Annotated in this window: 40 protein-coding genes and 1 pseudogene; 22 read left to right on the top strand and 19 right to left on the bottom strand. The window is 68.8% G+C overall.

Going from position 1 to position 43,977, the window contains the following annotated elements; all coding sequences use genetic code 11:
• From IEW15_RS17890 to IEW15_RS17875, 4 genes are all read right to left on the bottom strand, one after another.
• Positions 1-293: calcium-binding protein (locus tag IEW15_RS17890; RefSeq protein ID WP_408999446.1), on the bottom strand; the 293-nt coding region annotated here is incomplete at its 3' end.
• 175 nt (positions 294-468) lie between these two features.
• Entirely contained in the window at positions 469-1,878 is a 1,410-nt protein-coding gene (locus IEW15_RS17885; RefSeq protein WP_229708240.1) for an efflux transporter outer membrane subunit, read from the bottom strand.
• 35 nt (positions 1,879-1,913) lie between these two features.
• Complete coding sequence (locus tag IEW15_RS17880; RefSeq protein ID WP_188580411.1) at positions 1,914-3,878, bottom strand: MacB family efflux pump subunit; 1,965 nt, start codon at positions 3,876-3,878, stop codon at positions 1,914-1,916.
• 16 nt (positions 3,879-3,894) lie between these two features.
• Positions 3,895-5,139 (bottom strand): efflux RND transporter periplasmic adaptor subunit, encoded by a 1,245-nt coding sequence (locus IEW15_RS17875; RefSeq protein ID WP_229708236.1) that lies wholly within the window; start codon positions 5,137-5,139, stop codon positions 3,895-3,897.
• A 174-nt stretch (positions 5,140-5,313) separates the two neighbouring features.
• Here IEW15_RS17875 and IEW15_RS17870 point away from each other — a divergent pair.
• Positions 5,314-6,002: pseudogene (locus IEW15_RS17870) on the top strand (response regulator transcription factor).
• A 5-nt stretch (positions 6,003-6,007) separates the two neighbouring features.
• A complete protein-coding gene (locus tag IEW15_RS17865; RefSeq protein WP_229708233.1) occupies positions 6,008-7,384 on the top strand; it encodes a HAMP domain-containing sensor histidine kinase in 1,377 nt (458 codons plus the stop codon).
• 26 nt (positions 7,385-7,410) lie between these two features.
• Here the strand turns inward: IEW15_RS17865 and hutG are convergent, their stop codons facing one another.
• The 3 genes from hutG to IEW15_RS17850 are packed head-to-tail and all read right to left on the bottom strand — an operon-like array spanning position 7,411 to position 11,175.
• Positions 7,411-8,244 carry an N-formylglutamate deformylase gene (gene hutG, locus IEW15_RS17860; protein WP_188580398.1) on the bottom strand — a complete coding sequence of 278 codons (834 nt, stop codon included), beginning with the start codon at positions 8,242-8,244 and terminating at the stop codon, positions 7,411-7,413.
• A 4-nt stretch (positions 8,245-8,248) separates the two neighbouring features.
• Entirely contained in the window at positions 8,249-9,805 is a 1,557-nt protein-coding gene (gene hutH, locus IEW15_RS17855) for a histidine ammonia-lyase (RefSeq protein WP_188580397.1), read from the bottom strand.
• Entirely contained in the window at positions 9,802-11,175 is a 1,374-nt protein-coding gene (locus IEW15_RS17850) for a formimidoylglutamate deiminase (RefSeq protein WP_188580395.1), read from the bottom strand. Before IEW15_RS17850 ends, hutH begins: the two co-directional genes overlap by 4 nt.
• Positions 11,176-11,287: 112 nt before the next feature.
• Here IEW15_RS17850 and hutI point away from each other — a divergent pair, with 112 nt between their 5' ends.
• Both hutI and hutC read left to right on the top strand, forming a co-directional pair.
• The gene (gene hutI / locus IEW15_RS17845) at positions 11,288-12,571 is read left to right on the top strand and encodes an imidazolonepropionase (protein WP_188580392.1); all 1,284 of its coding nucleotides are present in this window, start codon (positions 11,288-11,290) and stop codon (positions 12,569-12,571) included.
• Positions 12,568-13,302 carry a histidine utilization repressor gene (gene hutC / locus IEW15_RS17840; RefSeq protein ID WP_188580390.1) on the top strand — a complete coding sequence of 245 codons (735 nt, stop codon included), beginning with the start codon at positions 12,568-12,570 and terminating at the stop codon, positions 13,300-13,302. Before hutI ends, hutC begins: the two co-directional genes overlap by 4 nt.
• Before the next feature lie 6 nt (positions 13,303-13,308).
• Here hutC and IEW15_RS17835 read toward each other — a convergent pair whose 3' ends face one another.
• Positions 13,309-14,835 carry a GNAT family N-acetyltransferase gene (locus IEW15_RS17835; protein ID WP_188580389.1) on the bottom strand — a complete coding sequence of 509 codons (1,527 nt, stop codon included), beginning with the start codon at positions 14,833-14,835 and terminating at the stop codon, positions 13,309-13,311.
• Between the two features lie 154 nt (positions 14,836-14,989).
• Here IEW15_RS17835 and IEW15_RS17830 point away from each other — a divergent pair, with 154 nt between their 5' ends.
• Positions 14,990-15,880, top strand: coding sequence for a hypothetical protein (locus IEW15_RS17830; protein WP_188580387.1), 891 nt, complete (start codon positions 14,990-14,992; stop codon positions 15,878-15,880).
• A 52-nt stretch (positions 15,881-15,932) separates the two neighbouring features.
• On the opposite strand, the gene IEW15_RS17825 is transcribed toward IEW15_RS17830, so the two are convergent.
• Both IEW15_RS17825 and IEW15_RS17820 read right to left on the bottom strand, forming a co-directional pair.
• Complete coding sequence (locus tag IEW15_RS17825) at positions 15,933-18,245, bottom strand: methyl-accepting chemotaxis protein (protein ID WP_188580384.1); 2,313 nt, start codon at positions 18,243-18,245, stop codon at positions 15,933-15,935.
• Positions 18,246-18,409: 164 nt separating this feature from the next.
• Positions 18,410-19,864: an FAD-binding oxidoreductase gene (locus IEW15_RS17820; protein WP_188580383.1), complete on the bottom strand. Its 1,455-nt coding sequence runs from the start codon at positions 19,862-19,864 to the stop codon at positions 18,410-18,412.
• A gap of 88 nt (positions 19,865-19,952) precedes the next feature.
• Between IEW15_RS17820 and IEW15_RS17815 the strand changes: the two genes are divergently transcribed.
• Positions 19,953-20,384 (top strand): DUF1489 family protein, encoded by a 432-nt coding sequence (locus tag IEW15_RS17815; protein ID WP_188580381.1) that lies wholly within the window; start codon positions 19,953-19,955, stop codon positions 20,382-20,384.
• Here IEW15_RS17815 and IEW15_RS17810 read toward each other — a convergent pair.
• From IEW15_RS17810 to IEW15_RS17800, 3 genes are read right to left on the bottom strand one after another with little or no spacing between them, the layout of a single operon-like run.
• Positions 20,362-21,738, bottom strand: coding sequence for a sensor histidine kinase (locus IEW15_RS17810; protein ID WP_188580379.1), 1,377 nt, complete (start codon positions 21,736-21,738; stop codon positions 20,362-20,364). The two genes, IEW15_RS17815 and IEW15_RS17810, sit on opposite strands and share 23 nt — an antisense overlap.
• Before the next feature lie 37 nt (positions 21,739-21,775).
• Positions 21,776-23,011, bottom strand: a complete 1,236-nt coding sequence (locus tag IEW15_RS17805) for an L-threonylcarbamoyladenylate synthase (RefSeq protein WP_229708232.1) — start codon at positions 23,009-23,011, stop codon at positions 21,776-21,778.
• Between the two features lie 7 nt (positions 23,012-23,018).
• On the bottom strand, positions 23,019-23,279 hold the full coding sequence (locus IEW15_RS17800; RefSeq protein ID WP_188580378.1) for a hypothetical protein: 261 nt from the start codon (positions 23,277-23,279) through the stop codon (positions 23,019-23,021).
• A 244-nt stretch (positions 23,280-23,523) separates the two neighbouring features.
• On the opposite strand from IEW15_RS17800, the gene parA reads away from it, so the two are divergent.
• A complete protein-coding gene (gene parA, locus IEW15_RS17795) occupies positions 23,524-24,153 on the top strand; it encodes a ParA family partition ATPase (protein ID WP_188580376.1) in 630 nt (209 codons plus the stop codon).
• 88 nt (positions 24,154-24,241) lie between these two features.
• On the opposite strand, the gene IEW15_RS17790 is transcribed toward parA, so the two are convergent.
• From IEW15_RS17790 to IEW15_RS17775, 4 genes are all read right to left on the bottom strand, one after another.
• Entirely contained in the window at positions 24,242-24,889 is a 648-nt protein-coding gene (locus tag IEW15_RS17790) for a regulatory protein RecX (protein ID WP_188580374.1), read from the bottom strand.
• Positions 24,886-25,737 carry a 3'(2'),5'-bisphosphate nucleotidase CysQ gene (cysQ, locus tag IEW15_RS17785; RefSeq protein ID WP_188580372.1) on the bottom strand — a complete coding sequence of 284 codons (852 nt, stop codon included), beginning with the start codon at positions 25,735-25,737 and terminating at the stop codon, positions 24,886-24,888. The genes IEW15_RS17790 and cysQ overlap by 4 nt, the downstream gene beginning before the upstream one ends.
• Positions 25,738-25,840: 103 nt before the next feature.
• The gene (locus IEW15_RS17780; protein ID WP_188580370.1) at positions 25,841-26,590 is read right to left on the bottom strand and encodes a phosphoadenylyl-sulfate reductase; all 750 of its coding nucleotides are present in this window, start codon (positions 26,588-26,590) and stop codon (positions 25,841-25,843) included.
• Positions 26,591-26,706: 116 nt separating this feature from the next.
• A complete protein-coding gene (locus IEW15_RS17775) occupies positions 26,707-27,378 on the bottom strand; it encodes a precorrin-2 dehydrogenase/sirohydrochlorin ferrochelatase family protein (RefSeq protein WP_188580367.1) in 672 nt (223 codons plus the stop codon).
• A gap of 284 nt (positions 27,379-27,662) precedes the next feature.
• On the opposite strand from IEW15_RS17775, the gene IEW15_RS17770 reads away from it, so the two are divergent.
• A complete protein-coding gene (locus IEW15_RS17770; protein ID WP_188580365.1) occupies positions 27,663-28,655 on the top strand; it encodes a 2-hydroxyacid dehydrogenase in 993 nt (330 codons plus the stop codon).
• Between the two features lie 173 nt (positions 28,656-28,828).
• Positions 28,829-29,524: a fumarylacetoacetate hydrolase family protein gene (locus tag IEW15_RS17765; protein ID WP_188580363.1), complete on the top strand. Its 696-nt coding sequence runs from the start codon at positions 28,829-28,831 to the stop codon at positions 29,522-29,524.
• 63 nt (positions 29,525-29,587) lie between these two features.
• On the opposite strand, the gene IEW15_RS17760 is transcribed toward IEW15_RS17765, so the two are convergent.
• On the bottom strand, positions 29,588-31,438 hold the full coding sequence (locus IEW15_RS17760) for a potassium/proton antiporter (protein WP_188580361.1): 1,851 nt from the start codon (positions 31,436-31,438) through the stop codon (positions 29,588-29,590).
• Between the two features lie 245 nt (positions 31,439-31,683).
• Between IEW15_RS17760 and IEW15_RS17755 the strand changes: the two genes are divergently transcribed.
• Positions 31,684-32,940 carry a threonine ammonia-lyase gene (locus tag IEW15_RS17755; protein ID WP_229708231.1) on the top strand — a complete coding sequence of 419 codons (1,257 nt, stop codon included), beginning with the start codon at positions 31,684-31,686 and terminating at the stop codon, positions 32,938-32,940.
• 41 nt (positions 32,941-32,981) lie between these two features.
• On the opposite strand, the gene IEW15_RS17750 is transcribed toward IEW15_RS17755, so the two are convergent.
• The gene (locus tag IEW15_RS17750) at positions 32,982-33,956 is read right to left on the bottom strand and encodes a hypothetical protein (RefSeq protein WP_188580359.1); all 975 of its coding nucleotides are present in this window, start codon (positions 33,954-33,956) and stop codon (positions 32,982-32,984) included.
• 303 nt (positions 33,957-34,259) lie between these two features.
• Here IEW15_RS17750 and IEW15_RS17745 point away from each other — a divergent pair, with 303 nt between their 5' ends.
• The 12 genes from IEW15_RS17745 (at position 34,260) to IEW15_RS17690 (ending at position 43,875) form a co-directional block, all read left to right on the top strand.
• Positions 34,260-34,775, top strand: a complete 516-nt coding sequence (locus IEW15_RS17745; RefSeq protein ID WP_188580357.1) for a DinB family protein — start codon at positions 34,260-34,262, stop codon at positions 34,773-34,775.
• A gap of 187 nt (positions 34,776-34,962) precedes the next feature.
• Positions 34,963-36,384: a phage terminase large subunit gene (gene terL, locus IEW15_RS17740; protein WP_229708230.1), complete on the top strand. Its 1,422-nt coding sequence runs from the start codon at positions 34,963-34,965 to the stop codon at positions 36,382-36,384.
• A gap of 16 nt (positions 36,385-36,400) precedes the next feature.
• Complete coding sequence (locus tag IEW15_RS17735; protein WP_188580355.1) at positions 36,401-37,801, top strand: DUF4055 domain-containing protein; 1,401 nt, start codon at positions 36,401-36,403, stop codon at positions 37,799-37,801.
• Between the two features lie 22 nt (positions 37,802-37,823).
• On the top strand, positions 37,824-38,447 hold the full coding sequence (locus IEW15_RS17730) for a hypothetical protein (RefSeq protein WP_188580352.1): 624 nt from the start codon (positions 37,824-37,826) through the stop codon (positions 38,445-38,447).
• Positions 38,448-38,520: 73 nt separating this feature from the next.
• Positions 38,521-39,498: a major capsid protein gene (locus IEW15_RS17725; RefSeq protein WP_188580350.1), complete on the top strand. Its 978-nt coding sequence runs from the start codon at positions 38,521-38,523 to the stop codon at positions 39,496-39,498.
• Between the two features lie 31 nt (positions 39,499-39,529).
• The gene (locus tag IEW15_RS17720) at positions 39,530-40,009 is read left to right on the top strand and encodes a DnaT-like ssDNA-binding protein (protein WP_188580348.1); all 480 of its coding nucleotides are present in this window, start codon (positions 39,530-39,532) and stop codon (positions 40,007-40,009) included.
• A complete protein-coding gene (locus IEW15_RS17715; RefSeq protein WP_188580346.1) occupies positions 40,006-40,386 on the top strand; it encodes a hypothetical protein in 381 nt (126 codons plus the stop codon). The genes IEW15_RS17720 and IEW15_RS17715 overlap by 4 nt, the downstream gene beginning before the upstream one ends.
• A gap of 123 nt (positions 40,387-40,509) precedes the next feature.
• Positions 40,510-40,938 (top strand): phage tail terminator-like protein, encoded by a 429-nt coding sequence (locus tag IEW15_RS17710; protein ID WP_188580344.1) that lies wholly within the window; start codon positions 40,510-40,512, stop codon positions 40,936-40,938.
• Between the two features lie 47 nt (positions 40,939-40,985).
• Entirely contained in the window at positions 40,986-41,885 is a 900-nt protein-coding gene (locus tag IEW15_RS17705; protein WP_188580343.1) for a hypothetical protein, read from the top strand.
• A 41-nt stretch (positions 41,886-41,926) separates the two neighbouring features.
• Positions 41,927-42,157 (top strand): hypothetical protein, encoded by a 231-nt coding sequence (locus tag IEW15_RS17700; RefSeq protein WP_188580341.1) that lies wholly within the window; start codon positions 41,927-41,929, stop codon positions 42,155-42,157.
• Positions 42,158-42,173: 16 nt separating this feature from the next.
• Complete coding sequence (locus tag IEW15_RS17695; protein WP_188580339.1) at positions 42,174-42,809, top strand: DUF2460 domain-containing protein; 636 nt, start codon at positions 42,174-42,176, stop codon at positions 42,807-42,809.
• Between the two features lie 52 nt (positions 42,810-42,861).
• Positions 42,862-43,875: a DUF2163 domain-containing protein gene (locus IEW15_RS17690; protein ID WP_188580336.1), complete on the top strand. Its 1,014-nt coding sequence runs from the start codon at positions 42,862-42,864 to the stop codon at positions 43,873-43,875.
• The last annotated feature ends 102 nt before the right edge of the window (positions 43,876-43,977 follow it).

The following is a 43,977-nucleotide window of genomic DNA, read 5'->3' as shown; positions in this document are numbered from 1 at the left end:
TCGACGCTGTCGGCGGCCTTGATGGTCAGGCTGCGGGTCGAGGCATTGCCGGAGAGCCTGATCGTGTCGGTGCCGGCGCCGCCAATAAAGCGGTCGGCATCGAAGACGCCGACGACTTCAAAGATATCGTTGCCCAGGCCGCCATCCATGGTGTCGTTGCCTGTGCCGCCATGGAGAACGTCGTTGCCGGCGAGGCCGATCAGGATGTCGTCCCCGGCCCGACCCTGGAGCACGTCGTTTGCGGACGTGCCGATGATGCGGTCGGCGCCGGTGCCGCCCGTTATATTTGCCATGGAGATATGCCTCGACAGATGATGTTGCCATCAAGAAACGAGACGTGTTCGTCATGGCCCCGGGGTGCGGAAGAATTGCGGGCACAGAGCGATCTGACGCTCATCCGGCATGATGGTGGTGCCAGATAGCCATATGGTAACCTTGGTTTGTGTCCGTTTGAAGAACTATCTGAGGTTATGGTGCGACCGGTGCGGCCGACCCGCCCAGCGCCTGATAGAGCGTGATCATCGCACGCAGTTCCTCAAGCCGGTTCTCAAGCAGGTTGAGTTCGGCCGTGCGGCGGGTTTCCTGGGCATCCAGCCAGACTTGAAGCGTCACGGCACCGGTGCGATAGCGGGTTTCATAGATCGCTTCCGCCGCACGTGCGGCTTCGAGAGCCGCCTGCAGGCGGACGGCGCGCGCGGCACGCTGTTCGCGTGCCGAGAGTGCATTTTCGGTGTCGGCGAAGGCCGCATACAGGGTCTGGCGGAAATTGGTGACCGATTCCTCGAACACAGCCTCGGAGACCCGGATGTTGAGATCGCGTTCGTTCCAGTTCAGGAACGGTAGAGCGAGGTCCAGGCCCAGACTGGCCACCGGATTGGCCAGCAGGTCGCGCAACGCGACGCTGCTGCCGCCGACACTGCCGGTCAGCGACAGGGTCGGCAGATAGCTGGCGCGGGTGGCGTCGATATCGGCAAGGTTGCTGCGCAGCCGCAGTTCGGCGGCCTTGATATCGGGCCGGCGGGCCAGCACCGCGGCCGGCAGCCCGGCCGGAATCGCGGGCAGGGCGCCGTCTGGCAGTCGGTCGCGGGCCAGATCGACCGGCGCCGGCGGGCCGTCGAACAGGATCGACAGGGCGTTGTCGGTCTCGACCTGCTGCTGGATGATCAGCAGCCTTGCGGCTTCCTGGCTCTCGATGGTCTGACGGGCCTCATAGACATCCAGTTCCGACACGGCACCGGCGCGATAGCGCACGTCGACGATGTCGGCAATGCGTCGGGCATAGGCGAGGCTGGCATCGGCCAGCGCCAGACGCTGGGTCAGATAGACATGGGTCCAGTAGAGATCGGCGGTGGTGCCGGTGAGGGTGAGGGCGGTGGCCTCGCGGTCCTGTTCGGTTGCAAGCGCCTCGAACCGTGCTGCGTCGAAGGTGCGGCCCAGGCGGCCCCAGAGGTCGAGTTCATAGGAAACGGTGAGGTCGGTTGAATAGCTGGTCGCACTGGTGTCGGAGCCGAACCGCCGATCGCGGGCGACCGAGCTGCTGGAGCCGAACTGCGGCAGAAGATCATCCTCGGCCAGACCCGCCTGCAACTGTGCCCGGCGCACGCGGATTGCCGCGGCGGCCAGGTCGTTGTTGCGGGCCAATGCCTGAGTGACCAGGGCATCCAGCGCCGGATCATCGAAGACCCGCCACCAGCCATCTGCGCTGACCGCGGCAGCATCGATCGTGGGGGCGGCGCCGGTGGCCGGTTGGCCCTGCGCCCAGTGCGTCGGCACGGTGACGGCGGGGCGGGCATAATCGGTGTCGATCAGCCCGCCGCAGCCGGCAAGCGTGGTGGCGAGCAGCACCGCAAGAAACGACCGGAAGTGCCGCGTGGTCATGTTTCCGTCCATGGTCGTGATGGTCCTGTCCATGGTCATTCCCGCGCCAGCGCGTCGACCGGGTCGAGGCGTGCGGCGCTGCGGGCAGGCAGGAAGCCGAAGGCGACGCCGATCAGCGTGGAGCAGGCGAAGGCGGCGACGATCGAGGCTGTGGAATAGACCATGGCGACACCGCTGCCGGCCAGAATGGCCCCGATGCCATAGGCAAGGCCGACGCCGAGCGCGCCGCCCAGCAGGCAGACCAGCACGGCCTCGATCAGGAATTGCAGCAGGATGTCGCCCTGGCGCGCGCCCACGGCCATGCGCACGCCGATCTCGCGGGTGCGTTCGGTCACCGAGACCAGCATGATGTTCATCACCCCGATACCGCCCACGATCAGTGAAATCAGCGCGATCATCGAGACCAGCAGGGTCATGGTCTGTGTGGTGCTCTCGATGGTCTGGCGGATCGTGTCGGTGTTCATCATAAAAAAGTCCCGGACCCCGTGGCGACGGGTCAGCAGAGCCTGGATGTTGCGCTCGGCCACATCGGTCGCATAGTCGTCGGCCACGCGCACGGTGATGCGTTGCAGATAAGACTGTCCCAGCACCCGGCTCATCGCCGTCGTATAGGGGATCCAGACGTTCAGCGAGTCCGAGCCGCCGAAGGAATTTTCCTGCGGCTCGGTGACCCCGATGATCCGCGCCGGCACGTCGCCCAGAAAGATCACCTGCCCGACGGGATCGCCGCCATGGGGGAACAACTGATCGCGGGTGTTGCTGTCGATCACCACCTCCTGGCTGCGGCGTTCGATGCTGGCATCGTCGAAGGGCTGACCGGCAGCCATGGTGTGGCCGCGCACCCGGAAGAATTGCGGGCCCACACCCACCACCTGGGCGGTGATCGAGATATTGCGATAGCGCAGCGTGGCGCTGCTCGACACCTGCGGCGTCACGCTGTCGACATAGGGCTGGCCGGCCAGGGCCTCGGCATCGGATGGCACCAATGTCCGCACACGGCCGGCACGGGTGTCGCCGAAGCTCTCCCCCGGCATGACGTCGATGGTGTTGGTGCCGATCGACGAGATGCTTTCCAGAATCTGCTGCTGCGATCCGGCGCCCAGCGCCACCACCGACACCACCGAGGCAATGCCGATGATGATGCCCAGCATGGTCAGGAAGGTGCGCAGCTTGTGCGCGATCATCGCCCTGACCGCCATGCGGAAGGCTTCGACATGGCGCCCCAGCCCCAGCCCCTTCGGCTGCGCCGCCGGCAGCGGCCGCGCGGTTGCCGGGGGAAGGTCGGGCTTGCGGGTGTCGGCGATGATCCGGCCGTCGCTGATCTCGATCACCCGGTCGGCCACCGCGGCGACCTTGGGGTCGTGGGTGACGATGATGATGGTGTGGCCCTGCTGGTGCAACTCGCCCAGCAGGTTCAGCATCTCTTCGCCGCTGCGGCTGTCGAGCGCGCCGGTGGGTTCGTCGGCCAGGATCACGCGGCCGCCATTCATCAGCGCGCGGGCGACACTGACCCGCTGCTGCTGGCCGCCCGACAACTGGCCGGGTCTGTGGTTCATGCGATCGGCCAGCCCCAGCCGGGTCAACAGATCTGCCGCCCGTTCGCGGCGCGACCGGCGGTCGCGGCCGGCATAGACCGCCGGGATTTCGACATTGTCGAGCGCGGTCAGGGTCGACAGCAGGTGATAGCGCTGGAAGATGAAGCCGAAATGCTCGCGGCGCAGTTCGGCCAGATCGTCGGCCTCAAGCTCGCGGGTGTCGCGACCGGCGATGCGGTAGGCGCCGGCGCTGGGTCGGTCCAGGCAGCCCAGAATGTTCATCAGGGTCGATTTGCCCGACCCCGAGGCGCCGATGATCGCCACCATCTCGCCGGCCTGGATGGTCAGGTCGATATCCTGAAGCACGGCGACCATGCGGTCGCCGGCCGGGAATTCCCGACGCAGGCCCCGGATGGAGAGCAGGGGTTGCGGACCCGTCGCGGTGCCGAGTCCGCCCTGGGGCATGAGATTGGTCACGGGCTCAGAACCCCATCGGTCCGCGCCGCTGGCGCATCTGCATATTGGTGCCCAGGGTCGCGGTGTTGGCGGCAACGATCCGCTCGCCGGCCTCCAATCCGGTCAGCACCTGGGCCTGAACGTTGTTGTCGATGCCGATCGTCACCCGGCGCAGCGCGATGCCGCCATCGCTGTCGACCACCTGGACGTTATAGCTGCCATCCGCGGCTGGAGTGCCCAGCGCCGATGACGGGATGACCAGCGAAGCCGGCGCCCGGCTGATCACGATCGAGACCTGGGCGGTCATCGAGATGCGCAGCTTGTGGTCGGGGTTGGGCACATCGAACAGGGCGTCGTAATAGATCGCGGTGCTGCTGCTGGATGATGACGAACTGCTGCTGGAGGATGAACTGCTGCTGGTCTCGGTCTCGATCGATGGAGGGGCGGGATAGACCGTGCGCAGTTCCGCCTCATAGCGGTTGTCCGGCTCACCCAGAATGGTGAAATAGACCGGCTGGCCCGGCTTGACCCGCACGACATCGGCCTCCGACACCTCGGCGGTGACGGTCATGGTGTCGAGCTGCGCCAGTTTCACGATGGTCGGCGTGGTCTGATTGGCATTGACGGTCTGGCCCTCCTTCACAATCACCGCCACGACGGTGCCGCTGATCGGCGCGGTGATCCGGGTATAGCCCAGATCGACCTTGGCGGTGTCGGCGGTGATTTCGGCCTGGGCGATCTGGGCTTCCAATGCCGCGAGCTCGGCGCGGGTGGTGGCGACGGTGGCCTCGGCAACCTCAAGATCGGCGCGGGCGCCGGCATTGCCGGCCATCAGGGCGCGTTCGCGTTTCAGCGCCAGTTCCGCCTGTTTCAGCGAGGCGCGCTTGGCGACATGCTGGGCACGGACATTGGCAAGGGCAGCTTCGGCATTGCGCAGGGCGTTCTGCTGGGTCAGTGAGTCGATCTCGGCGATCAACTGGCCTTCGGTGACCTCATCGCCGACATCCACGGCCAGCGTCTTGATCTGGCCGGAGGCCTGGGCGCCGACGCTGACCAGATTGGCGGCTTCCAGCGTGCCATTGGCCAGAACGGTGTCTTCAAGATCGGCGACCCGGACCTGCACCGTCGGCGGCGGGGCGGGGGGCGCCTCGGGGAATGCATAGACCCAGGCGCCATAGCCGGCGGCGGCAAGAAGAAGCAGGATGACCGGAAGACGGAAGGCGCGCAGGCGCCGTGAAACCGGTCTGGAACCAGGGGAGGATGTCGACACGTTGAACGCGCTCGCTTCATTGATCGGCGGCACAGCATACCCATACTCCGGGAGGTGTGGGGTAATGGCTGTGCATCTGATACGTAAAACCTGCGTAAACCCGACGCGTGCGCGGTGACGCGGCCGGCTGCCCGTGTATATCGTGGCCTCCGAGATGCCTGATGCGAGGACCAGATGCCGGCCGTGCCTATCCTGATGATCGATGACGATGCCGAGCTTGGCGCGATGCTGACTGAATACCTCGCCGCCGAGGGGTTCGAGACCACCGTGATGCTGACCGGCGAGGCGGGGGTGGCCGCGGCGCTGGGCGGCAGCTTCGCGGCGGTGATCCTGGATATCATGCTGCCACGGATCGGTGGGCTCGACGTGCTGCGCCGGATCCCCCATGCCAGCCGGGTGCCGGTGATCATGCTGACCGCGCGCGGCGACAATGTCGACCGGGTGGTCGGGCTGGAACTGGGGGCCGACGACTATGTGGCCAAGCCCTGTTATCCGCGGGAACTGGTGGCCCGACTCCGCGCGGTGCTCAGGCGCACGGATGCCGCGTCGATGATCAGCCCGTCGGTGCTGGTCCTGGCCGGCATCCGGCTGGAGCCCGATGACCGCCGGGTGACCATCGACGGCCAGGATGCCGAACTGACGGTGACCGAGTTCAACCTGCTGGAGCGGCTGTTGCGCGCCGGCACCCGGGTGATATCGAAGGATGAATTGTCGCGCGAGGTTCTGGATGGCCGCACGAACCCTATGACCGCAGCCTGGATGTGCATATGAGCCATCTGCGCCGCAAGCTTCAGGATTATGGCGCCGACGACACCCTGTTCGAAACCGTGCGCGGCATCGGCTATCGCGTGCGGCAGGATTGACCGCCATGAACAGGGTTACGGCGGGATTGTCGGCAATGCGCGGGCGTCTGTTCTGGAAGATCCTGTCGGGCTTCGCCATCACCTTCTTTCTGATGGTCGAGGCGTTGTGGCTTCTGGTGATGCTCTATGGCGAGCCGCCGCGCCCGGTGCGGGATCTTTATACCACGCGGATCATTCCCGGTGAGTTCGCGACGGCGGCGATGATGCTGCGCCAGGGCGGTCTGCCTGCCTTCGACGACTGGCTGGCCACCCAGCCTGCTGCGACACGGGCCGCGCTGACCGTGACATCGCCCGCGCCGGGCACTATGCCGCGAACCTCGATGCAGGTCGGGCGTGACGTGGCCACGCTTGATGTCGTGGCGGCTGATGGCGCGATCTGGCGCCTCTCGCGTCGGATGATCGACTTCATACCGCGTCCGCCGGATCGCGGCCCTCTGCATATCCCGCCCGATGTCATGCTGATGGGGGCTGCCGGCGGGCTGTTGTTCAGCGCGGTGCTGGCCTGGTATCTGACCCGGCCGATCCTGCGCCTGCGCGACGGGTTCGAGCGGCTGGCGCGGGGCGAACTGAGTGTGCGGCTGGGCGCATCCATGGGGCGCCGACGTGATGAACTGGCCGATCTGGCCCGCGATTTCGATGTCATGGCGGCGCGTCTTCAACAGACCGTGTCGGCACGCGACCGGCTGCTGCACGACGTGTCGCATGAGCTGCGATCACCACTGGCCCGGCTTCAGATGGCGGTGGGGCTGGTGCGGCAATCCCCGGCAAGGATCGACAGCACGCTGGCCCGGCTGGATCTGGAAACCGCCCGGTTGAATGCCATGGTCGGCGAGTTGCTCACTCTGTCACGGGTGGAAAGCGACATGCCGCGCCATGAGGATTATGTCGACCTGCATGGCCTGGTCGCATCGGTCACCGGTGATGCGCGCTTCGAAGCCGGGCCGCTGGCCGTGACCGTGGAAAGCCGGATCACGCCTGCCGCCACGCTGTCGGCCACCGGCATGATCGTGAAGGGCAGCGCCGAACTGCTGCGCCGGGCGATCGAGAACGTCATCCGCAACGCCCTGCGTTTCTCGCCGCCAGGTGGCACCGTGCTGGTGACCGTGGGGGTCGATGACGCCAGCCGCTGCCATGTTCTGACCGTGGCCGACAGCGGCCCCGGCGTGGCGCCGGAACTGCTGGCCACCATGTTCGATCCGTTCGTGCGCGGTGTCGACGGCACGGCTGCTGCCGGGGCCGGCCTGTCGGGGCAGGGCTATGGCCTGGGACTTGCCATCGCCCGGCGGACGATCGAGGCCCATGGCGGCAGCATCACCGCCCGCAACCGGCCGGAGGGCGGGTTGGCGGTGGTGGTGATCCTGCCCTGGACGATGGAGGCTTGAGGCGCCGGCGATGACCCGCCGGTTCGTCAGTCCTGAAACGCCGCCATCACCGCATCGAGCACCGGCCGGATGCGGGCGGCGCGGTCGGGGCGGAAGCTGAAGGGCGGGCCGTCTTCATCCATATAGGTGGCCTGGACCAGTTCCATCTGCACGGCCTCGACGCCCTCGGCCGGGCGGCCGTAATGGCGGGTGATATGGCCGCCGACGAAACGGCCGTCGGTGACGGCGGTGAAGCCCGCGGCACCGGCCGCGGCGTCGAGAGCCGCGGCGACCCGTGCGCGTCGCGCCGGATCCACGCTGGTGCCGCGGGCGGTGCCGAGATTGAGGTCGGGCAGCCGCCCATCGAACAGCCGGGGCACGGTGCCGCGGATCGAATGCGCGTCCCAGAGCAGGGCGTGACCATGGGTTTCGCGCACCCGTGCCAGTTCGGCTGAGAGGGCGTCATGATAGGGCTGCCAGCAGGTGGCGACGCGACCGGCGATTTCGGCATCATCCGGTTCGTCGCCCGCATGATAGAGCGGGCCGCCATCGAACAGCGTCGTCGGGCAGAGCCCGGTGGTCGCCTGCCCCGGATACAGGCTTTCGCCCGAGGACGGCCGGTTGAGGTCGATCACATAGCGCGACAGTCGGGCGGCAATGATCGTGGCGTCGAAACGCTGCGCGAAATCGTAGAGCAACGGGATATGCCAGTCGGTGTCGGGCAGGGCGCGTGCCGCGTCGGTCAGCCGTGCGGCCATGCCCGGCAGCAGGTCCGTGCCGCAATGGGGCATGCTGATCACCAGCGGCGACCCGCCGCGATGGAGCGTGAACACCGGGTCCGAGGCCGTGGCAGGGGCAGGGTCGGTTGGTGTGGAGGTCATCGGGTCAGGCTCCGCTGGCATCGAGGGTGAGGCTGGTCAGATCGCAGAACCGGCCATCCCGGACCATACGGCCGGCGGCGGCAAGATCGGGCGCGAAATAGCGGTCGGTGTCATAGCGCGGCACCTCGGCGCGGATGCGGGTCATGGCTGCCTCGACCGCCGCCGCCGCGCGCAAGGGACGGTGGAATTCCAGCCCCTGTGCCGCCGCCAGCAATTCGATCCCGACGACGTCGGCGACATTGTCGGCGATGTCGCCCAGCCGTCGGGCGGCAAAGGTCGCCATGCTGACATGGTCTTCCTGATTGGCCGATGTCGGCAGGCTGTCGACGCTGGCCGGATGGGCGAGGGACTTATTCTCCGATGCCAGTGCCGCCGCTGTGACATGGGCGATCATGAAGCCTGAGTTCAAGCCGGCATCGGCAACCAGGAAGGCGGGCAGGCCGCTGATCGAGGCATCGATCAGCATCGCGATCCGGCGCTCGGCCAGGGCGCCGATTTCTGAAGCGGCGATGGCAAGCTGGTCGGCGGCCATCGCCACCGGCTCGGCGTGGAAATTGCCGCCCGAGATCACCTCGCCCGTGTCGGTCATCACCAGCGGGTTGTCGGTGACGCCGTTCGCCTCGATGGTCAGGGTGCGCGCGGCCATGCGCATCTGATCGAGCACCGCCCCCATCACCTGCGGCTGGCAGCGCAGCGAATAGGGATCCTGCACCCGATGGCAGTCGGGGCCCTGATGGGCGGCGTTCAACGGACTGTCGGCCAGCAGGGCGCGATAGGCGCCGGCGGCATCGATCTGGCCGGTCTGGCCACGCAGGGCGTGAATGCGCGGGTCGAAGGGCTTGTGGCTGCCCATCACCGCCTCGACCGCGATCGCGCCCGAGACCAGCGCCGAGCGGTAGCAGCGTTCGATCTGGAACAGCCCGTCGAGGGCGAGGGCGGTGGAGACCTGGGTGCCATTGATCAGCGCCAGACCTTCCTTGGCGCCAAGCTCGATGGGTTCAAGGCCGGCATGAGCCAGACCGGCTGTGGCGTCCATGCGGGCGCCGTCGACCGTCACCTCGCCGATGCCCAGCAGCACGCCGCAGAGATGCGCCAGCGGCGCCAGATCGCCCGAGGCGCCGACAGAGCCCTTGGACGGGATCACCGGCAGCACGTCGGCCGCATGCAGCCGCAACAGCGCCTCGACCAGCGCCGGGCGGATGCCGGATGCGCCGACCGCGAGGCTCGCGGCCTTGATCGCCAGGATCAGCCGCACGACCGGTGCCGACAATGGCACGCCCACCCCGGTCGCATGCGACAGGATCAGGTTGCGTTGCAGCCGGGCAAGGTCGCCGGCCGCGATCCGCTTCTGTGCCAGCTTGCCGAAGCCGGTGTTGATGCCATAGACGGCCTCGTCGCCGGCGGCGATGGCGGCGACGATGTCGGCCGAGGCCGTCATGCGGCCAATGGCGCCATCATCCAGCGTCAGCGCCGGGCGCCCGGACCAGATCCGGCGCAGGTCGTCGAGCGTCATCCGGCCGGGGGCGAGCATCAGGCGGTCGGCATCGGCAGTGGCGGTCATGCGTGCAGCCTTTCCAGCGTGGCCCGAAAGCGGCGGGCGATGAGGTCTTCGTGGGCATGACGACCATTGGCGACAACCTGCCGGCCGCCAACCAGGACGTCGCGGACCAGCGGCCGGTTGCCGGCGAAGATCCAGCCATCGAGAATGCCGTCGCCACGGCGGGCGACCATCAGCGGATCATCGGCGTCGAGCACCACGATATCGGCGCGCAGGCCGATGGCGATGGCGCCCGCATCCAGCCCCAGCGCCTGCGCGCCGCCCCGGGCTGCGGCCGTATGCAGGTGCTGTCCGGTGGCGCGGCCGGGGCCGCCGGCCAGAACGGTGCGCCGACCGCTGATCAGGCGCTGGCCATATTCCAGCAGCCGGAGTTCTTCAACCGGGCTGACCGAGATGTGGCTGTCCGATCCGATGCCGATCCGGCCGCCCTCGGCCATGAAGGCTTCGGCCGGGAACAGGCCGTCGCCCAGATTGGCCTCGGTGGTCGGGCACAGCCCGGCAACGGCGCCGCTGGCCACGATCCGGCCACGTTCGGCATCGGTGATATGGGTGGCGTGAACCAGGCACCAGCGCTCATCGACACCCGCCTGATCGAACAGGACATCGACCGGCCGTCGGCCGGTCGCGGCCAGACAATCCGCCACCTCCTGTGGCTGTTCGGCGATATGGATATGAACCGGGCCCTGCGGTCGTGTCGCCAGCACCCGCGCCAGCAGATCGGCCGGCACCGCGCGCAGCGAATGCGGCGCGATGCCGACGACCAGATCGTCATCGCCTGATGCAAGGGCGTCGAGCCGCGACACCAGTGCCAGGAACCGGTCGCTGTCGAGAATGAAGCGACGCTGACCATGACCGGGGGGCTTGCCGGCAAAGCCACCGGCCGCATACAGCACCGGCAGCATGGCCAGGGCGATGCCGGTCTCACGGGCGGCGGCGATCGCCCGCAGGCTCATCTCCGCCGGATCGGCATAGGGCCGGCCGTCGATGTCGTGATGCAGGTAATGGAACTCGCCGATCGCGGTGAACCCGGCCTTCAGCATCTCGACATAAAGCTGGCTGGCCACCGCCTGGAAATCATCGGGCGTCATACGATCCAGCGCCGCATACATGGCGCTGCGCCAGCTCCAGAAACTGTCGCCTCCATCGCGGCCGGCGCGTTCGCCGAAGCCGGCGATGGCGCGTTGATGGGCATGGCCATGCAGGTCAGGCATGCCCGGCACGGCATGGCCGGTCAGCACCAGATCAGCGCCGGCCGCAGCCGCGGCATCGCCGGTGCCGATGGCGGCGATCCGGCCACGGCCATCGATGGTGAGGGAAACGTCATGCGCCCAGCCATCGGGCAGCAAGGCGTGTTTCAGGAACAATCTGCGCATCGGCCTCGCTCCGAGTTTGCCATAGACAAGCCTATACAATCTTAGACAAGGCTGGCAAGATTGTTCCCACAAACCGGCTCGTTCCGATATGTCTGCACCACGGAGAGGCACCATGACCGACAGCCCGCGCTGGGACCGCATCTGGGTCAACATCCATGCGGCCACCATGGTCGACGATGCGGCGGGGGGCGCCTATGGCGCGATCGGTGATGCCGCCGTGGCGGTCCTGGGCGACCGGATCGCCTGGGTCGGCGCCATGCACGATCTGCCCGACCTGCCGGCACGGCTGGCGGCGGAGGTGATCGATGGTCGGGGCGCCTGGATGACGCCCGGGCTGATCGATTGCCACACCCATCTGGTCTATGGCGGCAGCCGGGCGTTGGAATTCGAGGCACGGCTGAACGGTGCCTCCTATGAAGACATCGCCCGTGCCGGCGGCGGCATCCTGTCGACCGTCACTGCCACGCGTGGTGCGGACGAGGATCGACTGGCGGCGATGGCCTTGCCCCGTCTGGATGCGCTGCTGGCCGAGGGCGTGACCACGATTGAAGTCAAATCGGGCTATGGCCTTGAAACCGACACCGAATTGAGGATGCTGCGCACCGCGCGCCGACTGGGGCGGATGCGGCCGGTGGATGTGCGCACAACTCTGCTGGGCGCGCATGCGCTGCCGCCTGAATTCGCCGATGATGCCGAGGCCTATGTCGATCTGGTCTGTGACGAGATGATCCCGGCGGCGGTGGCGGCGGGGCTCGCCGATGCGGTGGATGCGTTCTGCGAGCGGATCGGCTTCACCGCCGGTCAGACCCGGCGGGTGTTCGAAGCCGCCCGCCGCCACGGCCTGCCGGTGAAGCTGCATGCCGAACAGTTGAGCGACCAGAAGGGCGCGATGCTGGCCGCCGGCTTCGGCGCCCTCTCGGCCGATCATCTGGAATATGTCGACGACGACGGCATCGCCGCGATGGCCGCGGCCGGAACGGTGGCGGTGCTGCTGCCGGGCGCGTTCTATATGCTGCGGGAGACGCAATTGCCGCCGATCGCGGCCCTGCGCGCCGCCGGGGTGCCGATCGCGATTTCCACCGACTGCAATCCCGGCACCTCGCCGGTGACGTCGTTGCTGCTGATGCTGAACATGGCCTGCACCCTGTTCCGCCTGACGCCTGAAGAGGCGCTGGCCGGCGTGACACGGGTTGCGGCCCGGGCGCTGGGGCTGGCCGATCGGGGCCAGATCCGCGAGGGCATGCGGGCCGATCTGGCGTTGTGGCGGATCGAGGCGCCGGCCGCCCTGTCGTATATGGCCGGCTTCAACCCGTGCATCGGGGTGGTGCGGGCAGGCGTGCCGCGTGATCCCCGCCATGGCTTTCCGGTATCGGCTGGCGGAGGCGATGCCGCATGACCCAGGCACTCTATCGCCGGATCAAGGAGGCGATTCGCGCCCGCATCCTGGCCGGGGAATGGGGCGAGGGTTTCCAACTGCCGTCCGAACACCGGCTGCTGGAGGAATTCGGCGTCAGCCGGATGACCGTGCACCGGGCCTTGCGGGAACTCACCGATGACGGGCTGCTGACCCGCGTGCAGGGGGTGGGAACCTTCGTTGCCGGCCGCCGGCCGGGTGTCTCGGTGGTGGAATTGCGATCGATCGCCGACGACATCGCCGAACGGGGAAATCGCCACGCGGCGGCGGTTCATGCGCTGGACGAGGTACGGGCCGATGCGATGCTGGCGCGGCAGATGAACCTGCCCGAAGGCGCCAGGCTGTGGCATTCGGTGGTGCTGCACACTGAAAACGACGTGCCGATCCAGCACGAGGAACGCTGGGTCAATCCGGCGATGGCGCCGGATTATCTGCGGCAGGATTTCACCAGCACCACGCCCACCGCCTATCTGCAGGCGCTGCATGCGGGGCCCGATGTCGAACATGTCATCGAGGCGACGCTGTCGTCCCGTGTGGTCGCGCGCCTGCTGGGTATTGCCGCGGGCGATCCATGCCTGCGGCTGACCCGCCGCACCTGGGTGCAGGCCCGTGTGGTGACGCTGGCGGTGATGACCCATCCGGCCAGCCGCTATCGTCTGGGCACGCGGTTCCGCGCCGGCCCCGGATCGATGCCGCTTGCGGCCGGGTTCTGACCGGCGTCAGCCGGCCAGCCGTGCCAGCAGCCGGCCCATGCCCCTGATCACCGCCGCCGCGACGGTGCGGCGGCGCGGACCCAGAATCGCATCGGTCGGCCCCCGGCCCTCGATCGCCAGATGCCGGCCCAGCGTGCTGCCGAAACCCGCCAGCCAGACGGCCGAAAAGCGGTTGAGCCGGCCCAGAATGCGGCGCATGTCGACATACATCACCTGGACGGTTTCGTCGCTGTCGGGATGTTTCTTGGTCAGCGGCAGGCGGCGCCCACCCACCGCCTCGTAGAGCGGTGCCAGTTTGGGAATGGCGTCAAACAGCATGTAGCGGGCGCCCAGCGACAGCGACAGGCGCTCCACCTCGCGGAACAGGTCATAGCGGATGCGGTTGCCGCGGAAGTCCGGATGGACGACCAGCCGGGAAATCTCGACGAAACCGCCCTCCCAGAACTGATCGGGCACCGGCACCTGCGCCTGCAATTCGCTGCGGCTGCGGTCGCCATCATTCAGCACCAGCCGTGCGGTCGCGATCGGCTTGTCGCCCAGGATCGCCAGGAACACGATCGACGATGCGTCCAGATGATCGGCCCAGTCGGCCGGCTCGCGGGCCTCGGGCCTGCGGCCGAAAAAGCGGTTGGCGTCGCGGCGCAGACTCCAGGCTGCGACCAGATCGGCACGGGATGCCACCGGCACCACCCGCAGATGCCGCATCAGCCCGCGTGGCCGCAGGCCATAGGTCCACAGGCCATGGATGCCGAAACCGGGCGCCGTGCAGGTGGCCAGGATCGCCGCCCGGTCCACGGCCTGTCGGTCGGCCATGCGCAGCACGATGCGTGTGGTCGCGGCGGCGATACCGTCCGCCGGCACCGGGCCGGCGGCAACCAGCCGGGCGGTCATCCGGAACGGCGTCGCCCATGGGCGGGTGACGGTCAGGGTCAACAAAGTGCCAGGCACCAGCAGGGCCGGGGGGCCTTCGACATCGGCGACGGTCTCGTAGGGGCCGATCGCGGTAATATGGGCGGGGAAGGCGCGCCGGTTCAGGCTGCGGCCATCGATCATCGCCGGTAGCGCCGTGGCCAGCCGTGGCAGCCGGTCGATCAGCGGCTGGCAGTCGCTGGTCGCAAGCCGGATCAAGCCGGCCTCGCCATCGATATCGACCAGCACCATGCGCAGCGGGTCGAGACGCCGTCGCCAGATCGCCGACCCGTCGACCCGTGGCACCAGGCCGATGGCCGTCGCCGGATCGGCCAGCCGGCTCAAGACCGGGCCACTGAGCGGTGCGCGCGCCGCTTCGAACATCCAGGCCGGATGCCAGACCGGATGATCGCCGCCATCCGCGCGGGCCGGTGCGATCCGCAGGCGGCCGGCGACGATCAGATCACCGATCACCAGCCGGGCCGCGACATGATGCACCGGCGGCAATGGCACGATGCTGTCTGGATCCTCGACCGGGTGATGATGCACATCCATGCGGTCGTCATGCAGAGCCATGTCCGGTTGGGGTTCGGCGGCTGTGACCGGCAGGTCGATCAGGGTCATATAGTGCAACTCCAGGCCGAAGGGGCATTCGCTGCGGCAGCTTTCTGGAGGGAAATCCTAGCGTATTTCTCTTCCTGGTTGACGAAGAAAAGTGAAACACGAAACCAGCCGTGTCACATTATGATTGTTCAAGCCGCAGCCCCGGGAGGTGATGATGGCAGTACAGATCAGACGTGCGGTCGAAAGCGACATGTTCGGCGTCTACAAGCTGCTGCGCGGATCGACTCTGAACGCCCGCGGTCTGCCGCTGGATGCGCGGCGGCGGATGTTCCAGCCGCTGTGGGGTGGTGATGAAGGCTATTACGGCTATCTGATGGAAGACGGCGGTGCGGCTGGCCAGGGGCGCGAGGTGATCGGCTTTCTGGGCACCCTGTTCACCACCCGCGAGATTGCCGGGCGCCACGAGGATTTCTGCGAGATCCACAGCTGGTATGTCCGCGACAGCCACCGCGATGAAAGCCTGAACCTGCTGTTGCCGGTGATCGGCATGCGCAAGCGCACCATCGTCAATCACACACCGACCCAGACGGTTTACGATATCAGCGCGCGGTTCGGGTTCAAGGATCTGGAAACCGGGGTGGTGGCGTTCTATCCGATCCCGGCGACCCTGCGCCGGCCCGATATCGCCACCGGCGACTGGCGGGTGCCCGACCGGCTGGATGCCGCCTCGCTGAAAGTCTATGCCGACCACCGCGACATCAGATGCCTGCATGTGGTGATCGACGACCCGATGGGGCCGCCGGTCTATGCCTTGTTCAAAACCGTGCGTCGGCGCTGGTTCGAACCGTTCGGCCGGCTGATCCACACCAGTGATCCGGCGGCCTTCGCGCGGCTGGCGGGTGGCGTGGTCTGGCGGCTGTGCCTGAAGAACCGCTGGCAGGCGGTGATCGCCAATCAACTGGTCTTCGAGGGGTTGGAGGTTCCAGGCGTGGTGCGCAAGGTACCGCGAGAGGTGCCCTCGCAATTCCGCTCGAAGACGCTGGAGGCAAAAGACCTCGATCAGTTGTGCTCACAGCCTTTGCTGCAGGGCTATCGCCTGCATTGACCCGTGCCGGGGCGCACATCGGGACCTGGGCGTCACTCAGTCGCCGCGTCACTCAGTCGCGATCGGCCATCGCCGCTGCCTTCAGCGGCAGCGGCCGGCCGCTGCCGCTGGCCGGCTGGCGGTGTGGCATGGTCGCGCGCGCCGGCTGGGGCATGGCGATGGTGCCCGCCTGGTCGATAGCCGCCTGGTCGATAGCCGACCGGCTGATCGCCGGCCGATCGAGGGTCGCTGCCGGTGCGGCAATCTCGGCCGGGGCAGCCGCGTCGCGCGTCGCCGGCACGGCTGTGGTCTCGGCAGTCCCGGCGTCGACCGCGTCGATTCGGAAGCCTTCGACCATCCGGGCCAGTTGGTCGGCATCGCCGATCAACTCGGCCGCGGCCTCGGCGCTGGTGCGGGCGGCGGCGCGGTTGGCGGCGGATGCCGCATGCAACGCGTCCAGTTCCCGCGTCATCAGATCGCCGGCATTGCGTGCATCGGCCACCGCCTGGGCGACCTCGCCGGCGGCATGGGCCACCTCGGCGCTGCTGCCGGCAATCTCGCTGGCGGCGCCGGCCTGATCCGACACGGCACCGGCAATGGCGACCGCGGCACCATCGGCGCGGCGCACGGCTTCGGCAATCCGCTCCATGCCGGCCTCGATACGGCTGATGCGGGTTTCCAGATCGGTCATGGCGGCCACGACCTCGCCGACCACCGATTGGCTGGCGACGATCTTGGCGCCGATATTCTCGGCGGCGTCGGCCGACTGGGCGGCAAGCCGCTTGACCTCTGCGGCCACCACGGCGAAGCCGCGGCCGGCCTCGCCGGCGCGGGCGGCTTCGATCTGGGCGTTCAGCGCCAGCATGTGGGTCTGCTGGGCGATGTCGAGGATGAGTTGATTGACCGATCCGATGCCGCGGCTGGATTCGTCCAGCCGTCCCACCGAGCGGGTGGCGTTCCGGGCGGCGGCGGCGCCATCGGCGACCACCTGGCCCACGGCGCGGCCCTCGGCGACCGCCGCCTGCATGGCGTCGGTCACCGCCCGGGCATGGCCGTCGAGATTGCGGTTGGCATCCACGATCCGCTGGACCGCATCGGATGCGGCGGCGGCGCTGGCGCTCAATTCCTCGGCGACCGACCCCAGCCCCGACAGCACGCCCATCGCCTGACCGGCGGCATCACGCGCGCCGGCGGCGCGGGCATCGGTCTCATCGGCGGCCATGCCCAGCCGGCCGCCCATCCGGTCCAGATCGCGCGAACGGACGGCAAGAGAGGCGCCCACGCCACGCACCCGGCCCAGATCGCCGCGCAGCCGCGCCAGCATATGGTCCAGATCCCGCGCCATCGCGCCGATCTCGTCCCGGCGCTGGCTGGCATGGGTGGTGCCATCGGCACGCTCCGCAACCAGATCGCCATCGGCGGCGCGGGCCAGAACCGCGCGCATGCCGCCGATCGGGCGGGTCACGGCGCGGCCGATCAGCAGCCCTGCCAGCAGGGCGGCCACGGCGGCCACCACCGCCAGCGCGATCATCATGAACCGGGTGTCTTCGGTGGCGGCAGCTTCGGTGGCGCCACGGCTGTCGGCAGCCGATGTCAGATCCTGGCGGCTTGCCGCCAGCAGGCTGGCCGCACGCGGGCCTAGCAGATCGACGGCATCGGCCCGCCGGGTCGCCACCTGTTCGCCCAGGCTGCGCAGGGTCTTGGCATCATCGGCCAGGGTCTTGCGGGCGGCGGCGATCGCCGACAGCGTCTCCAGCCGGCCTGGATGCATCATCTTCAGTTCCAGCGACAGGATCGCGCGCCGTGTCTCGGCCAGCGCCGCATCCATCGCATCGGCATGGGCGGCATCGCCTGAGGCGATGAACAGCCCGGCTTCCTCGCGCGCGGTCAGCAGGAAGCGCTGGATCACCGCCGCCTGATAGGCCGATTGAATGTCCTGATCGATATAGCTGTCGCGGATGATGTCGGTCAGCCCGGCTTCCGACTGCTTGAAGGCCGGCTCCATCCGGTCGCGCCACAGCCCCGCGCGGGCCAGTTCCACCGTTGCCAGATCCTCGACCGCGGCCGCAAAGGCGGCAGTTGCCGTGGATACCGCGTCCGAGGCACTGCCCAGTCTGTCGATATGGCCCTCGGCCGCCCGGACATGGCCGCGGAAGGCGTCCAGTCGTGCCGGATCGCCGGTTGCCACCAGCAGGTCGGCGGCAGCACCGGCGGCCGTCAATTCTGCTTCGGCGGCAGCCATCGCGCGCGCGGCGGCGATGTCGTCCTTGTACAGTGCCAGGCCGTGTCCAGCCCGGTCGAGCGCCACGACCGCCGCACCGAAGCCGGCGACGGCCAGAACCAGCAGAACGGCAAAGCCGATCATGAGCTTGCGACGGATGGTCATCGGCGACATGCTCCGCTAACGCGTGAAGAGCCCGCAGCACAGGGCGGGGCCGATGCAGATTGCACCGACCAATCTCGTCAGACGTATAGACCGATCGTGACAGGCTGATGTCAGCGCAATGACGTTTGCGGAATTTTGTGCGGTGCGGCAGAAAAGCCGCGGCCTCAGCCCCGGTCGAGCACCCGGCCGGGTGACATGATGCCGGCGGGGTCGATCACCTGCTTCAACCGTTCCATCAGGCCGACCTCGACCGCAGAGCGATAGCGGCGCAGATCGGCGGTCTTCAGCCGGCCGACGCCATGTTCGGCTGAAAAGCTGCCGCCCAGTTCCGCCACCAGATCGTGGACCGCATGGGCGATCTCGTCCCAGCGTGCCAGGAAATCCTGGTCGGACATGTCGAGCGGGCGGCTGACATTGAAGTGGATATTGCCGTCGCCCATGTGGCCGAAGGGGCAGAGCCGGGCGCCGGGCACGATCGACAGCACCAGGGCCGTGCCGCGGGTGATCAGGGCCGGTACGTCGGACACCGGCACCGACACGTCGTGCTTGATGCTGGCGCCTTCATGCTTCTGGGCTTCCGACAGGCCTTCGCGCAGGCTCCAGAAGCCGTGACGCTGGGCCTCGGATCGGGCGAGGGCGGCGTCTTCCACCATGCCGGCCTCCAGCGCCTCGGCCAACAGGTCTTCCAGCAGGTCGTCGAGGGGGATGGGGCCGGCCAGTTCGATCAGCACGAACCACGGCCCGTCGGCGGATGGCAGCGGATGCATCATGCCGGGCAGGTGGCGGAGCGCGAAGCCGAGCGGCATGGCGTTGATCAGCTCGAAGGCTTCCAGCAGATCGCCGGCATGGTCGCGGGCGCGGGCGAACAGGTCGAGCGCCGCATCGGCGGATGGCAGGGCCACGAAGGCGGCGGCCCGATGGCGCGGCATCGGTGCCAGGGTCAGGGCGGCGGCGGTGATGATGCCGAGCGTGCCTTCGGCGCCGGCGAACAGGTGGCGGAGCGCATAGCCGGTGTTGTCCTTGCGCAGCCGGCGCAGACCGTGCCAGATCCGCCCGTCGGGCAGCACCACTTCCAACCCCAGCACCAGATCGCGCATGCTGCCGTATCGCAGCACATGCACGCCGCCGGCATTGGTCGAAATCAGCCCACCGATCCGCGCGCTGCCTTCGGATGCCAGACTGAGCGGGAACAGCCGTCCGGCCTCGGCGGCGGCAGTCTGAACATCGGCCAGGATGCAGCCGGCTTCGGCGATCATGCTGCCGCCGGCGGGGTCGATGTCGCGGATGCGGTTCATACGAGCCAGACTGACCAGAAGCTCGGTGCCGTCCTCGCTGGGGACGCCGCCGCCGACCAGACCGGTATTACCGCCCTGGGGTATGATGGCAATACCAGCCTCGGCCGCCAGCCCGACCACCGCGGCGACCTCGTCGGTACTACCCGGCATGACCACGGCCGGGGTATGACCGGTCCACAACCCCCGCCACTCCTTCAGATGCGGCGCCATCATGGCGGGATCGTCCCGCCAGCCCCTGGGGCCGACGATCGCACGCATCCGCTCCAGAACATCGGGAGAGGGGGCGGGGCGGGCAGTGGCGGCGGGGCGGTCGGCGGGGGACATGGGCGATGGCTTTCCGTATCGCGAAACGCGGAGGGACGCTGCATTGCGGGGCTGGCGGCGGCGCACGGGACGCATTAGATTGCGCGCCATGACGTTGCATCTTGTCAAACTGGCCGTCGGGGTCAACTCGGTCGAGCATCTGGCCGCCCTGCAGACCGCAAGGCTGGCCGAGGCCCGTGACGCCGGCCGGCCGCCGGTTCTGGTCCATGTCACCCGCCAGATGCCCCGCGATGTCGCCGGGCTGCTGGATGGCGGTTCGATCTATTGGGTGATCCGCGGCCTGATCGCCGTGCGCCAGCGCCTGACCGCCATCGAGCCGGTGGAGGGCGGCGACGGCATCCGCCGCTGTGCCCTGGTGCTGGACCCGCAACTGGTCGAGGTGGAGACGGTGGCGCGCAGACCCCATCAGGGCTGGCGCTATCTGAAGCCGGAAGACGCGCCGCCCGATCGCCGTGCCGGCAGCGTGGAAGGCGGCGATCCGGCGCTTGCCGCCGAACTCAGGGCGCTTGGTCTGCTGTAAAGGCGCCGAGGATGTCGATCTCGTCCAGTCCGGCGATCTCGTCCATTCCGGCGTCGTCCATGTCATCCGCGGCCGACCGGGGTGTCGTCGTGGCCGGAAGGATGACGGCGATCGTGGTGCCCTGGCCGACGGCGCTTTGAATGTCGAGCCGGCCGCCATGAAGCTCGGCAAAGGTGCGCGACAGCGGCAGGCCCAGCCCGGTGCCGGCATGGCGGCGCGACAGACTGCTGTCGATCTGACCGAAACGGCTGAGGGCGACCGGAATTTCGTCGGCGCTCATGCCGATGCCGGTATCGGTGACGGTGAAGCGGACATTGCGGCCGACCGTATCGGCCCGAAAACCCAATTGCACGCTGCCACCCGCCGGGGTGAACTTGACCGCGTTCGACAGCAGGTTGAGCAGGATCTGGCGCAGCCGCCGGCGATCGCCGCGGATGCTGGCGGCATGCTCCGGCAGATCCACCACCAGATTGACGCCGGCCTGATCGGCGCGCGGCGCGATCATGCGGGCAGCCTCTCGCGCCAGCATCAGCGGGTCCAGCGGCTCCAGGTCGAGTGGCAGGCCGGTGGCGTCGGCCTTGGCGATATCAAGCAGGTCGTTGATCAGCGACAGCAGATGTTCGGCCGAGCCATGGATGTCATGGACATATTCCAGATAGCGGGGATGCCCGATGGCGCCCAGCATCTGGGTCATGATGATTTCCGAGAAACCCAGAACCGCATTCAGCGGCGTGCGCAGTTCGTGGCTCATATTGGCGAGGAAAGCGCTTTTCGCCGCGTTGGCGCGCTCCGCCTCCTCGACCGCCAGATCAAGCGCGCGGTTGCGCTCGGCCATGCGGGCGACCAGCCGGCGCATCACGTCGAGCGCCGTTCCCACCCCCAGATAGCGGCCGGCGCTGGTGACCACGAAACCGGCGGAGAACGGACCGCCGCCGGCGGCGGTGATCTCGGCACCCAGACCTTCGATACCCAGACCCTCGTCGATCGTGAGGGGCGCGGTGGTCATCAACTCGCGGATCGGGCGCCGTGCATAGAGGTCGCGGATGAACGGCCGCGCGAATTCGTAAAGCAGCTGGGTGCGGCCGACCAGCCCGATCGGCTTCATATGGTGATCGACCACCGCCAGTGCCGGCAATGCCGGATCGCGGATGAAAAGATCGACGACATCCAGGCAATGCGTTTCCGGACCGATCGGGGTGGCCCGGATGGCAATGGCCCCGGCATGCCAGTCCGGCCGGTGGGTCGAGGTGATGTGATCGTCGAGGCCGGCCATGCGGCCCCCCCGGACATCAGCCGGGGCGGCCAGCGCGCGTTCGATCAGCCGGTCGAGATCCTGTTCCCGCGCATGTCGCATCGATAACGGGCCCTTGGCCATCATGGAGTCCGCCACACTATGCCGGCTTGATGTCGGTGTGATGACGGTCGCGTGGCGTTTCCCCGGCGAGGCCCGCCTGCGGGCCGGCCGGCATCGATGCCTGTGGTCGCGGTGCGGCGGCCCGGCCGAGCCGGTCGCCGAGCGCGCCGAGCAGATCGGCCGCATCGGCATTGCCGGCGGCCGCCGGCCGCCGGTCGAGCGGTGCGACCGCGATGCCATCGATGTCGTCGAGGGCATCGGCTTCACGCAGCCGGGCATAGAGCCGGCGCGCGGCTTCCACCGGATCGGCGTTGACCGACAGCGGCAGCACGGCGGCAAAGCCGGCCGGCGGCGGACCGAAGGCCAGCAGAACCTCGCGATGTCCGGGAAGCGGCGCCGCAGCATTCAGCCGCACCTGGCGGCGCGGCGCATAATGGCTGCCCAGCATGCCGGGTGACGGCAAGGCAGTGTGGCCGTCGTCGCGGCCACCATCAATGGCGGGTGCACCGTCAACCGCATCCGCCCCGATCACCCGGCGCAGCATCGAGAGGGTGACGGCACCGGGCCGCAGCACCCGCAGCAGCGGTCCGCTGAGGTCGATGACGGTCGATTCGACGCCGACCCGGCAGGGGCCGGCATCGAGCACGGCGGCGATCCGGCCATCGAGATCGGCCAGGACATGATCGGCGGTGGTGGGGCTGACATGACCGGAGCGATTGGCGCTGGGCCCGACGAGCGGCCGGCCCGCGGCGCGGATCAGGCGGCGGGCCACGGTCAGAGCCGGCACACGCACGGCAAGCGTCGGTCCGCCGGCCGTGGCGGCATCGGCAATCGGGCAGTCTGGCCGGCGTGGCATCACCATGGTCAGCGGTCCGGGCCAGAAGGCCGCGGCAAGCCGGACCGCGCGCTCATCGGCCCGCACCAGCGCCAGGGCGGCATCGGCATCGGCCGCATGAACGATCAGTGGGTTGCGCGACGGCCGCCCTTTGGCCGCATAGACCGCGGCCACAGCCGCATCCGAGGTGGCATCGGCACCCAGCCCATAGACCGTCTCGGTTGGAAACGCCACCAGCGCCCCTGACCGCAGCAGAGACGCCGCCTGATCGATGGTCACCTGATCGATGGGCGCCTGATCGACAATGGCGGTATCGTCGTCACCGGTGCCATGGGCGGCGACCCGCAACCGGCGGGTGGCCGGGACCGTGCGGGCGGCATCGCCTACGGCGGATGCGGTCGTGCCGGCGGATGCCGGATCTTCGGTATGGTTGGTCACCGGGTGGTCAGTCGGTCTTCTCGCCGAACAGCGCCTTGAGATAGGCGTGCTGGAGATCGGCGATGTGGCGCTGAAGGTCGGCCAGATCCTGGCCGATCATCTCGATGACCGCCAGGTCGTTGTCCATGCTCTCGCCGCCCTCTTCCGACCAGCGGCGGGACAGCAGGGTCAGGGCGTCGTGTGCCGCCTTCTCGTGATGGCGCTGCCCTGAGCCCAGAGCATCGATGCGCTCACGGATGAAGGTCAGGCTCTCATTGGCGCTGAGCATGTCGGTCTCTCCGCACGAGGCAGGCCGCGGGCGCGGCTTGGCATGACGATCGTTCGCAGACTATGCCGGTACCGGGCGGGCGGCGCAACCTCGCCCGGATGGCTGCGCGCCTCTGTCACGCCGGTTTTTCGCGCGGATGCGCAAACCGGGCGCAGTCGGGCTTTGACAGTGTACCTTTGGCGCGAGATCGTGACGTGTCCGGTGTGTCATCGCGGCCGGCGGCAACGACATGAGGTATCCGAGGATGATCCTGACCATCGCGCAGCAGAAGGGCGGTGCCGGCAAGACCACGCTGGCGGCACAACTGGCCGGATGCTGGGCCGCACGCGGCAGGCGTGTCGCGGTGGTCGACATCGATGATCAAGGCAGTCTGGCCCGCTGGGCCGCCTGGCGGGCCGAACGCAGCCCGGAACGGCCGGCGGTGACGGCGCGGGCACTGTCGGGCTGGCGGCTGGACGGCGAACTTGCCGGGCTGGATCGCGACCATGACGTGGTGATCGTCGATACCCCGCCTGAGGCCGAGAACGACGCCCGTCGTGCCGTTCGCGCCGCCGATCTGGTGCTGGTGCCGGTGCAGCCGAACCCGTTCGATGTGGGTGCTACCCGCCCGACGCTGGATCTGGCCCGGGCCGAAAAGCGGCCGGTCCTGCTGATTCTGAACCGGGTGGCGCCGCGGGCGAAACTGGCGCAGACCATGATCGATGCCGTGATGGGCCTGGGCATGCCGGTGGCCGATACCCGCTTTGCCAACCGCACCGGTTTCGCCGCATCGCTGGTCGACGGGCTGTCGGTGGTGGAAGCCGAGCCACGGTCTGCCGCTGCCCGTGAAGTGGAGGCGCTGATCGCCGAGATCGAGGCGGCGGTCGGCCGATAGCACCGTCTGATCCGCAGGCGGGACGGAACGGCTGCCGGCATGCTGGCGCTGACATGCCGGTTGCCGACGTGCCGCTGCCGATACAGCATCAGTCCCGGTCGCCGCTGCTGCCGGGGCGGCGACGTTCGGGCAGGTCATCGGGATCGGCCGCCCAGGCATCGAGTTCGGCGGGTTCGACGGCGTCGATCACCCGGCGGGCCAGATCGGGGAAATAGCCGGCGCGGGCCATGGCGGCAATGTCGCGCTGGCGCATGGCGTCGCGGGCACCTTCAGGGCGCCAGGGGCCCAGCCGTCGGCGGCGGGCATAGGCAATGGCGCCCAGGCGATCATCGGCACCGCCTTCATCCTCGGCCATGTCGGAGAGCGTGGTTTCGATCCGCTCCGGCGCCAGACCGCGCAGGCTGAGATCGCGGGCGATGCCCGCGCGTGGCCGGCCGCGATTGCGCAGGCTGCGCGCCCTGAGCCGGGCATAGGCGTCGTCGTCGACCAGACCGGCTGTGGCGGCCTTGTCGAGCGCGCGGGCAATCAGAGCTGCTGCGACGTCCGGTGCGAGGTCGCCGGCTTCCGGCCAGCGGGTGAGCCGGTTGCGGGCGCGGCGTTCCAGATCGGCGCGGCTGGCCGGATGGCGGCCGGCGCTGGCGGTTATCGAGGCGACAAGGCGATTGAGCAGCCGGCTATGTGCGGTGAGATCGGGCGCGACATCGTCGCCCCGATTGCCGTCATCGGCCCCGGTCATATGGCGGCTGCGGACTGCCAGCCGCCGCGGGCGATGAAATCGGGATTGTCCAGGCCGGGCTTGCCATAGCCGAGCGGCAGCCCGTCCATCAGCCGGTCGACATGACCGCCGGCGGCGGCGAGCACGGCATGGCCGGCGGCAATGTCCCATTCCATGGTGCGGCCCAGCCGGGGATAGACATCGGCCAGCCCCTCGGCGATCAGGCACAGCTTCAGGCTTGAACCGGCGGCGCGGCTGCGGGTGATGCCATGGGCCGCCAGCCAGTCGCCGGTGCGCCGGTCGGCATGGCTGCGGCTGACCAGGGCCACGGCGCCGTCATCGGGCACCGGCCGGACGGTGATGGCCATGGTTGTGCCCGAGGGCTCGATGACCACGGCACCATCGGGGCCGCCGGCATAGATCCGGCCCGTGGCGGGGATGCCGACCACGCCCATCACCGGACGGCCATCGTGGATCAGCGCGGCATTGACGGTGAATTCGCCGTTGCGGCTGAGGAATTCCCGGGTGCCGTCGAGCGGGTCGACCAGCCAGAAGGTCGCGGCCGGTGCCCCATGCGAGAGGTCTGCGGCGGTGACCGCCTCTTCGCTGATCACCGGAATGTCGGGCGTGAGGGCGGCAAGCCCGGCCGACAGCACCTGATGCGCGGCCATATCGGCCGCGGTCACCGGGCTGTCATCGGATTTGGTCCAGCAATCGATGCCCGGCCCATAGAGCGTCATGATCGCCTGACCGGCCGCACGCGTCAGTGCCACGACCGCCGCCAGATCCGGCAGGGCGGGCATCGGCAGTGGGGCTGCGTCCCGCAGGCCGGCATCGGGCATGCGGGGGGTGGCGACATCGATCGGCATCGGGCATCGGCTCCGGTGGACAGCAGGCGTCAGGTGTGCGGCCGATCTTCGGACGCATGGCGGTCATGGTCAACCGTCGATGCCGGTCGCCGGGTCGATGAGGTCAGATGCCGGCGCCGTCGCCGGTCATGGTGTGGATACCGCATTCGGTCTTGCCCTGGCCGACCCAGCGGCCACTGCGCAAGCCTTCCCCCGGGCGCGACCGGCTGGTGCAGGGGATGCAGCCGATCGAGGCATAGCCCTGCGCTTCCAGCGGATGGCGCGGCAGATCGTTGGCGGCGAAATAAGCCAGCACCTGATCGTGGCCCCAGAAGGCAAGCGGGTTCAGCTTCACCCGGCGGCCGTCGCGTTCCACCGGCATCACCGCCGCGCGGCCGCCGCCATGATGGCGTTTCAGCCCCGAAATCCAGCCATCGACCTCTGACAACGCCCGGGCCAGCGGCCGCACCTTGCGGAAGGCGCAACACCGGTCGGTATCGGTCATCCACAATTCATCGGTGGGGTCTTCGCGGGCATGTTCGACCGGATCCGGGGTTTCCGAGCGGACATTGCGCAGGCCCAGACGGTCGATCAACTGGTCGCGATAGGCGAGGGTTTCCGGGAACAGCATGCCGGTTTCAAGGAAGATCACCTGCAGGTCGCGGTCGACGCGCGAGATCATGTGCAGCAGCACGGCGGCCTCGGTGCCGAAAGACGATACCAGCGCCAGCTTGCCGCCGAGCGGCCCGAAGGCCGCGGCCGCGATCAACTCGACCCCGTCGAGACGGCCGAGGCGGAAGCTGAGATCGTCGTAGAGCGGATTGGTGGCGACCGGGGCGGAGGGGGAGGCAGGCACGGTGTCGAGCAGGCGCATGATGGTCCGGACCTTTCGCGGTCTTGATCCTGGGCTCTGGCTTGATCGGAGCCTTGGCTTGATCGGGGGCCTGGCGGGTCGCGGGTGCGCTTGGGCCAGCTGCACCCATTGTCCAGTCAGGCCTTCGCGCGTCGGGGACCATCCTCGGCGGCGACAGGGTCGACTGATGCGGCGTCGGTAACATGGTTGGCCTGAGCGGGTGCCGTGGCGAGCGGGAGCCAGCCATTGTCCCGGATCAGGGCGTCGGAGGCGGCCTTAACCGCGGCCGGGGCCAGCCCGCGGCCGCGCAAGGCCATGCGCAGTTTGCGGATGGTGGCGGTCCTTGCCGCCCATTCCGGGCCGATCAGCCGGGCAAGCTCTGCCTTCAGCGCGATGGCCAGGCTGGGGCTGGCACCGGCTGTGGAGACGGCAATGGTCAGGTCGCCCCGGCGCAGGATGGATGGCACCTGGGCGGCACAGAGCGGCACCACATCTTCGACATTCACCAGCACTTTCAGCGCCTCGGCCCGGTCGTGCAGGGCACGGGCGACGGGCGGATCGATATCGGCCACGAACAGCAGCCGCAGCGCTGCCAGATCGTCGTCATCCGGCAGCCGGTCGACCGGCACGGCTCCCAATGCCTCGACCGCGGCAAGGAAGCCCGTATCGGCACCGGGCGCATAGACTGTGGGGCGGATGGCGCCGGCATCGGTGATCATGGTGACCCGCGCCAGCGCCTTCGGGCCAGCACCGGCCACCGCCACGGCGAGGCGGCGCAGATCCAGGGACAGCGGCAGCAGATGGCTCATGAGCAGGGCGCCTTGTCGAGCGAAGGTGGGGCAGGATTAAACAGAATTATGTCGTTTAATTCTGGATATCTCAGTGAAGTGGAATGTAGGACTCGTGAGTTTTACAAACAACACAAATTTTTTGAGTAGTTTTCAGAATCAACAGGCCCATGATGTCGAATGCGGCTGGCCGGACCGTGGCCGCGGGCGGTATGCTGCGGCCCGGACCGACATGCTCGTCACCGACGCGCCCGTCATCGGCCCATCGCCGCGTTCACTCGTTCCCGCATTCAGGAGCCCGCCCTATGCCCACCACATCCCGTCGCCCGGTTCTGATCGTGACCCGCCATCTGCCGCTGCCCGTGCAGGAGCGTGCGGCGGCCGATTTCGAGGTTGTGCGGCTGGACGAGGATCGGCCGGTACCGGGCGCTGAACTGGCGGCGCTGGCCGCGGCACACGGTGCCGACGGCATTCTGCTGACGCCCACCGAGCGGATGGACAAGGTGGCGATCGACGGGCTTCCGGCGGGGGTGCGGGCCATTGCCACCTTCTCGGTCGGGTATGATCATATCGATCTGGCAGCGGCGCGGGCGCGTGGGCTCGCCGTCTTCAACACGCCCGATGTGGTCGCGGAGGCGACGGCCGATATCGCGATGCTGGTGATGCTGGGCGCGGCGCGGCGGGCCTATGAAGGCCAGCGCATGCTGCGCAGCGGAGGCTGGAGCGGCTGGTCGCCGACCTTCATGCTGGGCACCGATCTGGCCGGCAAGCGGCTGGGGCTGGTGGGCTTCGGCCGGATCGGCCAGGCGACGGCGCGGCGGGCGCGCGCCTTCGGCATGACCATTCATTATCATCAGCGCCGCCATCTGGACCCGGCATCGCTGGCGCTGGAGCTGCGTGACGCGGTCTATCACGACCGTCTGGACGATCTGGTCGCGGTTGCCGACGTGCTGTCGCTGCATTGCCCGGCGACCCCCGACACCATCGGCATGATTGATGCCGAGCGGATCGAGCGGCTGCCCAGGGGGGCGATTCTGGTCAACACCGCCCGCGGGCCGCTGGTCGACGATGGCGCGGCAATCGCCGCCCTGCGCAGCGGCCGGCTGCAGGCGGCGGGACTCGACGTGTTCACCGGCGAGCCGGCCTTCGATCCGCGCTGGGCCGATCTGGACAACACCTATCTGCTGCCGCATATGGGCACGTCGACGGTGGAGACCCGCGCCGCGATGGGGTTCAGGGCGCTGGATAATCTGGATGCCTTCTTCGCCGACGGGGTGCCGCGCGACCGGCTGGCGTGACGGTTTCGCGCGGCCGATGCAGCCTTGTGCGCAACAAAGTGCATAAAATTCCGCCTGATGCATCACAAACGCTTAACACAGGATCATGTCGGCCGTATGTTTCTCGCCCCGGTGGCGAGGGGCCGCGATCCGCGGCCTGCCCCGGCAGCATGATGCATGAAGGGGGAGGGATCATGACCTATGGACTGGCGGTGGCGCCCTGGGAGGCGCCGACCCTGCCGATCCGCGGCTCGGCGATCCGGTTTCCGGTGCGGCGGGTGTTCTGCATCGGCAAGAATTATGCGGACCATATCCGCGAAATGGGCGGCACCGACATCAGTGCCGAGGCGGCGGTGTTCTTCATCAAGCCGGCCGATTGCGTGGTCGCGGATGGCAGCCGTGTCGCCTATCCGCCGATGACCCGCAATCTGCATCACGAGGTGGAACTGGTTGCGGCGATCGGACGCGAGGGCAGCAATGTCGCGGTCGACGACGCCTTGTCGCTGGTTTATGGCTATGCGGTGGGCGTGGATCTGACCCGGCGCGATCTTCAGACTGCGGCGCGGGAGCGCGGCGGCCCCTGGGACATGGCCAAGAGCTTCGATCAGGCGGCACCGGTGGGCGCCCTGGCGCGGGTCGAGAGCTTCGGCCACCCGCAGGCGGGCCGGATTTGGCTGGAGGTCGATGGCGCGATGCGCCAGCAGGCCGATCTGAGCCAGATGATCCGCACCACCGCCGAGGTGATTGCCGAGCTGTCGCGGTTCATCGCGCTGAAACCGGGCGACGTCGTGTTCACCGGCACGCCGGCCGGCGTGGGGCCGATCGCCCGGGGACAGAAGGTCCGCGCGGGGATCGAGCATGTGGGCGAGCTGACCTTCGACGTGATCTGACCGGGACGACACGGCTCGCGCCGAAGTCACAAGGCCGGGACAGATAATAAGGTCAGGAAGAGGTCAGAACAGGGGATCGTCGTCGCGATCCTCTGTCGACGGCCCGGGCCGTCGGCGGTGGGTGATGCGGCGTGTCGCCTTGATCAGGGTTTGCAGGTCGGGCAGGAACGGCACCTTGGGCGCCCGCCGCTTCAACCCGTCGAGGTCGAGGCCGACCTTGGTGACATGACCCTCGGCATCGCGTTCCCGCACGATCAGCGCGACATTGCCGAGAAACACCACGTCGCCGACCACAGCCGCCCGATTGAACTGGCGATCGATATACCCCGCCAGAGTGTCCTTCAGCGCATCGGCCGGGACCGGCACGCCATAGACATCGCCCAACCCTGCAAGTCGCGCCTCGCCATTCAGGGTGAAGGCGCCGAAGAAGGCCGCGTCCTCGGCCGGCCGGCCGCCGAACACCGCATCCAGATCGGGCAGTTTCCAGGGGGGCGCCAGCAGATAGAGCGTATCGCCTACGGCCAGCCGGAAGCCCGGCGCCGGGGCGACCAGCGCCTTGTTGCGGACCAGCAGCAGGGGCTGCGCCCAGGGCGGCAGGCGCGGGCTGCGATCGACCAACCCGCTGTCATGGTCGATGGCATAGCCGACGATCTCGTGATCGGGCAGTTCGGGCAGGGAAATCTCGATACGGTCGATCGGACCGGATTTCGACGGGATCTCCAGCTTCAGCCAGCGGGCGAGCGGGGTGATCGTCCAGCCCTGGATGGTGAGGGACGCCACCACCACCCAGAAGGCGATGCCGAAATAGAGCGGCCCGACCTCCAGCCCTGCCGCGGTCGGGAACAGCGCCAGCACCATCGGCACCGCACCGCGCAGCCCCACCCACGAGATGAAGGCCTGCTCCGCCTTGGAAAAGCCGAAGGGGAGCAGCGACACCCAGACCGCGATCGGCCGCACCACCAGCATCAGCAGCGCCGCCAGAACCAGGGCCAGTGGCGCGATCGTGATCAATCCCGATGGCAGCACCATCAGGCCCAGCATCAGGAACATCACGATCTGTGCCAGCCAGGTGAGGCCGTCGTGGAAGCGCATGATGTTGTGGAAGCCCTGCAGCTTGCGGTTACCCAGCATCAGCCCCATCAGATAGACCGCGAGGAAGCCGCTGCCGCCCAAGACCGCGGTGATGCCGAAGGTGAACAGGGCGCCGGCCAGCGCCAGCAGCGGGTAGAGCCCGGTTGCAAGACGCAGGCGGTTGATGGCCAGCGCCAGAACATGGCCGGCACCCAGCCCGAAGCCGGCGCCAAGGCCCATCTGCAACAGGAAGATGCCGGCGAGTTCCGCGGTGCCGATGCTGTGGCCGCTGCCGCCGGCCATGTTCGCGGTCAGGATCTCGACCAGTCCGATGGTGAGGAAGACCGCCATCGGGTCGTTGCTGCCGCTTTCGATTTCCAGCGTCGCGCCGACCCGTTCCTTCAGCACCAGACCGCGATTGCCCAGCAGGAAGAACACGGCCGCGGCATCGGTGGGGCTGAGAATGGCGCCGAGTAGCAGGCCGGCCATCAGACCTAGCTGGTCGAACAGCAGCCAGCCGATCAGGCCGGTGAGGCCGGCGGTGATCAGCACGCCGACGGTGGCCAGCGCCGTGGCCGGCCACAGCGCCACGCGGAAATTCTCGCCCTTGGTCTTCAGCCCGCCATCGAACAGGATGACGGCGAGTGACAGCGAACCGATCAATGCCGCCGAATTGATGTCGGCGAAAATGATGCCGCCGATGCCCTCAGGGCCCGCCGCCAGCCCCAGCAGCAGGAACACCAGCAGCAGCGGCATGCCGAAGCGGGACGAGATCAGGCTGGCGCCGATGCTGATCAGAACCAGGGCCGCGCCCACGAATATCAGCTGGTTGGCGAGATCCATGGTGTCGTGCGAACCCTCGTTTCTGAACGGCGGCGATGGCGTGCGCGGCCCGACCTGTTCTTATCGGTTATAGTGGCGGGGGAAAACGTGAGGTGTGAGCTTTTTTCGGTGGACCCTTGCGTGCTGCGCGATAGCGGCGCCGTTTCCAGTCGGGCGATGGTGGTGGTATATCAGGCGGACAGGTCGCGGAAGCAGGCCCGGCCGGGCTTTGATTTCCGCCTTCATTCCGGCAGGCTTGCAGCATCATGCCCTTCGATCCCGATCGTCCGACGCCACCGACAGCCGACCCTGTGACCGCCTATGCGCCGGGGCCGAAACCGGCAGCCCGGCCGCTGAGCGCCGCCGCTCGCGCCGGTGCCGGCATGCCGTTGACCCGGCGGGCCGATGGCTGGGCCACGGTCGCGGATGATGCGACGAGCCTGCCGCCGGTGGATGCCGGCCGCGCCGGCACGGTGGCGCTGCCGCCCCGTGCCCGACCGACCGTGCAGCAGATCCAGGCATCGAACTGGCCGACCTTGGCGGTGCTGCGCCGGACCTGGATCCGGCAGCGGTCATCGATGATCGAGACGCCGTTGCTGCGGTCCGCCCGTGTGGATGACGAACTGGGCGGGCGGCTGCTGGTGAAGGCCGAGGTGTTGCAGCACACCGGCTCGTTCAAATATCGTGGCGCCTATAATCGGCTGGAGCTGATGTCGCCGGAATTGCGCGCCCGTGGCGTGGTTGGCTATTCGTCAGGCAATCATGCCCAGGGGCTGGCGGCCGCGGCGCGGGAATTCGGTGCGCCGGCGGTGATCGTGATGCCGGCGGATGCGCCGCGCACCAAGATCGAGGGTGTCGCCGCCTATGGTGGCGAGATCGTGTTCTATGACCGGGCGCGCGAGGACCGGGTGGCGATCACCCGCCGGATCGGTGCCGAGCGCGGCATGACGGTGGTGTCGGCCTATGACGATCGCGACGTGATCTCCGGTCAGGGATCGATCGCGGTCGAGATGCTGGATCAGGCCGAGAGTATCGGCCAGCGCCCCGATGTGGTTGTGGTGCCTTGTGGCGGTGGCGGGCTGGCCGCCGGCACGGGGCTGTGCCTGCAGGCCATGCCCGATCGGCCGGCGCTGGTGATCGTTGAGCCGGCTGGCCATGACGACACCGCCAGATCGATCGCCGAAGGCCGCCGCCTGCCCAATCCGCCCGGCATCCGCACGATCTGCGATGCCCTGGCCACACCCATTCCCGGCGCGCTGACCTATGCGATCAACGCCCAGGTCGTGGATGCGGCGGTGGCGGTGACCGATGCCGATATCGCCCATGCCATGCTGTATGCCTTCGCGCGCTTCAAGCTGGTGGTGGAACCGGGCGGGGCGGCGGCGCTGGCGGCGGTGCTGTCGGGCCGGGTGCCGGTGCGCGGCCGGTCGGTGATGGTGGTGCTGACCGGTGGCAATGTCGACCCCGAGACCTTCGCCGCCGCGCTGACCGTGGCGCAGGCGGCGCTGGACGAGCCGGTCTGACCACCGGCGGATGCCGATCTGGCCATCTGTCGGCGGGCGCCTCAGAACCGGTCCTCGCCCGAGACGCAATCGAAACGCGCACCATGGCGGGGCTGGCTGCCGCCATCGTCGAGCAGCACCGCCGTTGCCAGATCGAGCGGATCATCCGGCAGGTCGGGTTGTGGCGCCCAGCGCGCGGCCAGCATCGGCTGACGCGCGGTCTGGGCGCAATGGCGGCGGGCGGCATCGCGGGCATCGGCCAGCGCGTCGCCGCGCGGGTCGTAGAGAACGGTGATGGTGTCGGGCGAGCGACGCGTGCCACCGACATAGACCCCGCGATCGCCGTCGCGGATCAGATAGACCCGGTCGGCGGCCGTGACATAGCGCGCGCCGTCGAGTACTCGCAGGCCCAGCACGAGTTCCGTGGACGGCGTGGGCTGGTCCATCCATGCGGCAAGGTCGGCGGCGATGCCGGCGCCGATCAACCAGCCGGGATTGGCCGCCAGGTTCAGCCCCTTGCGGTTCGCGCGCTCGATGAGATAGACGCCGCTGGCGAGCAGGGTGTAGTGGCCCTGTTCCAGCAGGCTGCGGGTCTGATCGGCATCATGGCCAATGGCCGCGATGTCGGTTTCGAGCCTGAGGGTGGCGATGGGCAGGTCGGGCGACATCGCAATGTCCAGCGCCGGCGTGCCACCGGTCTGTGACCTTGCCGGCAGGGCGGTCATCCGCGCCTCGACCGCGGTTTCCGACCAGACGACGAAGCCGCGGCGGATCAGGGCGGCCGCCAGCAGATCGGGGAAGCGGCTGGCGAAGGTGCTGCGCCGGGCCGGCCTTGCGATGACGATCCGGCTGCCGGGTGGCAGGCCCGGGACGATGCCGCCCGCCGCATCCTCGGCAATGCCCTGCCACTGGGCGGCACGATCGACCAGCGGGCTGGGGCTGGCCGGCATGGCGGGCGGTGCGGCCGTACAGCCGGCCAGCACGGCGGCGGCGGCGGTGATGCCCGCGAGGATGATGGTGCCGCGGTGCGGCGCCATCCGCCGACCACGGGGCAGGCATGGCCCGGATCGGCAGATGAACCTCTGGATCAGGATGTCGATCACCCGCCACATCCGCGTGCCTCCGTGCCTGCATGAACGGCTTGAGTATGCGTAATGCGCGTGATATGGCAAATACCTTCTCAGGTATGCTATTTTTGCGATATAATTTTGTGTGGATTTATCTTTACGCGGGCATGACATCAGCATTTTTCACCGAGCCCGCCATATCCCCGCACCCGCCCAGGGTTCATGATAGCGGCAACGCGATCATGTGATCCCACCGTTTGGAGTTGCCTGTTCATGGATATGCCCGCCTATTTCGGCATCCTCGCCCGCTATAACGTCTGGGCCAATCTGCGGCTGTATGATGCCGTGGCGCGGCTGTCGTCCACCGAGTTCGAGCGCCCGCGCGCGGCCTTTTTCGGCAGCCTGATGGGCGTGATGAACCATATGGTGGTCGTCGATGAGCTGTTTCTGTCGCGCCTCAACCAGACGCAGGCGCCGGACCGGCCGTTGAGCGCCCAGCCCTGGCCACATTTCAATGAACTGCGCAGCGCGCGCATGGGGCTGGATCAGCGGATCCTGGGCACCGTGGCGGCCCTGCCGGCAGCCCGTTTCACCACGCCGTTCCGATATACCACCACCCGCGGCGATGCCTTTGCCGACGATCTGGGGCTGTTCCTGGGCCACTGGTTCAACCACCAGACCCATCATCGCGGCCAGGCCCATGACATGCTGACCCAGACCGAGGTGCCGCCGCCGCCGCTGGATTTCCTGATCTTCCAGCGCGTGCACGGGCTGTCGGTGCCTGAGTGAACGAATGGGTGTTGCAACATTTATATATGCAACCATTCGCCGAATATCCTGTAGGTTTTTATCTATGATGGCGAGTTTCGCAGCCGATTGGCCAGGGGGCCCGCCGTCCTTGCTCAATTGATCCCTTGTGAGGACTGATCATGGTTGAAACCACCCATCCGGCCCCGCCGGCGCGGGAGGCGCCTGCGTGACCGGACACGAGCCGCCGGCATCCCATGCCGGCCGATTCGTGTTCGACGACGATCTGTACCGCTTCATTGCCGACTGTTTCGGGACCGTCGATCCCGGCGCGCGCTTTCTGCCCAACTGGCATATCGATCTGATCGCCGACCATCTGGAGGCGGTCGAGCGGGGCGAGATCACCCGCCTGATCATCAACATGCCGCCCCGTTATATGAAGTCGCTGACGGTGTCGGTGGCATTTCCGGCCTGGCTGCTGGCCCGGGATCCGACGCGACGGATCATCGTCGCGTCCTATGCCCTGGAACTGGCGCGGCGGCATTCGCTGGATACCCGCCAGGTGATGGGCAGCGCGTGGTACCGGGCGCGGTATCCGGGCACCCGGATCATGCGGGGGCGCGATCGGGCGCTGCGCTTTTCCACCACCGCCAACGGCTTTCGCTTTGCCACGTCGATCGGCGGATCACTGACCGGCGATGGCGGCGACCTGCTGATCGTCGACGATCCGCATGATCCGCGCCGGGCAGGGTCGCCGGCGCTGCGCGAGGCGGCGCTGACCTGGTTCGACCAGACCCTGTCCACCCGCCTGAACGACAAGCGGCGCGGCGCGATCATCGTTGTGATGCAGCGCCTGCACGACCGGGATCTGAGCGGCCATCTGCTGGACCGCGGCGGCTGGACGCATCTGCGCCTGACCGCCGAAGCCGAACGGCCGGAACGGTTCGTGACGCAGAGCCTGATCATCCACCGCCAGCCCGGCGAGCCGCTGCACGCGGCCCGCGAGGATCGCGACGACCTGGCCCGCACCCGCCGCGACCTTGGCGAGGCGGGCTATGCGGCCCAATACCAGCAACGGCCGGCGCCCGCCGCCGGCGGGATGGTGAAGGCCGCATGGCTGGCGGTGGCGCCCTGGCCCGCGGAGCGCCGCATCCGGCGGGTGCTGCAGAGCTGGGACACCGCCTATAAGGCAGATGCGCTGAACGATCCCAGCGTCTGCCTGACGGTGTATGAACATGATGACGGCCTGCATGTGGCCGATGTCTGGCGCGCGCGGGTGGAATATCCCGAACTGCGCCGGCAGGCCCTGGCGCTGGCGGAGCGCTGGCGGCCGACTGTCATCCTGATCGAAGACCGGGCATCGGGCCAGTCGCTGATCCAGGATCTGCGCGGCGCGGGCCGGCGGCTGCCGGTGGTGGCGGTGCGGCCCGCAGCGGACAAACTGACCCGGCTGGCGGTGACGACGCCACGGCTGGAATCGGGCCAGGTGACGCTGGCCGCCGGCGCCCCCTGGGTTGCCGATTTCGTCGCCGAACTGACCATTTTCCCCAACACCGCCCATGACGATCAGGTCGACGCCCTGAGCCAGTTGCTGTCGTGGCTGGACACTGAGCGCGGCCGCATCGCCAGACTGAAGCTGGGCGGTCTGTAGACGGATACCCAATCCCATGACCCTGAGCATTCCCGACCCGGCGGCAACGCCGGGCGCGGTCGATCGCGTGCATCCAGGCCATGCCGCGCGCGCCGCCGGCTGGATGCGGTGCCGCGATGTCGCCGCGGGGCAGGAGGCGGTGCATGCCGCCGCCGAACGCTATCTGCCCCGGCTGGACGGCCAGAGCGACACCGCCTATCGCGCCTATCGCGATCGGGCGCTGTTCTATAACGCCACCGCCCGCACCATCGACGGCCTGAGCGGCATGGTGTTCCGCAAGCCGCCCGAGATCGCGGCGCATCCGGGCCTGAACCCGGTGATCGCCGACCCGACCGGCCTGGGCGACGGCTTTCGCCGGCTGGCCGAACATGTGGTGGCGGATCTGCTGACCACGGGCCGCGTGGGCCTGCTGGTCGATCATCCGCCCGCCGGCGGGGTGGCGCCAGCCACCCGTGCCGCCGCCCTGAAGGCCGGCCGGATGCCGTATCTGGCGGCCTATCCGGCAGAGGCGATCCTGGACTGGCGGCTGATGCGCGCCAGCGTGGAGGCCCTGTCGGGGGGCGGACCGGTGCTGGCGCATGTGCTGCTGGACGAGGGCGCGGACGAAACCGGGGTGATGCGCCGGCGCAGCCTGGACCTGGACCCCGACGGCATCTATCGCCAGCGGATCTGGGCGCGTGGCGCATCGGACCGTTTCACGCTGGTGGCCGAGATTGAGCCGCGCGCCAATGGCCGGCCGATGACCCGTATCCCCTTTGTCTGCATCGGCCCGCGCGGCCCCGGCATCGACGTCGCCCGCCCACCGCTGCTGGATCTGGTGGAGGTGAACCTGTCGCATTACCGGACCAGTGCCGATCTGGAACATGGCGCCCATTACACCGGCCTGCCGACTGCCGTGATCACCGGCCAGCGGCTGGACGACCTGTTGCCGCTGGCGGTGGGGGCGGGAGAGGCCTGGGTGCTGGAAGCCCCTGAAGCCAAGGCGTTCTTCCTGGAATTCCGCGGCGAGGGGCTGGGGGTTCTGGAACGGCTGCTGGACCGCAAGGAAGCCCAGATGGCAGCCCTCGGCGCCCGGATGCTGGCGCCGGAGAAGAAGGTCGCCGAAGCGGCGCTGACCGCCGGCATCCACCGCCAAGGCGAGAATTCCGCCCTGGCGGCGCTGGCGCAGGCCGCCGGCGACGGCCTGGCGCGGGCGCTGGATTTCGCGGCGATCTGGCTGGGCATCGATGCGGCCACCCCGGCGCGCGCCACAGCCCCCACACGCGTGACCCTGAACACCGATTACTGGCCGCAGCCGATGGCGGCCGATGACCTGAATGCCCTGGTCGAAGCCTGGCAGAAGGGCGCGATTGGCCATGACGAACTGCGCCGGTCGCTGATGCGCGGCGAAATCCTGCCGGCCGGGACGGCCGACTGACCGTGATGAAGAGGACACCGACATGACCGGACGACCGGACGAAACCCGGCCCGCGGGCGATGGCCCGCCGGCTGCAACGACATCTGCGGGCGTGGCACCTGCGACCGCGGCACCTGCATCCGTGGCGCCCGCATCTGTGGCGCCTGCCGCCGAGGATGGCGAGGACATGGGCGAGGATGCGGCAGCCCTGGCCGCCCTGCGTGCCCGGCTGGACCGCCGCCACCGTGCCGAGCTGGCGGCGATCACCGCCGAACTTGAGCGGGAACGCGGCAGTCTGTCGCAGATGCTGATCGATCAGGGGCTGGCTTCCGCCCTGTCGCGGGCAGGTGTGGCGCCGGCGCTGGTGGCCGGTGCCGCCGCCCTGCTGCGGCCGATGATGGCGGTGACCGGCGAGGGCACGGCGCGCGGCCTGACCGCCCGGCTGCCCGATGGCAGCAACCGGCCGCTGACCGATTTCATCACCGACTGGGCCGCCGGCGACGGCGCCGCCTATCTGGCAGCCCCCGACAGCCATGGCGGCGGCGGCCGGCCGGATATGACCGGCGCACCACGCCGCCGCCGGCGCGCCGATCTGGGCGGGCCGGCCGAGCGTGCCCGCTTCATCCGCGAGCATGGCCGCAGCGCCTATCTGGAACTCGACCCTTGAGCCCGCCGGCGCCCGTCCCCGGTGACGGCGCCGACCGTGACGACATCCCTTCAAAGCATAAGGAACAGATCCGATGACCATCGGAACCCAACAGGATTTCCGCATCGCCCCCGAAGAATTCTTCGGCGGTATGGTGGAAGTGGTGGAACAGAATGCTGAGGCGTTCAACGCCGCATCGGCCGGCGCCATCCGGCTGGTGCCGGAACGTCGCCGTGGCCATTACGCGGCCGAAAGCTTCATCGCCCGCGTGGCGGCCCTGGTCACCCGCCGCGACATCAACGCCGTGACCGGTGTCGGCGATACGCCGCTGACCCAGGCCGAAACCATCGGCATCAAGGTCAACCGCCGGATCGGGCCGGTGGCCAACACGCTGGACAGCCTGCGCAAGCTGGGGCGTGACCCCGGCGAGATGTCGTTCCTGCTGGGGCGGCAGATCGGTAAGGCCGTGGCGGTGGATTATGTCGACACGGCATTGCGTGCCGCATCGACCGCGATCGGCGGACAGGCGGGGCTGACGCTGGACATCTCGGCCGAGAGCGAACCCGGCCTTGCCCATGGCGCGCTGGTGCGGGCGATGGCGAAGCTGGGCGATGCCGGCGGCCGGCTGTCGTGCTTCGTGATGCACTCCAAACCCTATTACGACCTGATGGCCCAGAGCATCGCCGACAAGGTGTTCGAGGTGGCGGGGGTGACGATCTATCAAGGCACCGTCGCCACCTTCGGCCGGCCGACCGTGGTGATCGACAGCCCGGCGCTGATGGTGGCCGGCAGCCCGAACAAATATCGCGTGCTGGGGCTGGTGGAGGACGCGGTCGAGGTGGCCGAGAGCGAGGAACGCTCGATCGTGTCGGATGTGGTGACCGGTCTTGAGAATCTGGTCATGCGCATCCAGGGCGAATACGCCTTCAACATCCGTGTGCGCGGCTTTGCCTGGGATGTCGCGGGCGGCGGGATCAATCCCACCGACGCCGCCATCGCCACCGCCGCCAACTGGGATGCCGTCGCCGCCGACCCCAAGGGGATGGCCGGCGTGCGGCTGACGGTGGCCTGAGGGCCCGGGTGCGAGAGGGGAGCCTGTCGTCATGACCATCACCATCGGCGTCGACAGCTATGCCGATCTGGCCTTTGCCGATGCCCATCAAGCGGCACGTGGACGCACCGCCTGGGCCGCGGCCACCGAAGCCGCCCGTATGGCGGCCTTGATCGAGGCCACCAGCCATATCGACGCCTTCCACGATTTCGTGGGGCGACCAGCCGATGCCGGCCAGCCGCTGGCCTGGCCGCGCATCGATACCCGCATGGGCCTGGATGGTGTGTCGGTGCCGCCGGTGGTGGCGCGGGCCTGCGCTGAGCTGGCGCTGGCGGCGCTGGACCGGCCGTTGGCCGAACAGGCGGCCGGTCCCGCCGCCCGGCGGCTGACCCTGGGCGATGTGGCGATCGACTATGGCGCCGCCGGTGGCGCCGGGGCACCCGCCGGCACCGGCGGTGCCCTGGCGCTGGCCGCACGGCTGCTGGCACCGCTGGCGCCACCGCGCCACCGCCGCCCGCTGGTGCGGACATGAGCGGCGGGCTCGACAGAACGCTGGGGCGCATGCTGGGCGATCTGCTGGGGCTGGCGGGGGCGGGCGGGCTGGCCCCGCCCTGCCGGCTGGACCGCACCAGTGCGGCCTTCGACCCCGAAACCGGCATCACCAGTGAGGCACGCGTGACGCTGGCCACCGGTCGGCTGATCTGGGGTCGCGACCCGGTTGCCGCCGGCATCGCGCCCGACCTTGCCACCGACCGGCCGCCACGGCGACCGGCGATGGTGGAGGGGCTGGGGGTGACGCCGACGCCGGGGGACATTCTGGTGATCGATGCCGCCGACTGGCGGATCGACGAGGCCTTGCGCCCGGTGCCGGTGCTGGATCTGTGGCGGCTGCTGCTGCGGGCACCCTGAGCGCTGCCGCCCAAGACTGACAGAAGGCCGGAACTGACAGAAGGCCAGAACTGACAGAAGGCCAGAACTGACAGAAGGCCAGAACTGACAGAAGGCCAGAACTGACAGAAGGATTTAAGGACGATGGCATCGCTTGCTGGTGATGTTCAGGCGCGGCTGCGCGCGGCGCTGGACGCGCGGCTGAACCTGATGGCGGGGGACGCATCGGTGCCGGTGCGCTGGCCGAACACCCGAGGCGGCCCGCCGCCGGCTGCCGGCGCCTGGCTGGTGCCGCACAGCGGCGAGGCCGTGGCGGCCATCGCCAGCCTTGGCGGCGGCGCGGTGCTGCGCGGGCGGTATGTGATCGAGGCACATGCGCCCGGTGGCACGGGCGTGGCGGCGATCGAAGCCGCAGCCGATGTGGTGTTGCAGGCATTTCCGCCCGGGCTGGTCGTCGATGCCGGCGCGGGCGTGCTGGTGGAGGTGACCGGATTCGAGCGCGCCGCCCTGGTGGTGGCGCGCGACATGGCCCTGCTGGATCTGGCGGTGCTGTGGCAGGTCGCCGGTTCCTGATCACGTGCCGGAAAACCCATGACTGCCGTTCACGAGAGGACATCGCCATGATCATCCGATCGCTCGCACCGATGACGGTGCAGATCGCCCCGCATGATGCCCCGGGACCGGTGCTGGCCCCACAGGTGACCAGCCTGCGTTTCGGACTGGCGCGCGCGGCAGCACTGACCGGCCGCCCCGGTGACCGCAATGGCATGGCGCTGGCCGCGGGGCCGGCGCTGCCCGAGATCGGCCTGAGCCTGCGGGCACAGGCCGGGCCGTTCGATGCGCTGATGGCATCGGTGCTGGGCGGCGGCTGGCAGCCCGATGGCGGGGGTGGCTGGCAGGTGATGGCCGGCGCCGATGCCGGCCGCCATGACGTGGTGGTGCAGGCGGCATCCGGCACCACCGCCACGGCGGTTCCAGCCGCACGCATTGCGCGGCTGTCGGTGGTGGTGGATCACGACCGCATGCCGGTACTGGAGCTGCTGCTGCGCGGTGCGGCGACCGGGCCCGGCAGCATCGCCACCGATATCGCCGCCGCCGGTGACGGGTTCCGTGGTGCTGCAGCCCGGCTGTCGATCGACGACCAGCCCTTGGCCTGGGTGATGGCATGCCGGATCGATATCGAGGCGCGGCTGTATCTGCACCAGAGCCCCGATCCGTTGGACGCGGGCGGCATGATCGCGGGTGGCCTGGCCATCGGCGCCCGGATCGAGCTGGGGGTGGAGGCCGCCGGTCTGGCGGCCCGGCTGCCGCCCGGCGCGCCGCTACGGCTGACCCTGACGCTGGAGGGGGCGGCGCCCGGCACCAGCCGACGGATCGTCCTGGCCGGTGCGCTGGTCACAGCCAGCCGGCTGGATGCGCCGGCTGATGGCGGCGCGGGCGTGCCGGCCCTGCGGCTGACGATGACCTGCGGTGCCTCAGCCGGGGCGCCCGCGATCGTGGTGCATCGCGACGCGGGCTGACCTGGCACATCACCCGATACAGGGATAAAGGAGATGGGACAGTGGATGAGCGTCTGAACGATGCCGGCGACGACCGTATGGACAGGCGGCGCCTGATGCCGTCGGGCCCGGCGCTGACCCCGCCGGCTGGTGCGGCAAGCGCCCTGGCAGGGCGGTCCGGCCATGATGGCCATGCGCCGCAGACGACATCGGGCGGGCTGCCGATCGGCCGGGCCTGGGCCGATCGCGATGCGGCCGATGCCGCGGAACGCGCCCGGCGGCGCAATGGCTGACCGGGAGTTCTGACCGATGCTCGACGCGTTTCACGATATCCGCTTGCCTGATGATATCGCCTTCGGGTCCACGGGCGGGCCGGTGTTTTCGACCGATGTCGTGGTGCTGGCATCCGGCCACGAGCGGCGCAATGCCGATTGGGCCGAGGCGCGGGCCCGCTATGACATCGCCATGGGTGTGCGCGGCATGGACCAGTTGTCGCGGCTGATCGCCTTCTTCCGTGCCCGGCGCGGTCGCGCCTGCGGTTTCCGCTTCAAGGACTGGACCGACTGGACCAGTGCCACCGGCAATGCCGCACCGACGGCCCTGGACCAGCCGCTCGGCACCGGCACTGGCAGTCAGACGACCTTCGCGCTGATCAAGCGCTATGAAACCCCGCCACTGCATGTCGATCGCCGGATCGTGAAGCCGGTCGCAGGCTCGGTGCGGGTGGCGATCGACGGTGTCGAGGCCGAGGCCGGCGCGTTTTCGGCGGATACCACCACCGGCATGGTGAGCTTTCCGGCGCCGCCGCTGGCGGGGGCGGTGCTGACCGCCGGCTTCGCCTTCGACGTGCCGGTGCGCTTCGACACCGATCATCTGCCGGCGACGATCGAGGATTACGGCATCGGCGCGGTGCGATCGGTGCCGCTGGTCGAGATCCGGCTGTAGGCGATCTGCCCGGCTTGATCCCAGACCCCCGACCTTCATGGAGGACATCGTCATGCGTAGCCTGCCTGCGGGGCTGGGTGCCGCGCTCACCCGACCACTGACCACATTCGCGCGGTTGTGGCGGGTTGAACGCCAGGACGGCGTGGTGATCGGCCTGACGGATCACGACCGCGATCTGGTGGTGGAGGGCACCACCTATCTGGCCCGCGGCGGCATGGTGCCGGGCGCCGTGGATGCCCGGCTGGGGCTGGATGTCGACGGGCTGGATGTGAGCGGCTATCTGGACGAGACCGCATTGTCCGCGGCGGCCATTGCCCGTGGCAGTTTCGATGATGCGGTGGTCGAGGTGGCGCTGGCCGACTGGTCGGCGCCTGAGGCCGGGCGCCTGCTGCTGGCCCGTGGCCGGATGGGCGAGATCACGGTCACCGGCAGCCGCTGGCGTGCCGAGTTGCGCGGGCTGTCGCAGCGGCTGATGCAGGGGATCGGCACCGCCTATGGCCCCGACTGCGATGCCGATTTCGCCGATCGCCGCTGTGGTGTGGCGATCGATGGTCCGGCCTGGGCACCGCTGACCGCAAAGGTTGCGGGCGATACGGTGGCGGTGACGCCGGCGGGCGGACCCGCCCGGCGTGCCGTGGCGCAGATGGCGGGCACCACCGGTGCCGTGGCGCCGGCCTGGACCGCCATGTTGGGCGCCAGTCTGGGCGATGGGAGCGTGAGCTGGGTGATCGGACCGGCATATGAGGTCGAGGGCGTGATCGCCACCGGCGATGCGCTGTTTCTGACCGATCCGTCGCGCGACGAACCGGCCGGCTGGTTCGACGGCGGCCGGCTGACCATCCTGTCGGGTGCGATGGCGGGGGTTGCGGGCGATGTGGCGCAGGGTGGTGCCGGCATGATCGTGCCGGCACGGCCGCTGCCCGAGCCTCCGCCGCCGGGCACGGCCTATCGTTTGCGGGTCGGCTGCGACCGCCAGATCGAGACCTGCGCCGGACGGTTTCGCAACACCCTGAATTTCCGCGGCTTTCCCTTCGTTCCCGATCCCGGCGCCATCACCCGCACCTGACCGGGTCTTGCTGTCACCACTCTAGCAGCCTGTCGGAGTTGACCCCAAGGGTCTGGTTCGATCCGGTTTAGGGGCGTGCGGTGCTTTGATTGTGCGGTGATT

The sequence above is a fragment of the Tistrella bauzanensis genome (assembly GCF_014636235.1).
Lineage (GTDB): Bacteria > Pseudomonadota > Alphaproteobacteria > Tistrellales > Tistrellaceae > Tistrella > Tistrella bauzanensis.
The sequence above is the reverse complement of the archived record's forward strand: the minus strand, read 5'-3'. Positions and strand labels throughout refer to the sequence as shown.

Excerpts from the sequence above, each read along its gene's own strand:
- IEW15_RS17730 (WP_188580352.1), top strand. The coding sequence starts at position 37,824 with ATGACCGGACGACCGGACGAAACCCGGCCCGCGGGCGATGGCCCGCCG.
- IEW15_RS17830 (WP_188580387.1), top strand. The coding sequence starts at position 14,990 with ATGGCAGTACAGATCAGACGTGCGGTCGAAAGCGACATGTTCGGCGTC.
- IEW15_RS17790 (WP_188580374.1), bottom strand. The coding sequence starts at position 24,889 with ATGACCGGGGCCGATGACGGCAATCGGGGCGACGATGTCGCGCCCGAT.
- IEW15_RS17780 (WP_188580370.1), bottom strand. The coding sequence starts at position 26,590 with ATGCGCCTGCTCGACACCGTGCCTGCCTCCCCCTCCGCCCCGGTCGCC.
- IEW15_RS17720 (WP_188580348.1), top strand. The coding sequence starts at position 39,530 with ATGACCATCACCATCGGCGTCGACAGCTATGCCGATCTGGCCTTTGCC.
- hutC (WP_188580390.1), top strand. The coding sequence starts at position 12,568 with ATGACCCAGGCACTCTATCGCCGGATCAAGGAGGCGATTCGCGCCCGC.
- IEW15_RS17725 (WP_188580350.1), top strand. The coding sequence starts at position 38,521 with ATGACCATCGGAACCCAACAGGATTTCCGCATCGCCCCCGAAGAATTC.
- hutH (WP_188580397.1), bottom strand. The coding sequence starts at position 9,805 with ATGACCGCCACTGCCGATGCCGACCGCCTGATGCTCGCCCCCGGCCGG.
- IEW15_RS17755 (WP_229708231.1), top strand. The coding sequence starts at position 31,684 with ATGCCCTTCGATCCCGATCGTCCGACGCCACCGACAGCCGACCCTGTG.
- hutG (WP_188580398.1), bottom strand. The coding sequence starts at position 8,244 with ATGACCTCCACACCAACCGACCCTGCCCCTGCCACGGCCTCGGACCCG.
- IEW15_RS17770 (WP_188580365.1), top strand. The coding sequence starts at position 27,663 with ATGCCCACCACATCCCGTCGCCCGGTTCTGATCGTGACCCGCCATCTG.
- IEW15_RS17750 (WP_188580359.1), bottom strand. The coding sequence starts at position 33,956 with ATGGCGCCGCACCGCGGCACCATCATCCTCGCGGGCATCACCGCCGCC.
- IEW15_RS17800 (WP_188580378.1), bottom strand. The coding sequence starts at position 23,279 with ATGCTCAGCGCCAATGAGAGCCTGACCTTCATCCGTGAGCGCATCGAT.
- IEW15_RS17760 (WP_188580361.1), bottom strand. The coding sequence starts at position 31,438 with ATGGATCTCGCCAACCAGCTGATATTCGTGGGCGCGGCCCTGGTTCTG.
- hutI (WP_188580392.1), top strand. The coding sequence starts at position 11,288 with ATGACCGACAGCCCGCGCTGGGACCGCATCTGGGTCAACATCCATGCG.
- IEW15_RS17820 (WP_188580383.1), bottom strand. The coding sequence starts at position 19,864 with ATGTCCCCCGCCGACCGCCCCGCCGCCACTGCCCGCCCCGCCCCCTCT.
- IEW15_RS17775 (WP_188580367.1), bottom strand. The coding sequence starts at position 27,378 with ATGAGCCATCTGCTGCCGCTGTCCCTGGATCTGCGCCGCCTCGCCGTG.
- IEW15_RS17865 (WP_229708233.1), top strand. The coding sequence starts at position 6,008 with ATGAACAGGGTTACGGCGGGATTGTCGGCAATGCGCGGGCGTCTGTTC.
- IEW15_RS17715 (WP_188580346.1), top strand. The coding sequence starts at position 40,006 with ATGAGCGGCGGGCTCGACAGAACGCTGGGGCGCATGCTGGGCGATCTG.
- IEW15_RS17745 (WP_188580357.1), top strand. The coding sequence starts at position 34,260 with ATGGATATGCCCGCCTATTTCGGCATCCTCGCCCGCTATAACGTCTGG.
- parA (WP_188580376.1), top strand. The coding sequence starts at position 23,524 with ATGATCCTGACCATCGCGCAGCAGAAGGGCGGTGCCGGCAAGACCACG.
- IEW15_RS17880 (WP_188580411.1), bottom strand. The coding sequence starts at position 3,878 with ATGCCCCAGGGCGGACTCGGCACCGCGACGGGTCCGCAACCCCTGCTC.
- IEW15_RS17885 (WP_229708240.1), bottom strand. The coding sequence starts at position 1,878 with ATGACCACGCGGCACTTCCGGTCGTTTCTTGCGGTGCTGCTCGCCACC.
- IEW15_RS17835 (WP_188580389.1), bottom strand. The coding sequence starts at position 14,835 with ATGACCCTGATCGACCTGCCGGTCACAGCCGCCGAACCCCAACCGGAC.
- IEW15_RS17705 (WP_188580343.1), top strand. The coding sequence starts at position 40,986 with ATGATCATCCGATCGCTCGCACCGATGACGGTGCAGATCGCCCCGCAT.
- IEW15_RS17710 (WP_188580344.1), top strand. The coding sequence starts at position 40,510 with ATGGCATCGCTTGCTGGTGATGTTCAGGCGCGGCTGCGCGCGGCGCTG.
- IEW15_RS17810 (WP_188580379.1), bottom strand. The coding sequence starts at position 21,738 with ATGCGACATGCGCGGGAACAGGATCTCGACCGGCTGATCGAACGCGCG.
- IEW15_RS17735 (WP_188580355.1), top strand. The coding sequence starts at position 36,401 with ATGACCCTGAGCATTCCCGACCCGGCGGCAACGCCGGGCGCGGTCGAT.
- IEW15_RS17695 (WP_188580339.1), top strand. The coding sequence starts at position 42,174 with ATGCTCGACGCGTTTCACGATATCCGCTTGCCTGATGATATCGCCTTC.
- IEW15_RS17825 (WP_188580384.1), bottom strand. The coding sequence starts at position 18,245 with ATGACCATCCGTCGCAAGCTCATGATCGGCTTTGCCGTTCTGCTGGTT.
- cysQ (WP_188580372.1), bottom strand. The coding sequence starts at position 25,737 with ATGCCGATCGATGTCGCCACCCCCCGCATGCCCGATGCCGGCCTGCGG.
- IEW15_RS17765 (WP_188580363.1), top strand. The coding sequence starts at position 28,829 with ATGACCTATGGACTGGCGGTGGCGCCCTGGGAGGCGCCGACCCTGCCG.
- IEW15_RS17850 (WP_188580395.1), bottom strand. The coding sequence starts at position 11,175 with ATGCGCAGATTGTTCCTGAAACACGCCTTGCTGCCCGATGGCTGGGCG.
- IEW15_RS17815 (WP_188580381.1), top strand. The coding sequence starts at position 19,953 with ATGACGTTGCATCTTGTCAAACTGGCCGTCGGGGTCAACTCGGTCGAG.
- IEW15_RS17690 (WP_188580336.1), top strand. The coding sequence starts at position 42,862 with ATGCGTAGCCTGCCTGCGGGGCTGGGTGCCGCGCTCACCCGACCACTG.